Source organism: Desulfuromusa ferrireducens (assembly GCF_055389805.1).
The window spans coordinates 918575-976116 of sequence record NZ_AP042415.1 but is presented as its reverse complement, the minus strand read 5'-3'; the positions used below and the strand labels follow the sequence as shown (position 1 = coordinate 976116).

52 protein-coding genes (2 of these 52 running past the window's edge) are annotated in these 57542 nt (G+C 53.0%); 20 read left to right on the top strand and 32 right to left on the bottom strand.

The features are described from left to right. From ACZ5PT_RS04410 to ACZ5PT_RS04400, 3 genes are all read left to right on the top strand, one after another. Positions 1–567: the final stretch of an efflux RND transporter periplasmic adaptor subunit gene (locus ACZ5PT_RS04410; RefSeq protein ID WP_464265595.1), read on the top strand. 597 nt of this gene lie to the left of the window's left edge; 567 of the gene's 1164 nt are visible here — the last part of the coding sequence; its start codon lies beyond the left edge, outside the window; the stop codon is at positions 565–567. Between the two features lie 101 nt (positions 568–668). Beyond that, positions 669–3764: an efflux RND transporter permease subunit gene (locus ACZ5PT_RS04405; protein ID WP_464265594.1), complete on the top strand. Its 3096-nt coding sequence runs from the start codon at positions 669–671 to the stop codon at positions 3762–3764. Then, the gene (locus tag ACZ5PT_RS04400) at positions 3761–5197 is read left to right on the top strand and encodes an efflux transporter outer membrane subunit (protein WP_464265593.1); all 1437 of its coding nucleotides are present in this window, start codon (positions 3761–3763) and stop codon (positions 5195–5197) included. The genes ACZ5PT_RS04405 and ACZ5PT_RS04400 overlap by 4 nt, the downstream gene beginning before the upstream one ends. Before the next feature lie 85 nt (positions 5198–5282). On the opposite strand, the gene ACZ5PT_RS04395 is transcribed toward ACZ5PT_RS04400, so the two are convergent. After that, the gene (locus ACZ5PT_RS04395) at positions 5283–5495 is read right to left on the bottom strand and encodes a hypothetical protein (RefSeq protein ID WP_464265592.1); all 213 of its coding nucleotides are present in this window, start codon (positions 5493–5495) and stop codon (positions 5283–5285) included. 456 nt (positions 5496–5951) lie between these two features. Beyond that, positions 5952–6749 (bottom strand): class I SAM-dependent methyltransferase, encoded by a 798-nt coding sequence (locus ACZ5PT_RS04390; RefSeq protein WP_464265591.1) that lies wholly within the window; start codon positions 6747–6749, stop codon positions 5952–5954. A gap of 191 nt (positions 6750–6940) precedes the next feature. Here ACZ5PT_RS04390 and ACZ5PT_RS04385 point away from each other — a divergent pair, with 191 nt between their 5' ends. Then, positions 6941–7813, top strand: coding sequence for an RluA family pseudouridine synthase (locus tag ACZ5PT_RS04385; RefSeq protein WP_464265590.1), 873 nt, complete (start codon positions 6941–6943; stop codon positions 7811–7813). Between the two features lie 61 nt (positions 7814–7874). Here ACZ5PT_RS04385 and ACZ5PT_RS04380 read toward each other — a convergent pair whose 3' ends face one another. Continuing rightward, on the bottom strand, positions 7875–8555 hold the full coding sequence (locus tag ACZ5PT_RS04380) for an arylesterase (protein WP_464265589.1): 681 nt from the start codon (positions 8553–8555) through the stop codon (positions 7875–7877). Here ACZ5PT_RS04380 and ACZ5PT_RS04375 point away from each other — a divergent pair. The 3 genes from ACZ5PT_RS04375 to ACZ5PT_RS04365 all read left to right on the top strand — a co-directional run bounded on the left by ACZ5PT_RS04375 (position 8554) and on the right by ACZ5PT_RS04365 (position 13375). Next, complete coding sequence (locus tag ACZ5PT_RS04375) at positions 8554–9243, top strand: ABC transporter ATP-binding protein (protein ID WP_464265588.1); 690 nt, start codon at positions 8554–8556, stop codon at positions 9241–9243. The two genes, ACZ5PT_RS04380 and ACZ5PT_RS04375, sit on opposite strands and share 2 nt — an antisense overlap. After that, a complete protein-coding gene (locus ACZ5PT_RS04370; protein WP_464265587.1) occupies positions 9240–11768 on the top strand; it encodes an ABC transporter permease in 2529 nt (842 codons plus the stop codon). The genes ACZ5PT_RS04375 and ACZ5PT_RS04370 overlap by 4 nt, the downstream gene beginning before the upstream one ends. A 311-nt stretch (positions 11769–12079) precedes the next feature. Next, positions 12080–13375 (top strand): DUF945 family protein, encoded by a 1296-nt coding sequence (locus ACZ5PT_RS04365; RefSeq protein ID WP_464265586.1) that lies wholly within the window; start codon positions 12080–12082, stop codon positions 13373–13375. Positions 13376–13394: 19 nt separating this feature from the next. Here the strand turns inward: ACZ5PT_RS04365 and ACZ5PT_RS04360 are convergent, their stop codons facing one another. Next, positions 13395–14135, bottom strand: coding sequence for a hypothetical protein (locus ACZ5PT_RS04360; protein ID WP_464265585.1), 741 nt, complete (start codon positions 14133–14135; stop codon positions 13395–13397). Between the two features lie 182 nt (positions 14136–14317). On the opposite strand from ACZ5PT_RS04360, the gene ACZ5PT_RS04355 reads away from it, so the two are divergent. The 4 genes from ACZ5PT_RS04355 to ACZ5PT_RS04340 are packed head-to-tail and all read left to right on the top strand — an operon-like array spanning position 14318 to position 21477. After that, complete coding sequence (locus ACZ5PT_RS04355) at positions 14318–15361, top strand: sensor domain-containing diguanylate cyclase (RefSeq protein WP_464265584.1); 1044 nt, start codon at positions 14318–14320, stop codon at positions 15359–15361. 31 nt (positions 15362–15392) lie between these two features. Beyond that, on the top strand, positions 15393–16733 hold the full coding sequence (locus ACZ5PT_RS04350) for a surface lipoprotein assembly modifier (RefSeq protein ID WP_464265583.1): 1341 nt from the start codon (positions 15393–15395) through the stop codon (positions 16731–16733). Positions 16734–16759: 26 nt separating this feature from the next. Further along, a complete protein-coding gene (locus ACZ5PT_RS04345; protein WP_464265582.1) occupies positions 16760–19279 on the top strand; it encodes a FecR domain-containing protein in 2520 nt (839 codons plus the stop codon). Beyond that, complete coding sequence (locus ACZ5PT_RS04340; protein WP_464265581.1) at positions 19276–21477, top strand: CHASE2 domain-containing protein; 2202 nt, start codon at positions 19276–19278, stop codon at positions 21475–21477. The genes ACZ5PT_RS04345 and ACZ5PT_RS04340 overlap by 4 nt, the downstream gene beginning before the upstream one ends. A 15-nt stretch (positions 21478–21492) precedes the next feature. On the opposite strand, the gene ACZ5PT_RS04335 is transcribed toward ACZ5PT_RS04340, so the two are convergent. The 3 genes from ACZ5PT_RS04335 to ACZ5PT_RS04325 form a co-directional block, all read right to left on the bottom strand. Beyond that, entirely contained in the window at positions 21493–21981 is a 489-nt protein-coding gene (locus ACZ5PT_RS04335) for a GAF domain-containing protein (RefSeq protein ID WP_464265580.1), read from the bottom strand. A gap of 83 nt (positions 21982–22064) precedes the next feature. Further along, positions 22065–22808 (bottom strand): SDR family oxidoreductase, encoded by a 744-nt coding sequence (locus ACZ5PT_RS04330; RefSeq protein ID WP_464265579.1) that lies wholly within the window; start codon positions 22806–22808, stop codon positions 22065–22067. Between the two features lie 53 nt (positions 22809–22861). Then, complete coding sequence (locus tag ACZ5PT_RS04325; RefSeq protein WP_464265578.1) at positions 22862–23758, bottom strand: ROK family protein; 897 nt, start codon at positions 23756–23758, stop codon at positions 22862–22864. 190 nt (positions 23759–23948) lie between these two features. Here ACZ5PT_RS04325 and ACZ5PT_RS04320 point away from each other — a divergent pair, with 190 nt between their 5' ends. Further along, complete coding sequence (locus ACZ5PT_RS04320) at positions 23949–24449, top strand: C40 family peptidase (RefSeq protein ID WP_464265577.1); 501 nt, start codon at positions 23949–23951, stop codon at positions 24447–24449. Between the two features lie 8 nt (positions 24450–24457). Here the strand turns inward: ACZ5PT_RS04320 and ACZ5PT_RS04315 are convergent, their stop codons facing one another. The 10 genes from ACZ5PT_RS04315 to ACZ5PT_RS04270 all read right to left on the bottom strand — a co-directional run bounded on the left by ACZ5PT_RS04315 (position 24458) and on the right by ACZ5PT_RS04270 (position 34378). Next, positions 24458–25273 carry a ZIP family metal transporter gene (locus ACZ5PT_RS04315; protein WP_464265576.1) on the bottom strand — a complete coding sequence of 272 codons (816 nt, stop codon included), beginning with the start codon at positions 25271–25273 and terminating at the stop codon, positions 24458–24460. A 173-nt stretch (positions 25274–25446) separates the two neighbouring features. Further along, a complete protein-coding gene (locus ACZ5PT_RS04310; protein ID WP_464265575.1) occupies positions 25447–26328 on the bottom strand; it encodes an ATP-binding protein in 882 nt (293 codons plus the stop codon). 416 nt (positions 26329–26744) lie between these two features. Next, positions 26745–28193 carry a DegQ family serine endoprotease gene (locus ACZ5PT_RS04305; protein ID WP_464265574.1) on the bottom strand — a complete coding sequence of 483 codons (1449 nt, stop codon included), beginning with the start codon at positions 28191–28193 and terminating at the stop codon, positions 26745–26747. 18 nt (positions 28194–28211) lie between these two features. After that, positions 28212–28613, bottom strand: a complete 402-nt coding sequence (locus tag ACZ5PT_RS04300; RefSeq protein WP_464265573.1) for a response regulator — start codon at positions 28611–28613, stop codon at positions 28212–28214. A gap of 498 nt (positions 28614–29111) precedes the next feature. Then, positions 29112–30479 carry a sigma-54-dependent transcriptional regulator gene (locus ACZ5PT_RS04295; RefSeq protein WP_464265572.1) on the bottom strand — a complete coding sequence of 456 codons (1368 nt, stop codon included), beginning with the start codon at positions 30477–30479 and terminating at the stop codon, positions 29112–29114. After that, positions 30476–31954, bottom strand: a complete 1479-nt coding sequence (locus ACZ5PT_RS04290) for a sensor histidine kinase (protein WP_464265571.1) — start codon at positions 31952–31954, stop codon at positions 30476–30478. Before ACZ5PT_RS04290 ends, ACZ5PT_RS04295 begins: the two co-directional genes overlap by 4 nt. A gap of 77 nt (positions 31955–32031) precedes the next feature. Then, entirely contained in the window at positions 32032–32937 is a 906-nt protein-coding gene (locus ACZ5PT_RS04285; RefSeq protein ID WP_464265570.1) for a DMT family transporter, read from the bottom strand. 7 nt (positions 32938–32944) lie between these two features. Then, a complete protein-coding gene (locus ACZ5PT_RS04280; protein ID WP_464265569.1) occupies positions 32945–33658 on the bottom strand; it encodes a 16S rRNA (uracil(1498)-N(3))-methyltransferase in 714 nt (237 codons plus the stop codon). 195 nt (positions 33659–33853) lie between these two features. Next, a complete protein-coding gene (locus tag ACZ5PT_RS04275; RefSeq protein ID WP_464265568.1) occupies positions 33854–33997 on the bottom strand; it encodes a hypothetical protein in 144 nt (47 codons plus the stop codon). A 129-nt stretch (positions 33998–34126) separates the two neighbouring features. After that, positions 34127–34378: a hypothetical protein gene (locus tag ACZ5PT_RS04270; RefSeq protein ID WP_464265567.1), complete on the bottom strand. Its 252-nt coding sequence runs from the start codon at positions 34376–34378 to the stop codon at positions 34127–34129. A 166-nt stretch (positions 34379–34544) separates the two neighbouring features. On the opposite strand from ACZ5PT_RS04270, the gene ilvA reads away from it, so the two are divergent. Beyond that, positions 34545–35756, top strand: coding sequence for a threonine ammonia-lyase (ilvA, locus tag ACZ5PT_RS04265; RefSeq protein ID WP_464265566.1), 1212 nt, complete (start codon positions 34545–34547; stop codon positions 35754–35756). 39 nt (positions 35757–35795) lie between these two features. Here ilvA and ACZ5PT_RS04260 read toward each other — a convergent pair whose 3' ends face one another. After that, the gene (locus ACZ5PT_RS04260) at positions 35796–36365 is read right to left on the bottom strand and encodes a cob(I)yrinic acid a,c-diamide adenosyltransferase (protein WP_464265565.1); all 570 of its coding nucleotides are present in this window, start codon (positions 36363–36365) and stop codon (positions 35796–35798) included. 453 nt (positions 36366–36818) lie between these two features. Between ACZ5PT_RS04260 and ACZ5PT_RS04255 the strand changes: the two genes are divergently transcribed. The 3 genes from ACZ5PT_RS04255 to ACZ5PT_RS04245 all read left to right on the top strand — a co-directional run bounded on the left by ACZ5PT_RS04255 (position 36819) and on the right by ACZ5PT_RS04245 (position 40609). Then, positions 36819–38435, top strand: a complete 1617-nt coding sequence (locus ACZ5PT_RS04255) for an L-lactate MFS transporter (protein ID WP_464265564.1) — start codon at positions 36819–36821, stop codon at positions 38433–38435. A 158-nt stretch (positions 38436–38593) separates the two neighbouring features. Continuing rightward, a complete protein-coding gene (locus ACZ5PT_RS04250; protein WP_464265563.1) occupies positions 38594–39001 on the top strand; it encodes a rhodanese-like domain-containing protein in 408 nt (135 codons plus the stop codon). Positions 39002–39442: 441 nt separating this feature from the next. Beyond that, a complete protein-coding gene (locus tag ACZ5PT_RS04245; protein WP_464265562.1) occupies positions 39443–40609 on the top strand; it encodes a peptidoglycan-binding domain-containing protein in 1167 nt (388 codons plus the stop codon). Positions 40610–40752: 143 nt separating this feature from the next. Here the strand turns inward: ACZ5PT_RS04245 and ACZ5PT_RS04240 are convergent, their stop codons facing one another. The 8 genes from ACZ5PT_RS04240 to ACZ5PT_RS04205 all read right to left on the bottom strand — a co-directional run bounded on the left by ACZ5PT_RS04240 (position 40753) and on the right by ACZ5PT_RS04205 (position 49891). After that, positions 40753–41766, bottom strand: a complete 1014-nt coding sequence (locus ACZ5PT_RS04240; protein ID WP_464265561.1) for a hypothetical protein — start codon at positions 41764–41766, stop codon at positions 40753–40755. A gap of 447 nt (positions 41767–42213) precedes the next feature. Next, a complete protein-coding gene (locus ACZ5PT_RS04235; protein ID WP_464265560.1) occupies positions 42214–42612 on the bottom strand; it encodes a hypothetical protein in 399 nt (132 codons plus the stop codon). Positions 42613–42684: 72 nt separating this feature from the next. Further along, complete coding sequence (locus tag ACZ5PT_RS04230) at positions 42685–43299, bottom strand: acetate uptake transporter (protein WP_464265559.1); 615 nt, start codon at positions 43297–43299, stop codon at positions 42685–42687. Positions 43300–43628: 329 nt separating this feature from the next. After that, entirely contained in the window at positions 43629–44993 is a 1365-nt protein-coding gene (locus ACZ5PT_RS04225) for a sigma-54-dependent transcriptional regulator (protein ID WP_464265558.1), read from the bottom strand. 61 nt (positions 44994–45054) lie between these two features. After that, entirely contained in the window at positions 45055–47022 is a 1968-nt protein-coding gene (locus ACZ5PT_RS04220; protein WP_464265557.1) for a cache domain-containing protein, read from the bottom strand. A gap of 123 nt (positions 47023–47145) precedes the next feature. Then, complete coding sequence (locus tag ACZ5PT_RS04215; RefSeq protein ID WP_464265556.1) at positions 47146–48537, bottom strand: dihydrolipoyl dehydrogenase family protein; 1392 nt, start codon at positions 48535–48537, stop codon at positions 47146–47148. Positions 48538–48615: 78 nt separating this feature from the next. Beyond that, positions 48616–48966, bottom strand: coding sequence for a hypothetical protein (locus ACZ5PT_RS04210; protein WP_464265555.1), 351 nt, complete (start codon positions 48964–48966; stop codon positions 48616–48618). Between the two features lie 160 nt (positions 48967–49126). Beyond that, positions 49127–49891 (bottom strand): porin family protein, encoded by a 765-nt coding sequence (locus tag ACZ5PT_RS04205; protein WP_464265554.1) that lies wholly within the window; start codon positions 49889–49891, stop codon positions 49127–49129. A 182-nt stretch (positions 49892–50073) separates the two neighbouring features. On the opposite strand from ACZ5PT_RS04205, the gene ACZ5PT_RS04200 reads away from it, so the two are divergent. The 3 genes from ACZ5PT_RS04200 to msrB all read left to right on the top strand — a co-directional run bounded on the left by ACZ5PT_RS04200 (position 50074) and on the right by msrB (position 52581). Then, positions 50074–50775 carry a response regulator gene (locus ACZ5PT_RS04200; RefSeq protein WP_464265553.1) on the top strand — a complete coding sequence of 234 codons (702 nt, stop codon included), beginning with the start codon at positions 50074–50076 and terminating at the stop codon, positions 50773–50775. Next, on the top strand, positions 50776–51846 hold the full coding sequence (locus tag ACZ5PT_RS04195; protein WP_464265552.1) for a sensor histidine kinase: 1071 nt from the start codon (positions 50776–50778) through the stop codon (positions 51844–51846). 186 nt (positions 51847–52032) lie between these two features. After that, positions 52033–52581, top strand: a complete 549-nt coding sequence (msrB, locus tag ACZ5PT_RS04190) for a peptide-methionine (R)-S-oxide reductase MsrB (protein WP_464265551.1) — start codon at positions 52033–52035, stop codon at positions 52579–52581. 126 nt (positions 52582–52707) lie between these two features. On the opposite strand, the gene ACZ5PT_RS04185 is transcribed toward msrB, so the two are convergent. The 5 genes from ACZ5PT_RS04185 to ACZ5PT_RS04165 all read right to left on the bottom strand — a co-directional run bounded on the left by ACZ5PT_RS04185 (position 52708) and on the right by ACZ5PT_RS04165 (position 56398). Then, positions 52708–53085 carry an RNA recognition motif domain-containing protein gene (locus ACZ5PT_RS04185; protein WP_464265550.1) on the bottom strand — a complete coding sequence of 126 codons (378 nt, stop codon included), beginning with the start codon at positions 53083–53085 and terminating at the stop codon, positions 52708–52710. Beyond that, the gene (locus tag ACZ5PT_RS04180; protein WP_464265549.1) at positions 53075–53476 is read right to left on the bottom strand and encodes a YkgJ family cysteine cluster protein; all 402 of its coding nucleotides are present in this window, start codon (positions 53474–53476) and stop codon (positions 53075–53077) included. Before ACZ5PT_RS04180 ends, ACZ5PT_RS04185 begins: the two co-directional genes overlap by 11 nt. Beyond that, positions 53460–54344 (bottom strand): ribosome biogenesis GTPase YlqF, encoded by an 885-nt coding sequence (gene ylqF / locus ACZ5PT_RS04175; protein WP_464265548.1) that lies wholly within the window; start codon positions 54342–54344, stop codon positions 53460–53462. The genes ACZ5PT_RS04180 and ylqF overlap by 17 nt, the downstream gene beginning before the upstream one ends. 89 nt (positions 54345–54433) lie before the next feature. Further along, positions 54434–55915, bottom strand: coding sequence for a sensor domain-containing diguanylate cyclase (locus tag ACZ5PT_RS04170; RefSeq protein ID WP_464265547.1), 1482 nt, complete (start codon positions 55913–55915; stop codon positions 54434–54436). Positions 55916–56008: 93 nt separating this feature from the next. Further along, the gene (locus tag ACZ5PT_RS04165) at positions 56009–56398 is read right to left on the bottom strand and encodes a hypothetical protein (RefSeq protein ID WP_464265546.1); all 390 of its coding nucleotides are present in this window, start codon (positions 56396–56398) and stop codon (positions 56009–56011) included. A 268-nt stretch (positions 56399–56666) separates the two neighbouring features. Between ACZ5PT_RS04165 and ACZ5PT_RS04160 the strand changes: the two genes are divergently transcribed. Continuing rightward, positions 56667–57362 (top strand): hypothetical protein, encoded by a 696-nt coding sequence (locus tag ACZ5PT_RS04160; RefSeq protein WP_464265545.1) that lies wholly within the window; start codon positions 56667–56669, stop codon positions 57360–57362. Between the two features lie 76 nt (positions 57363–57438). Here the strand turns inward: ACZ5PT_RS04160 and uvrB are convergent, their stop codons facing one another. Beyond that, positions 57439–57542, bottom strand: the 3' end of a protein-coding gene (gene uvrB / locus ACZ5PT_RS04155; RefSeq protein WP_464265544.1) for an excinuclease ABC subunit UvrB. 1894 nt of this gene lie beyond the right edge of the window; only the last 104 of its 1998 coding nucleotides appear in the window; the start codon falls outside the window, past its right edge — the gene reads right to left on this strand; the stop codon is at positions 57439–57441.

Here is a 57542-nt window from a genome sequence, read left to right as displayed (position 1 = left end):
ACCCTTGGGCTGCGACAGATCAGCTTGGGGGATTACATCCAGCCGGGTCAACCGTTGGTCAATCTGGAAGCGGTCGAGCAGTTGAAGGTTGAGTTTTCCATTCCGGAAAAATATCTCGCCGAGGTCAAAACTGGCCAGAAGGTTGAACTGAAGTCAGATGCCTATCCGCAACGCATCTTTGCAGCCAAGGTCTACGCTATAAATCCGCAGGTCGATGAGCGAAGCCGCAGTCTGGTGGTGCGCGGTCTGCTCGATAACGCTGGTCACCAGCTTTTTCCCGGTCAGTTCGTCAAGGTGCAACTGAGTGTTGCGACCAGAGCCAATGCCTTGTTTATTCCTGAACAGGCGCTGATTCCGCAACCGAAAACCAAGCTGGTTTTCAAGGTTGTCGATGGCAAGGCGCAGATGGTTGCGGTCGAAACCGGCACCCGCTTAAAAGGCTGGGTAGAAATCACCAGCGGTCTCGTCGCAGGTGATGTGGTTGTCACTGGAGGTCACCAGAAAATCGGCCCCGGAAGCCCAGTGCATGCCCTGCCCGCAGATCCGGCCTTATTCGCAAAAATTTAAGTCTCGTGTCCCGGCCCTCTTCCGAAGTAAGAAGAGCCCCCCTTCTCTCGACTTGCCAGAGAAGAGGGGTGGGACACGGGTGAAACTATAGGATGTGAATCATGAAAATCTCAGAAACAAGCGTTAAACGTCCGGTGCTGGCGACGGTGATGAGCTTGCTGATCGTACTGATCGGCCTGGTCGCTTACGACCGACTAACGGTTCGCGAGTACCCGAATATCGATGAACCGACCGTCTCGGTGGTCACGGTCTATCAGGGCGCTAGTCCCGAAATTATTGAAACCGAGGTAACCACGATTATCGAGGATAGCCTTTCGGGAATCGAAGGAATCAAGACCATCACCTCGGAGAGTCGGCAGGAACAGAGTCAGATCAGCATCGTTTTCAAGATGGAGCGCAACGCTGATGATGCTGCGGCCGAGGTCCGTGACCGGGTCGGCCGAGTACGTGCCGATCTGCCCTATGATATCGAGGAGCCGGTTATTGCCAAGGTCGAGGCGGACGCTTCACCGATCCTCTATATGTCCTTCTCCAGTGATAAGCACAGTCCCGAGGAGATAACCGATTACGTTGACCGTTATGTGACTGACCAGTTGGAGATGATCGACGGCGTTGCCGAAGCTCAGATCCTCGGTGGCCGTAAATACTCGATGCGCATCTGGCTCGATCCAGCGCAGTTGACCGCGCGGGGTGTGACTCCGCAGGATGTCGAAGATGCGATCCGCGCGCAGAACATCGAGGTTCCTGGCGGTCGTTTGGAGAGTAGTGCCCGCGAGTTTACCGTGCTTTCCGACACCAGCCTCAACTCGCCGGAGCAGTTTGAGGACATTATTATCCGAAAGTCGGGTAATGCTCTGGTACGCCTGAAGGATGTCGGCCGGGCCGAGATCGGTCCCGAGTCGGTGCGTGAAAATCTGCGCTACAACGGTGGACAGGCGGTTGCCGTCGGTCTGGTCAAGCAGTCGGTGGCCAACCCGCTCGATATCTCTGCCGCGTTGCAAAAGATGCTGCCCGAACTACGGGAATCATTTCCGCAAGGGATGAAGGCCACAATTGTTTACGATTCCTCGATTTTTATCGAGCGTTCCATCGAGAATGTCTTCACCTCGATCTTCGAAGCGGTCGGGCTGGTGCTGCTGATTATCTTCATCTTCCTGCGCTCGGTCCGTTCAACTCTGATTCCGCTGGTCACCATCCCGGTGTCGCTGGTCGGTACTTTTACCTTGATGTGGGCGCTCGGTTTTTCCATCAACACCCTGACTTTGCTGGCGATGGTTCTGGCGGTCGGATTGGTGGTCGATGACGCGATCGTCGTGCTGGAGAACGTGCATCGTCATGTCGAAAGTGGACTTAAACCAGCCAAAGCCGCCATTAAGGGGATGCAGGAGATCGGTTTTGCCGTCATCCTGATGACCATGACCCTGGCCGCGGTTTATGTGCCGGTGGCGATGATGGAAGGACGGACCGGTAAGTTATTCACCGAGTTTGCCCTGACTCTGGCCGGAGCAGTTATCGTTTCCGGGTTTGTTGCCCTGACTCTGACGCCGATGATGTGCGCCAAGATGTTGCGCCATCAGGAAAGCCACAACAAGCTGTTCACCCTGATGGAGAATCTCTTCATCGCTCTCGAAAACGGTTACCGCCGCCTGCTTGGCTGGTCGTTGAAAACGGTGCTGATCGGTCTGTCCATCGCTGTGTTGGCCGGGGCTGGTACTTTGTACCTGTTCGGCCAGCTGCCGTCGGAAATGTCGCCGCTGGAAGACCGTGGCGTATTCATGACCTTTCTCATCGCGCCGGACGGTTCCAACATCCAATATCTCGATCACTACCTGAAGCAAGCTGAAGCGCTGCTGCAGCCGATTCCGGAGAGTGCCGGGGTGTTCTCGGTGGCCGGGATGGGTGGCAAGGTGACGGAAGGGCTAAGTTTCGTCGAGCTGAAGGACTGGGAGCAGCGGGAGCGTTCTTCGCTACAGATCGCTGGCGAACTGGGGCCGCAGTTGTTCGGCATCCCCGGGGTGCTCGGGTTCCCGATCACGCCACCTTCGCTCGGCCAACCGTTTATGGACCAGCCGGTGCAGTTCGTGGTTAAGACCACCGACAGTTATCCAGAGCTGAGCAAGCAGATTAATCAATTGATGGGCGAAGTGCGCAAAAATCCGCAAATTCTTGCCGCCCGCACCGACTTGAAACTGAATTCGCCGGAGCTGCGGCTGCAGGTCGATCGTGATAAGGCGGCGGATCTGGGGGTCGCGGTGGCGACCATCGGTCGGACTATCGAAACCATGATGGGCGGTCGTGACGTAACCCGTTTTAAAATGGATGGCGAGCAGTACGACGTCATCGTCAAGATTGAAGACGAGCTGCGCATTACCCCGGATGACCTCAATCAGATTAATGTGCGCAGTGCCGCTGGTGAAATGATACCGCTGTCCAACCTGGTGACGATCGAGGAAGGGGTGACTGCGCAGTCGCTCAATCACTTCAACCGCAGTCGCGCCGCGGTCATCAGCGCCAACCTGGCCCCCGGCTATTCGCAGGGCGAGGCACTTGAATTTCTCAACGCTGCAGCAAAACGGATTCTGCCGGAAACGGCGCGGATCGACTACAAAGGCCAGTCGCTTGAATTCATGGACAGCAGCGCTGGTCTGTTGGTGACCTTCGCCCTGGCATTAATCATGATCTACCTGATGATGGCCGCCCAGTTCGAATCGTTCGTCGATCCGCTGATTATCCTCTTTACCGTGCCCTTGTCGATGGTCGGTGCTTTGCTGGCACTTTATTACACCGGCAACACCCTGAGCATCTACAGTCAGGTTGGATTAATCACCCTGGTTGGGCTGATTACCAAGCACGGCATCTTGATCGTCGAGTTCGCCAATCAATTGCAGGAACAGGGAAAGAGTAAGCTCGAAGCTGTGCTCGATGCCGCTACCCTGCGCCTACGGCCAATCCTGATGACCACCGGCGCAATGGTGCTGGGAACTGTTCCTTTGGCCTTGGCCAGCGGCGCCGGAGCCGAAAGCCGTTCGCAGATCGGTTGGGTTATCGTTGGTGGCCTGAGCTTGGGAACCGTCCTGACCTTGTTTGTCATCCCTGCGGTTTACTTGCTGTTGGCAAAAAAACGTCAGCCAGTACTGCATGAAGTAGAGAGTGGAACTGAACAAATTGTCGAGAATGTCAAGGAGGTGGCGGCGTGAAAAGTAAAATAATTGTGCCGAGAATTGTCATGCACGGCCTGTTGGTTTTGCTTTTGTCCGCTTGTACCATGGGGCTCGATTATCAGCGACCGCAAGCATTGGTGCCGATCCAGTTTAAAAATGACGCTCCCTGGAAGGAAGCGACACCGAACGATGCTCAGCCGAAAGGCAACTGGTGGGAACTCTATCAGGATCCTGTTCTTAATAAACTCGAGGAGCAGGCCGCGGCGGCCAACCAGACTTTGCAGGCAGCCTACTCCCGTTTGAGTCAAGCGCAGGCGAGCCTCGGTATCAGTCAGGCTGACAGAATCCCGCGTCTCGACTTAAACGGCAGTGCCAGCCGGCAACGGACTGCAGCCGACCTTTCGGCAACCGGGCGCAGTCGAATAGACAATCAGTTTAGTCTGCCGATGGTCCTTAGTTACGAGATTGATCTCTGGGGGCGGGTTAAGCGCTCCATTGAAGCGGCCGAGGCAGATACTGAAAGCGCTGTTGCCGATTATCGGACGCTGCTGCTTTCGTTGCAGGCTGAGCTGGCACGCAGTTACTTTGCACTGCGGTCAGTCGATGCCGAGATCGGTTTGCTGGAACAGACCATCGAGTTGCGCCGTGCGACCCGTGATTTAGTCAAGAGTAAATTCAACAACGGACAGGTCGGTCAGCTCGATCTCTTCCGTGCAGAGACCGTACTGGCCAGCACCGAGGCTGAAGCGGTCGGCCTGCAGAAACAGCGCGGCGAGTTAGAAAACGGAATTGCCGTGTTGATCGGTTTGTCGCCGTCAAGCTTCGCATTAGTAACGGTACCGCTCGATCAGGGTCCGCCCAAAATCACATCGGGATTGCCATCACAGTTGTTGGAGCGGCGCCCTGATGTGGCCGCTGCCGAACGACAGATGGCTGCCGCCTCGGCAAGGATCGGGGTGGCAAAAACAGCCTTTTTCCCGGCCATAAGCTTAACCGGTAGTGGCGGATATGGCAGTAATCAGGCTGATTCAGTGTTTGATTGGAACAACCGAACCTGGGGTATCGGTCCAGCAATCTCCCTGCCGATTTTTGATGCCGGCCGGAATAGTGCCAATTTAGACAGATCCAGAGCGATTTATGAAGAGTCCATCGCCAACTATCGCCAACAGGTGTTGGTTGCTTTTCAGGAAGTTGAGGACGGGCTCAATGGTCTACAGATTTTGGATTTACAAGGGCAATCGTTGCAACGGGCGGTGACTGCGGCTGAACAGGCGTTAAAACTTTCGGAAAAGCGTTACCGGGCCGGACTGGTTAGCTATTTGGAAGTTGTCGATACACAGCGCAGTGCTCTGCAGGCCGAGCGTGCTCTGACCCAGTTACGCGGTGAACAGATGAGCACCAGTGTATTATTGATCAAGGCATTGGGGGGAGGCTGGAAATCGTCTTCAGCTAAGGCTGAGGGTGCATAGCCGCGCTCAATAGAGTTAAAAACAAAAAAACGCCTGTCAATATCAGTTTGACAGGCGTTTTTCATTTTATCGACTTGACCGAGTTTTAGCAGGCCCAGCAGTAGTCATCGCCTTCAACCGTTTCTGAAGTGGCGGAGAGGAAGGATTTTTCATTTGGATCTTTGATGACTTCCGACAGGCCATGATTGACGGCCCAACTGGTGCCACAGAAGCTGCACTCAATGATTCCTTCGTTAAATTGTTCGGATTGCAGGTTGATTTCCTGAGGTTCGTGATTGTTACAAACGGGACACTTCATGGCGGGGCTCCTATATTAGATGTGATTTAAAATCACAACCATTGGTTACTGTTAGCGAAAGTATACCCCTGTTATTATCTGTTGCAAGTGAAAAATAGAAGAAAGCTGCGGTAAAACAGTATGTTACGAATTTCTGCGTTTTGCTGTGTAGACCGCTGGTTTGAAATGCTACAACTTTTTAATCTTGCAGTCCTATGCTTTTATGCAACATCCTTAAAGTATTGGGTTTCTCGGTTTTATTCAGTAAATCGGTAGTTTGTAAACGGGAAGTGGTTTTTTGCGGTGAACCGCTGCCTGCGGAATCTTTTTTTTCGCAAAATATGGGATTGTTATTTTCAGAACATAAGATCAGCTAACGGGCTGGTTTATGAGCAAATATTCAACCCGTTAACCGACTTTTTATATTTTATCAGTGAAAATGTCGGCGCCAGCTGCTGGCACGGCAGGTGGGTTGCCTTATGTGCTGCTTTTTTGACAGGCGACAACCAATTTTTTTTTGGAGCGATGCAGCGCAGAATGGCCGACAATTGCAAAGCCACTAGTTTCCAGCAGTCGGGTTAATTGAACGGTGGTAAATATTTGTTTATGGCGATATGGCTTTGGCGAGAAATGCCTGCCGAGCAGTAGCGGTTTGGTCCCTAGGCTAAAATGATACGACCATTCACTGAAGCGGTAAAAAAAACAATCACGCGACGGCGTGTCGAGAAAAAGGTATCCCCCTGGTTTGATCAGCTTGTGGGCTGCCCTGAGGGTTTCGACCGGGAAGTTGACATGCTCGAGCGTGTCCCAGAGTGTTACCACATCAAAGTAATCAGCATAGTTGTTCTGCCAACTGGGATCATCGACCTGTTCACGCTTGATCGTGAGTTGAAATTTTTCCTCTGAGAACTGACGAAAAATCTGCTGCGGTTCAATCCCGTGTGCTATCGCTCCCGCTTCTTTGAGCAGCGCCGGAAAGACCCCTGCGCCGCAACCGATATCGAGGCAAGTCGCTTCTGGCAGGGGGACATAGGTTTGGACAAACTGCAGCTCCTTCTGCAACTGAACCCTGTTTTGCGGTAGCTTGCTCTCGATGAATTTGCGTGCTTTTTCCGTCAGTAAAGAGGTGTCTGGTTGCTCTGCGGGAAAGTCATCAAGCGCATTAATGTAGTGAAAATCACAGTTTGGGCAGGCGTACAGAGTCATCTGCTTTAATTTATATTTTGCCGTGGCAGAGTTTTCGCCGCAGAGTTTGCAATGACTGAAATCGTACATTGATATTCTCCCTCCTTTTTCTCGATAAGATCGCAGGCGTGCAGTGGCAACAGTCAACCCGTCAAACCTCTTCCTCAATGGGGGGAGTTCGGTTGACTGAAATGCGCTCATATCATAGTCGCAATAGCGGCATTTGCCAAATATGCTTTTATCGATTGCACTTCTGAGCGACTCCGAACTATGCTCTGCGCATGCCTGAATTTATAGTAGAAGAGAGTGAAGCCAGCCTCTGTACGGAAGATTTTTTACGTTGCCGGATCCCCGCTGCCCCCGCTGCCTATCTGAAGCAATTGCTGAAGAAGGGGAAGGTCCGTGGGCCCGGCGGAGTTTTAAGCGGAAAAGAGTGTTTGCAGATCGGTGACTCCATCCTGCTGCCCGATAGTGGCCGGGTGCGCGAACTGATGGCAACACCAGTTAGCTGTACTTTGCCGCTGACAATTCTTTATGAGTCGCGTGAAATCCTGATCATCGATAAACCTGCCGGTTTGGCCGTTCACAGCAGTCAGGGGCATGAAGCCGATAACTTGACCCAGCGGGTTACGGCCCTTTTGGCCGAGCGTGGACTGAGGGTACAGGTGGCGCCGGTCCATCGCCTTGATCTGGAAACCTCCGGGCCGATCCTGTTTGGTAAGGGTAAGCAGGCGTGCGGTCGGTTGGGGCAAGTCTTTATGCGTCAAGAGGTGGAAAAGTTTTATCAGGCGCTGGTAGTTGGTAAAACCCCGGGCAGCGGGCGCTTGGAATCGGAACTGAGTGCCAAGGGGAAAATAAAATCGGCGCGTACCGATTATCGTGCTTTAGCTCGTAACGATCAGGCCTCACTATTGGAACTGCAGCTGCACACCGGTCGTCAGCATCAGATCCGCCAGCAACTGACCGAGCGCGGTCATCCCCTCTTCGGTGACAGCCGTTATCGTGGACCCTGTCCGCCTGAGCTGCCGCGGCTGTTTTTGCACTGCTGTCGCCTTGCCTTTGTCGATCCCTTCAGCGATACGCCGATCGATATTCAATCACCGTTGCCGGATGATTTAGCGAAATTTCTGCCGCTGGTTGGGATTACTCTCTGATTTTGCCGACGTAATTTATTCCGTTATTAACAGGGCGAGGTCGCTCCTCGCTCTTGCATTTTCAATCAGCAACGTCTGTTGCTGCGTTGCGCCGATTTCTCCGGTTTTTCAATAAATCATCCAGTACCTCTTCCACCAGCGGTAATATCTCCCGCACAATCACCTCTACTCCCGCGGCGGTCGGGTGGATACCATCGGCCTGATTGAGCCCAATTACCCCCGCCACACGCTGAAGAAAAAAGGGGTAAAAGGGGACATTGTGCTGTCGCGCCAGCTCGGGATAAAGGCGGTCAAACTTGTTATAATATTCCTCACCCAGATTGCGTGGCGCTTTCATGCCGGTCAATAAGGCCTGGACATGCTGTTCCCGCAGACGATAAAGGATGCTATTCAGGTTCTGTTTGGTCTGCTGCGGATCGAGCCCGCGCAACGCATCGTTGGCGCCCAGCTCGATGATCATCAGGTCGGGACGGTCGGACAGCGCCCAATCCAAGCGGGCCAAACCACCCGTGCTGGTATCGCCGGAAACCCCGGAGTTGATGACACGAACCGGGTAACCCTTACGTTGCAGGGCCGCTTCCAGACGGGCCGGAAAGGCGGTTTGTTGTGACAGGCCGTATCCGGCGGACAAGCTGTCGCCGAGCACCACGATGCGCAATTGTTCTGTCGCTGGCGTCGCCCAGCCGGAGCTGCTAGCGAGCAATAGCAATGACATTAACAGAGAGGTAAAGGGGCTTTTCATGGCTGATCCGATCGTTGAAATAGAGGACTTGCATTTAAGTCTAGTGGGTGGCGCCGGTCGGGTCAATATTTTGCGCGGCGTCGATCTGCGCGTCGATGCAGGGGAGACTCTCAGCATTGTTGGTCCTTCGGGGGCCGGTAAAACTACGCTGCTGATGGCGCTGTCGGGTCTGGAACAGGCCGATTCCGGGTTGGTCCGGGTGGCCGGTGCCGAGCTGGGCCAGTTGGACGAGGATGGTCTGGCGCGTTTTCGCCGTTTGCAGGTCGGGATCGTTTTCCAATCATTCCACCTGGTGCCTAACATGACCGCGCTGGAAAATGTCGCCCTGCCGTTGGAGTTCGCTGGCGTCGATGATGCCCTTGAACAGGCCGCAATAGCCCTGGCAGCGACTGGTCTGGCTTCGCGACAAGCCCATTTCCCGGGGCAACTTTCCGGTGGCGAGCAGCAGCGGGTGGCTTTAGCGCGGGCTTTTGTCGCCAAGCCAAAACTGATCCTGGCTGACGAGCCGACCGGCAACCTCGATCAGGAAACCGGTGAAAAGGTGATGGCACTGCTGTTCGGCTTACAGCAGGAGTATGGGACCACGTTGATTCTGGTGACCCACGATTCGTTACTCGCCGCGCGCTGCCAACGTACGGTCCGGATGGCTGACGGACAGTTTCAGGTGTTGTCCGGAGCGGTGGCGTGACCCAGCCGCCGGTTTTGCGTCAGGCGTTGCGATTGGTGCGCCGCGAACTGCGCAGCGGCCTGCGCGGCTTCGGGGTTTTTCTTGCTTGTTTGTTCCTCGGTGTTTTTTCCATCAGTGCCATCGGCAGCTTCAGTGCCGCCGCCCGTTCCGGTTTGCTGGCCGACGCCAGCGGCTTGCTCGGTGGCGATCTTGAAGCCCGCCTGGCGCACCGGCCGGTCACAGCAGAACAGCGTGACTTTCTCAATCGTCAGGGGTTGCTCTCCGAAGTTCTGGAGTTGCGCACCATGGCCGCCAGCCAAACGACTGACCAGCGAGCACTGATCGAACTAAAAGCGGTCGATGCCGTTTATCCCCTTTATGGACAGCTGTCGATCGAGCCGCCACAGTCGCTGGATGTTGCGCTGGGCGGTGCCGGTTTCAATTTTGGTGCTCTGGTGGAACAGGCTTTTCTGCAACGATTCGCTATCGAGGTGGGAGACAAAGTTCGGGTCGGCAAGGTGCTGTTTACTGTGCGTGGCGTTCTGCAGGTCGAACCGGATCGCACCATCCGTGCATTTAACCTGGGGCCGCGGTTGTTGGTCAGCCGGGCTGGATTGGCGGCAACCGAACTGCTGCAGCCGGGCAGTCTGGTCACTTATCGCTACCGGCTGAAGTTGGCCGATCGTGAGCAGGCGGAAAATTTAAAAGAGCAGCTGCAGCAGCGTTTTCCCGATGCCGGTTGGCGGCTGCGGACCTGGCGGCAGGCGGCGCCGCGGGTGCGTTATTTTCTTGACCGAATGGGGACCAATCTCACCTTGCTCGGGCTCTGTTCGTTGCTGGTCGGTGGGTTGGGGGTCTCCGGTGCGGTGCGCGGCTATCTCAACGGCAAGATTCTGCACATTGCGGCTATGAAGTGTTTGGGAGCCTCAAGTCGGGTGATCTTCGTCGCCTATTTGTTGCAGGTTTTGCTGCTCGGTGCGGTGGGGGCCGGGGCGGGGTTGCTGCTCGGCGCTTTGACCCCGTGGCTGATTGTGCTTTTTAGCGGCGGTAATTTGCCGATTCCCCTGCGGCCAGGGATTTACCCCGGGGTACTGTTGATCGCCAGCCTGTTCGGTCTGCTGATCGCCCTGCTCTTCTCCCTTAAGGAGTTGGGTATTGCCCGGCGAGTGGCTCCGGCTGTCCTGTTTCGCGGTTATGTCGAAAGCAGCCGGCAGGGGCCGGGGAAGAAAATCTGGTTGGCGATTAGCGTCACCGCGCTGCTGTTGGCTTTGGTCGCGCTGTTGAGCAGTCGTGATCAGCGTTTGGCGTTCTGGTTCATTGCTGGCGCCGGGCTCTGTTTTTTCCTTTTTCGCCTGCTGGCGGCGGCGGTCATCCGTTTGGTTCGTCATCTGCCGCGACCGGCAAACCCCCGCTTGCGGCTTGGGCTGGCTAATATCAACCGTCCCGGTGGGCCCGCGGGCAGTGTGATTTTCTCTCTCGGCTTGGGTTTGACGGCGTTGGTGATGATTGCTCTGGTGCAGACCAATCTCAACGATATGGTCAGCGAGACCATTCCCAATCAGGCCCCGGCCTTCTTCTTTCTCGATATCCAACCGGACCAAGTCGCACCTTTTGTCGATCTGCTGGCGGAGTACCCGCAGTTGCAGGTTGATCGTTCGCCAACCCTGCGCGGTCGGATTGTGGCCATTGCCGGGGTGCCGGTGGAAGAGGCGCAAATTGCCTCGGCGGTCCGTTGGGCGGTGCGTGGCGATCGTTACCTCAGTTATAGCGGGACTATGCCGGTCGGCACCGAGTTGAGCGCCGGTCACTGGTGGCCGAGCGATTACAGCGGACCGCCGCAACTGTCGTTGACCGCTGACCTGGCCGAGGGTTTCGGTGTCGGTATCGGCGACAGCATTACGGTCAACATTCTCGGCCGTGAGATCAGCGCTGAAATTGTCAATCTGCGCTTGGTTGACTGGAGTTCGTTGCGCCTCAATTTCGCTCTGTTGTTTGCCCCCGGGGTGCTGGAAAATGCTCCTCAGACCCACCTCGCCGCGGTGCATCTGCCGCAACCGCTTGAGGAAACTGTTTATCGGGCGGTGACGGGTCGTTTCCCGAATGTTTCCGCCATCAGCACCCGCGAAGTGCTGGGCAACGTGGCCCGCACCCTCAGGCGGATCGGTGCCGCCTTTCAGGCCATGGCCGGGATTGCATTGCTGACCGGTTTTCTGGTCCTCGCCGGAGCGGTTTCCGCCGATCAACACCGCCGCATTCACGACGCGGTGATTTTCAAGGTTTGCGGCGCCACGCGGCGCGATATTCTCTTGACCTTCGCTGCTGAGTTTGTCCTGCTCGGCTTGGCCGCTGGAAGCATCAGTGCTTTAACCGGAGCGCTGGCGGCATTTGCTATCCTCAAAGGTCCTCTTGATGCTCCTTTCAATTTGCATCCCGAGGTCATTTTACTGACCCTGGCGGCTGGGGTTGGCGTGACCCTGCTGCTCGGGTTGCTCGGCACCTGGAAGGCGTTGGGGCAGAAGCCGGCGGGCTATCTGCGCAATGAATAATCTCACCCCATGGAGAGTTGACCAACCGATCCTTTGTTGACAGGATCATCCGGTGCCGCTAGCGTGTGCGTTTAAATAGATAAACTGGTTATCCACTTGGCTCAATCTTGAATGATTTAACGTCAAAGCATTGTGAAAAATATGTTCCACTGAAAACACAGAACTCACGGAAAAACCTTGATCTAATAAATTCAGTGTCTTCCGTGTTTTCAGTGGACAAAAACTGAAGAATTGACGCAACACCGATTTTTGGTGGAGCAAAGTAGATAACCAGAATAGATAATAATGATGTGTGTTGCCCGGAGTTGATGATGAGAAAGATATTTTCCAGTGTGCTGTTGCTGATTCTATTGGCCCTGTTTGGCTTTACTTATTATTGCAGTAGTAAGACAGAAGAGGCGTTCAAGGCCCAGGTCTCGCAGGTCAATCGAAGCTATCCGGGGCTGCTGCAGGTTGAATTGCGCGATTATCAGCGCGGCCTGCTGGTTTCTGAGGTGCAGACCAGTATATCCATGAAGGATCGGGACTCGCTGGCATTGCAACACCAGATCCGCCATTTTCCATGGGGGGTCAGAGTAATCACCCGGCTGGCGGAGCAGTCACCGCTGGCTGCGGAACTGGCCGAGTTGCTGTCGGTGGAACAATTGCAGCTGCAAACCGATGTCGGCTTGAATGGCGCATCGAAGACGCATTTTGCTCTGGATCAATTGCGTTTCAGCGATGGCACAGGAGAGGTGCTGATCAATGAGGTTATGCTGGATTGTAATTTGGATGGCCACCTCAGTAGCGGTAATCTGCAGTTCCGCTTGGATACTCTGGAACTGCAAGCGACCGGCCAGCAAAAGGTCATTCTCTCGGGGGTTGACCTGGATAGTGATTTTGCCGAACAACAGGGTCTGCTTCTCGGTGGTGGGGAATTCAAGCTCGACCGGTTGCTGATTGAACAGCAAGAGCAGGTTGCACTCGAACTCACCGGACTGGCCTATCGAGCCAGTACCTTGATGAACGCAGGACAACTCGCCAGCGAACTCGATTTGACCCTTGCCGAGCTGTCACTTGGCGGAGAAACCTTTACCGATGGTCAGCTGCAACTTAAGGTGGCGGGCATCGATGTCGCAGCAGTACGGGAATTACAGGAAAGCGCCAAGCAGTTGCAGGCGGAACTGATCAGTCAGAAGGTCGATCCGCTGATTCTGCAGTTGCAGCTGTTGGGTCTCTATTCTCAATTTTTTAAAGAGGGGCTGACACTGACTCTGGAGCGTTTGGCGCTGCGTGCCGACGAAGGAATTTTGCAGGGGCAAGGTCGTCTGGAATTGCAGGAGAGTGATATTGCCGTTTCCAGTCCGGTCGCATTCGACAAACTGAAAGGGCAATTTCAACTCGATATTGATCGTGCGGTTTTTAATGCCGGTTTTCGCCTGTTCGCCAATCTGCAGCGCAAAGGGCGTACGGCACTAAATCCAGCCGTTCTGGATGAACAGGCCGAACAGTTGGCGGGTGGTTTAATGCAAAAAGGGATGCTCGTCAGGCGTGACGGGGGCTACCGGCTCGAATTATCCGTCGATCAGGGGCAGGGCAGTTTGAATGGCAACCCCTTTAATCTTTAGTCGTCCTTGTCGCACATCACTAGATCGACAAGTTAATCGATTTGTCGGAGTAAAGGGCGTAGCTGCTATTTGGGCGCTGATAGAGAATTGCCCGGCGACCGGTCTCGTTGACTTCGATGGCCCCGACCTGAATACTGATATTCAGGCTTAAGGGGGCTCCGACGGCGGTGGGGATTGAGCTGACATGTCTGAAGGTCAGCCGGAGCCGATTATGCTCAACCACGAAACGGCCATTATTGTTGATCTCTTCTAAAATGCCACGCTGATGTTCGCCAATTTTGACCTGCAGATCATCAAAACGGAGGATGTATTCGGAAAGTCCTTCGACATAAACCGGGAAAAGTTTCGAGCTCGTGGTGATGATGCGGCCGCTGACGGGTGTCAGTCCCGAACTTTTCTGCTGTAGTTGTTGGACGAGTTCATCAATACTTCCCAGTGACACCTTCAGCTGTAACAGTTGGGAAATCAGCTCCTCTTCAGCGATCGCCAGACCTTTATCGCAGACTTCCTGGTGGGCGGTATTGAAATCGACCCGAACTATCGGTGCAAACTCTTTAAGTTTCTCAATCAACTCACGCATCGCCGTAAAGCGCCGCCGTGCCTGATCTGCCTTGTCCGGTTTTCTTTCCACTACTGGCCGCACATAACCTTCGGGCCGCTGTTGTTGCGGGTTAATTCGTGGATAGGGGCTGACCGGTTCGACCTCTCGGTAGAGATCGGTGGCTTTTAGGCTGCCTACTTTGATTTTGTCCTCTAACATGGTTCCCTCCGTGGATCTTTCTCTTCTCCCGTCTCTGGGATTTAAACCTTTCTCCTTATATATCGGCAGTTTTAACGATTATCTTTAATGAATCAAGCAATTTTCTTTGAGATGATTGACTTATCCTACTTGAGCGCTTAAATTAATAGGATTAAATGTGGCCACATTTCAATGGAAAAGTTATGGCGATTGAAAAAGTAGAGCTGGTCGAAACAGGGCGTTTATCGGATGAACTGGAAACCCTGGTCGATATAGGCAAGGCTTTGACCTCCCACCTGACGCTCGAGGATGTTTACAAGGTGGTGATGGAAAAGGTCGGCAATTTGTTGCGTCCGCAAGCTTGGTCGCTGTTGATCGTCGATGAGGAAAGCAGAGAGCTGTGCTTTGAAATCGTTGTGTCCCCATCGGCGGAGCTCTTGGCCGGCAGCCGTTTGCAACCAGGTGAGGGTGTCGCGGGTTGGGTTGCTGAATATGGCGTTTCTTTGCTGATTCCGGATGTAAGTAAAGAGCCCCGTTTCGCCAGCCGGATCGATAAAAAGATCGGCTTTGTCACCCATTCAATCGTCTGCGTGCCGATGATTTCCAATGACCGTATTATCGGTGTTATTCAGCTTCTCAATGGCGTCGGGCAGGGGCAGTTTATCGAACAGGATCAGCGCATTCTGTCGACCATTGCCGACTTTACCGCCATCGCCATCGAAAATTCCCGCCTCCATCAGCGGGTCAGGGATCTGACCATCACCGATGATCTGACCGGTCTCTACAACACCCGCCATTTTCAGACTTTGTGCGAATACGAGATGGAGCGCGCCAGCCGTTATGGTAATGAGCTGTCGATGGTCTTTCTTGACCTCGATCATTTCAAACAGGTCAATGATACCTATGGACATCTGACCGGGAGTCGTTTGCTTAAAGAGGTCGGCCACCTTTTCAAGCAGGAGGTTCGAGTCGTCGATTATGCGGCCCGCTACGGTGGCGATGAGTTTGTCTTTTTATTGCCATCAACCAGCAAAAAAGGTGCGATGGCGATGGCCGCTAATCTGCTGGATAAATTACGTGAAACGGAGTTTATCTCCGATTGCGAGCAGCCGATGCGGATTACCGCCAGTATCGGTGTTGCCACCTACCCGACCAATGCCTATTGCCTTCAGGAGCTGGTTAAGCTGTCCGACGAGGCGATGTACGAGGTGAAACGCAGCACCCGTGATGGTATTAAGAGTGCTTAAATGATGATTTGAAAGCATCTTTGGAGGATGCATGCTGCTGATGGTTAAATCAATCCGGTTATTTCTGCGGTGCAGCTTGCTTCTGTTTGCCCTCACTCTGGTTTTCAATTCCCCTGCCTCCGCAGAACAATTTCGTTTCCAAACCGGCAAAGCAGCCTTTGATAAAGGCGATTTTGCCGCTGCTTTTAAAATATTTCATACTTTAGTCCAGCAACAGCCGGGTGATCCGGAAACCGATTTTCTGCTTGGTCGTAGTGCTTATGAAATTGGTGATTTTGAGACCGCTATTTTTTCTTTTGAGCGGGTGTTGATTGCACAACCGGAAGCCGATCGGGCGCGGCTGGAACTGGCCCGCAGTAATTTTGAAATCGGCGATTTAGAAGCGGCGCGCAGCAATTTTAACCGGGTACTTGCCAAGCGACCACCGGACACGGTGCAGCAGAATGTTGAACGCTACCTGCAACGGATCAGCAAAGCTGCCCAGCAGCACAATTTTAGCGGCAGTCTGACAGTGGGGATTAGTTACGATGACAATGTCTATGCTTCGCCGGTTGACGAACAGATAGAGACTCAACTGCTTGGGACTATTACCCTCAATGGTGCCAGTGCAACGCCGCAAGAAGATCTGATCAGTCAAAATAGTTTCCAGCTGAATCACCTCTACCGAAGTCACCCGAAGAGAGTCGGCTGGCTGTCGTCACTGCTACTATACAATGCCCTTTACTCTTCTGAAGAGGATCTCAATTTAAACCTGATTGGTTTAAACACCGGACCGCTTTGGCAGCAGGGGAAGAAGCTGACGAAAGTGCAGGTTAAAGTCAATCATCTCACCTTGGACGAAGAACGTTATTTAACGATTATGAGCCTCTCCGCCGAGCATTCCTGGCAATTAAGTAAGATGATGAATGCAACTATCTCCGGACAGTTTTCCAGGCTCAATTACGCTGCCGATAGTCGTGATGCAGATCAGTACCGGTTGGAGTATAGACATGCCTGGCAGTTGCAGCATGGATCTTTGCTCGCAGCTATTGGTCTCGAAAATAATCAAGCTAAACTTGATGAATACAGGTATCAACGCAAATTGATTTCGCTGCGTTACCAGCGACCATTGCCTTGGCAATTGACCGGTTCTCTCGGTGCTCGACTGCAGGCTAGTGATTACGATGCTAATGTGCTGTTGTTTGGTAAATCCCGGCGGGATCGGCTGCGAGAACTGACCGTGGGATTGAGTCGTCCAGTTTGGAAAGGATCGAATGAAGGCGGTCAAGTCGTGGCACAACTGCTTGGTATCTTGAACAAGACCAGTTCCAATATTGATCTGTACGAATATGATAAACAGGTCATCAGTTTTTCCCTGAGTTATCTGTTTTAAGAGGTCTGATTATGCTGGCGAAAAAAATGTACAGACCCGATTTATTCTTGCTGTTCGTTATTCTTTTCTGCAACCTGTTTTCCGTTTCGGTAGCGGCCGAAGAGACTCAGCGTATCGGGAAAGTTATTGCTCTGCGCGGCCAAGCGGTTGTCACTACTGAGGTGAATGCTAGCCGCCAGGTGGCAATTGGGAGTGAAATTTCAATCGCTGATGTCATCAACACCGGCCGTCGTTGCCGGATGCAGATAATGTTTGCCGATAGCACCATTGTGAGTCTCGGTCCGGTCAGTGAATTCGTTGTTAAAGAATACGCGTGGAATGAGCAAACCCAAAAAGGGAAAATGACTTCCCGAGTCAATGAAGGGGTGTTTCGGGTCTTGGGCGGGTCGATCACTAAAAGCTCGCCGCAAAATTTCACCACCGAAACCCCCAGTGCCACCATCGGTATCCGCGGCTCAATGTACGCTGGACAGGTGCGAGATGGGAAGTTAGCGGTGGTGTTTCAGGGTGGGAAAGGGATTTATGTTCGCAATCCCCTTGGCAGTGTCGAGCTGTCGATCCCGGGTTATGGGACCAAGCTGGAATCACCGGGACAGGCTCCGCAGGAGCCATATCAGTTTACACCGGAAGAGGTGGAGCAACTTGATCCAACGGTTGCTGCAGCGCCACCATTGTCGGATGAAAGCCCAGCCGAGGATCTCCCCGCATCAGGGGAGATTGCCGATACGGCTGGGGAAAATGAACTAATTTCTTCAGAACCTGCGGCCGGCGGGAGCGAACCGGCACCAGTGGCGGCTGAACCGATTGTGACAGAGCTCCCGGTTGAGATTGAACCACCGGCTCAGACAGTTTTGACCGATACGGTCTTGGCAGATACGACCATCGCTGCCGGGAGCGGTGGAACTGCAACCCTCAGCGGACAATATTTAGCGGTGCTGCAAGAGGATCTGAACCCTTCCAGCGGCACGAATCAGAGCTGGGTCGGCAGTCTCAGTGGTCTGACTTCGGCTGATCAGTTAACCGGGACAGCAAGTAACTCACCTACGCCGAGCATCGGTCCTTATACGGTGACTGGTTATATTCCGAACCTCAGCTATACGGGGGTTGTCAAGCATCCGGTCAGCCGAGTTGTGACCCTGCTCGGTGCTCCAACCAGCTTCAGTGCCGAGATCATTAATGACAACACCGGGGAGTTCAGTGTTCTCAATCTGGCAGGGAGTTTCAACAGCCCGACCCAGAACTTTTATGAAATTGGCTTCCTGGGAACCCCGACCCTGGCTTTGCCGACCAGCGGTATCAATTGGTTCACCGGACCGCTGGCCGGAACACTCGATAATGTTTCTAACTCTGATTTTGAAGGTTTTGGCAATCTGACCGATATGGTGGTCAACTGGGCAAACGGCAAAATATTCGGCGTGGTTCAGGCGACCGGTCCGAATGCAGGGGTAGGATTTTATTTCGGCAATATTATCGGCACCGGTTTCAACGTGACGCACTTTTTCGGCAACGACATTGTAAATGATGTGGGGCCAGGGTCGATTCTGGCTATCGATGGAAGCAGCAGCTTTGGTCAGTTCTATGGTAATCAAGCTTCCGGTTTTGGGTTGGTTGCCGCTGGCAATACTTATCTGGTTGATGCAGCTCAGAATCTGCAAGAAAATTGGCAACTGGTTGCCGCCGGTTTCCGCGATGCAGGACTGGCTGCTGCCCCAGCCGGAACGGCTCTATTTGATGGCTATGCGGTTGGGGTTGGCGAGAATATGGCGATGATCGATGTGAATCGGCGCCTGTTTATGAACAATTCTCCCACAGAATTTTCTCTGAGTGTGAATCGTAATACGGGAACCATCAACGGCAGTTTGACCGCTTTCGATCTGGTCGATCCGTCCGTTTCGATCAGCAGTCTGACGGTTGGCGGAACCAACGGTTCCGTATATATTAGCGACGACATCTTTGCCGCCATCGTCGGGGGAGGGACGATCTGGAATGGTGCCAGCAGTGGAGGATTAAAGGCACAGGGGAACTTTCTGCTGACGGAAGATCCGTCCAAACCACCCATTGCCACCTATGCTTCCTGGGGATCCTGGGAGATCGCTTACGCCGATCCAAATACGGGCGACGATTATCATGTGCATGTCCCGAGTACCTATTGGGTTGCTGGTGAAATGACCAGTTCGACCGATCTGGTCACAGTCAGCGGAACGGCGACCTACAATTGCCGTGCAGAGGGGGTTTATGTGCCGATCTCCGGTCCCTTTGATGCTCTGCCGAGCGGCACCGTGACCCTGAATGTCGACTTTGACGCAGATATGCTGACCTCAGGAACCCTCAGTTTCCCGGCAGGAACGATCAATCCGGCGATCAACCTGAATATCCCGTCGGTAACGGTGGCGACCGGGCAGTTCACCGCTCCCTTAGTGACGCCCGGCGGAACGATCAACGGTGCCTTTTATGGCCCCGCGGCTGATTCTGTAGCGGGGAATTTCGAAGCCCAGCTTACCACTCCGTCGGCACGGATCATAGGCATCTTCGGGGGGGATCGTTGAGTAGATCGTTCAAACGTCTGCTGCAACCGACCCCGTTTAAAGCAGGTCTGCTTTGCGTTCTGCTGGCCAGCGTTTTTTATCTGTCTTTCGGAGCAGAAAAGCCTGCTCTGCTACAGGCCCTTGACAACCAGCTGACCAGCAGCATGTTTCAACTGCGGGGCCGTGAGACCCCTCACCATTCAATCATCATTGTCGATATCGACGAAAAGAGTCTGGCGCAGCTTGGACAATGGCCTTGGCCGCGGGATCTTGTGGCGCAGCTGGTTGAGCGGATCGATCAACAGGGCGCCAAGGTCATCGGTCTCGATATGATGTTTATCGAGGCTGACCGGACCTCGCCGAAGAACCTGTTCCAGCGTTATCCGCAGATCGGTACCGGACTGGCAAGAATTCTGCCCAGTTTCGATCATGATCAACAGTTGGGTGATGCCTTGGCGCAGAGCGATTCGGTGCTCGGTTATGCCATGTTGACCCAGAATGATGGCTTGAAAGATCCGGCCGCACTCCCCTTTCCTTCGGCCAATCTGCAGGTGGCGGCCGAAGGTATCGGCTTTGATCAGTTGAGCTTGCTATCAGCCTATCGCGCGACCGCCAACCACCCGGCTGTGGCCCAGGCATTGAGCGAGGGTTTTCTTAACTTCTTTCCCGAATCCTCCGGTGCTGTCCACAAGGTTCCACTGCTGATTAGTCTCGATGGAATCCCCTACCCCTCATTGGCCTTGGAGGTGGCACGCATTGCTCTTGGCGAGCAGAACTTGACGATTCACCCGGCACCGGCTAACGGGAAAAGGCATAATCTGTTGGGAGTTTCGATCGGTGAGCGTTTTGTTCCGACCGATGATTTGGGGCAAATGAGTGTCAATTTCCGTGGTCCCTGGAAGTCTTTTGCTTATCTTTCTGTCAGTGATTTACTTGAATCGAACCATCCGGAACTGCAGGGGGCGGTGGTGTTGATCGGTACGTCGGCTGCTGGACTTCTCGACCTGCAGACCACTCCCTTGTCGCGGATTATTCCCGGTGTCGAGATTCACGCTAACATCGTCGATAACCTGCTGGCTGGAGATCCGCTGAGGCACGATATCCTGACCGAAATTGGTATCACCATCTCGTTGATTATGGTTGGTGGTATTCTGCTCAGCCTGTTGTTGGCTCGAAGTGGTCCATTAAAAGGGGCATTGGGAGCGCTGGGCATTTTACTGGCGGCGATCAGCGGCAATTATCTGTTGTTGTTCAAAAACGGCAACATCGTCGGCTTAACCTATCCGCTGCTGACCATAGTACTGATCTGGTTGCTGGTGACGCTGGCCAACTATTTTCTCGTCGAACGGCAGAAGCTGTTCGTGCAGGGGGCCTTTCGTCATTACCTGGCACCGCAGGTGGTTGAACAATTGCTGCAGAATCCAACGCAGTTGTCGTTGACCGGTCAGGAAAAAGTGTTGACGGTGATGTTTAGCGACATTCGCAATTTTACCAGCATCTCAGAACAGATGGATTCGGTCGCCCTGGCCGACTTTATGAATCGCTACCTGACCGAGATGAGTCAGCTGATCACCGATGGTCGAGGGATGATTGATAAGTTTATCGGTGATGCCATTATGGCGATTTGGGGGGCTCCGCTGGATGATGATGAGCATGCGCTGCAGGCGGTCAAGTCAGCATTGTATATGCAGGAGAAAACCACAGAGCTTAAAGAAAAGTGGGTCTTTGAAGGGCTCCCGGAGATTAACATTGGTATTGGTCTCAACAGTGGGCCGATGCGGGTAGGCAACTTTGGCAGTGAACAGCTTTTCGACTATACGGTGATTGGCGACCAGGTCAATCTGGCCTCGCGGTTGGAAGGCTTGAATAAGGTTTATGGCACGGGAATTCTGATTTCGGCGCAAACCCGGGATCAATTGAAAGGTCAGATTCTCTGTCGGCCGATTGATCTGGTGCGGGTAAAAGGCAAGCAACAGCCTGTTGAGATTTTCGAACCGCTGCGGCTTGGGAATGATATTGATCCAGAACTTGAACAGTGGCAGCAGGCGTTAGCTTTTTATCGTCAGCAGCGCTTTGCTGAAGCAAAGAAAGAAATTGCGATTCTCAATCGGAAATCCCCCCAACCGCTCTACCAACTTTATCTGCAGCGGATTGAAAGCTTTCTCATCGAACCCCCGGTGACTGGTTGGGATGGATGTTTTACCCATCACAAAAAATGATTTGCAGGCCGCGACTCAAATGTGTCGGGCAATCACCTCGGCCATCTTTTGCAGCGCGTTCAGCTCTCCCTGGTTAAAATTCGCTCCGGAATCTTTGGCTTCTGTCCCTTTGCGCGAAATTTGGATAACACCCTTTTCTGCCCCCTTGTCCAGCAGGGGTACGCTGATAATTTTCTGAATCGGTTTGCCACCAGAAAAGGCCTCGAAAATGACCCCGTGAGCAGACTTGGAAAAATGATTATCCAAGTAACCTTTCTTTTCGCGCAGGGTTTTTGCCACCAGCGAATTATTTGCGTTGAGCGGAATTGATCCGGAGGTTTTCAGTTTTTCCGGCCAACTGAACTTCAGTTCCTCACGTTCTGCATCAAAGCTGAAGATGGCGATATCGTCGGGCGTAACCTTGTAAGCCTTACAGAGCATTTTGCTGGCCAATGACAGTCGTTCGGCCGGGGAGCTAAGCCCGAGTTGCAGATCGAGCTCAGAGCAGAAATCGACAATATTCATAACAGGTCCTTTAGTTAAAAATCTGGTGACCGAATAATTAGATCAGGCTGAATTTACACTGCCAGCGAAATTTATCCAAGAACTCAGTTGTCCCGCTGCACCGCCAAGGGGCCCCACGACTGATCAATGCACATCGCTTCCATGCTGTTGATATTGACATGCGCTGGCAGATTCGCGACCCACCAGACCATTTCCGCAATATCCTCCGGCCGCAACGGCTCGGTGCCACGATAAACCTTGGCTGCCGACACGTCATCTCCCTTGAAGCGGACATTGGAAAACTCGCTTTCGGCCATCCCCGGGGCAATGTTGGTGATGCGAATTTTTTTCCCTAGCAGATCGGCGCGGAGGTTACGGGAAAATTGTTCAACAAAGGCCTTGGTGCCGCCGTAGACGTTCCCGCCGGGATAGGGCCAACTGCCGGCTGTGGAGCCGATATTGATAATTTGGCCACTGTTGCGCGCGACCATTTTTGGCAGCAACGCGCGTGTGCAGTACATCAGTCCCTTGATGTTGGTGTCGACCATGGTTTCCCAGTCATCGATATTGACTTCCCAGGCTGGTTCCAGTCCCAGGGCCAGGCCGGCATTGTTGAACAGTAGATCGATATTATCCAGTGGTGACAGCTTGGAGAAAACCTGTTCCCTATCACGGATATCGAGGGGGATAATTTGTCGAACTGCAGTGCCCAGCTCTGCCTGCATCTGTTCCAGTCGGTTGACGCGGCGACCGGTAAGAATGACCCGCCAACCTTCGGCGGCAAAACGTCGTGCGCTGGCAGCACCAAAGCCGGAGGTTGCCCCGGTGATCAGAATTGTTTTGCTCATTTGGGCACTCCTTTTTTAACTGCGAAAACAATCAGCAGTAAGAATAACAGTCATCAGGACAATTGTTGATTTGTCGGCCAGAGCCAGGCCGCGCCGCGGACCCCACTCGAATCTCCATGTCGGTTTGGCACCAGCCGGGTGGATAACTGATCGGAAAAGACGTACGGCAGCCAGAGCTTAGGTACCTCTGTATAGAGTGACGCGATGTTCGACAGTCCACCACCTAGGACGATGAACTCGGGGTCGAGGAGATTGATAACGCCGGCCAGCGCTCTGGCCAGACGATCTGCATGGCGTTGCAGGGTGTGAATTCCGGCGCCGCAGAAAACAATCTTTTCGCCGCTCAACCGTTGACCGGTGAGCCGGTGGTGGTCGGCCGACAGCCCAGGGCCGGACAGGAAGGTTTCGATACAACCCTGTCGGCCGCAGTAACAGCGCGGCCCTGGCATTTCATCGGTTTGCGGCCAGGGTAAAGGGTTATGTCCCCATTCACCGGCGATAGCGTTGGCCCCACTGAGAACCTGGCCGTTGATGACGATCCCGCCGCCGACACCGGTACCGAGGATGACGCCGAAGACGACAGTTGCTCCGGCGGCCGCGCCATCAGTCGCTTCGGAGAGGGCGAAGCAGTTGGCATCATTGGCCAGCCGAATCGGTCGCTGCAACAGCTTTTGTAGGTCGGTTTCCAGCGGCCGACCGATCAGCCAGGTGGAGTTGGCGTTTTTGATCAGTCCGGTCGCGGGAGATGTCGTACCCGGGATGCCGACTCCGACGCTGCACTTGCAAGCGACTTCGTTTTCGGCGCTGCTGATCAGCTCATGCAGGTTGCGCAGGGTTGCAGCATAATCGTTACGAACTGTCGGCACTCGTCGTCGTAAGCGTTGCTCGCCCTGTTGGTCCAGAACAATGATTTCCGTTTTCGTTCCACCCAGATCGATACCGATGCGCATGTTACCCCACTGCCGATTTTTGTCAATTTGCCGTCGTTATGCGGCACGTTACCGCTTTAAATTATCCTAGCGGATTTGTTGTGCTTCGGTAAGGGGTTGAAATCATTTTGTCTGCTGTCGTTTTTTACGTTTCGGAATGGAATTTGCTTTTACTAACAAAGGGGGGGCTAGTTCGACTGGAGGTGACATTATGCCATCTGTTAGATGCTTGCTCATATTTTCCGTTGTTTTTTTGCTGACGGCTTGCGCCGGACAACGGCTGGCAAGTGAACCGCCGATGACGTCTGTCTCACCGGCATCTCTGTCAGCAAAAAAACCTGGCGAACTACTTCCGGTTTCGGTGCTGACGACTGCCAGAGAGATGTTGGGCGTTCCTTATCGCTATGGCGGTGCCAGTCCCACTGGTTTTGATTGCAGCGGTTTGGTCAGCTATGCCTATCGCAGCGTTGGGATCAGGGTACCGCGCACCTCTGGCGAGCAGTTCCGTCAAGCGCGAACGGTCTCGCTGCAAAACCTGCAAGCCGGCGACCTGCTGTTTTTCCGCCTCAGTCCGCCCAAGGTTTCCCACGTGGCGATTTATGACCGTTCCGGCCGTTTTATCCATGCCCCTTCGTCAGGCAAGCAGGTCCGCTATGCCTCGCTGGACAATCCTTACTGGCGCAAACATCTGGTCGGCGCCGGACGTTTTTGAGATAGCCATTACCCCAAAGCAACATCGAGAATCATCATCACCGAAAAGCCAGCCATGGTGGACATGGTGACTAGGTCGATATTCGCTGTCACCCGTTGCGATTCCGGGATCAGTTCTTCGACGACGACGAAAATCATTGCTCCGGCAGCGAAGCAGAGCGCGTAAGGCAGAATCGGTTGCATCATCAGAACGAAAAACGCCCCTATAACCCCGGCCACCGGTTCGACCATTCCCGATGCTTGTCCCATCATAAAACTTTTCCCGCGGCTCATCCCTTCCCTTCTCAGTGGCATTGACACGGCTGTGCCTTCGGGAAAGTTTTGAATACCGATGCCGATCGCCAAGGCGATGGCGCCACCGATGGTGGCCGAAGGCAGGCCCGCAGCAACGGCTCCGAAGGCAACGCCGACCGCCAGACCCTCGGGGATATTGTGCAGGGTGATGGCCAGTACCAACAGGGTGCTACGTTGCCAGGAGGTTTTGATTCCCTCTCTCTGGTCCATTTTCAGGCCGGGATGGAGGTGAGGCATGATCTTATCGGTCAGGCGCATAAAGATACCGCCGCCCATAAAACCGATCACTGCTGTTAGCCAAGGAGTCTGGCCCATCTGTTCGGCCATTTCGATGCCGGGATTGAGTAATGACCAGAAACTAGCGGCGATCATTACGCCGGCAGCAAAGCCGAGGGTGGCATCGAGATGTTTGGGGTTGATCTCATTCTTTACGAAAACCGCCGCCGCTCCCACCGCGGTAAGGGCCCATGTGAAAAGCGTTGCGATTAGTGCCTGAACGACAGGGTTGAGCTGTAAAAAGGATTCGAGCATCTGAGTTCTCCCTCACGACACTGGAGTATGAACGTGGTGATGTCGGTTGATTGTCTCTTCTCTATTTTTAGCACAAGAATCTTTTGTTCGCTCAAATTGATCAATTTACCGTTCAACGCACAAGAGGGCAGGGATTTCTCCCCGCCCTCTTGTGCTTCGCGTTATGTTGGCGACTATTTCAGCAGATATTTACCGACCCAGTTTTTAGAAAACTGATAAGCGGTACGGCCGCAGCGCTTGGTTTTGTCGTGGGTCCACTTGATCGCTGCCTGCTCCAGCTCCTTGGTCCATGGGATATCCTGGCCAAACTGCTTGCTCCAGCGGTCCATGCAGAGCTTGACCGCTTCAAGAAAGCGGTCTTGAGAGAAAACGTGGAATGGGACCCAGAGACCGAAGCGGTCGGAAAGGGAGCTTTTTTCCTCCTGGATTTCGCTCTGCTGTAATTCGCCTTTGACGTATTTACCGCCGAGGTGATCGCCATCGTATTCGGGCAGCAGGTAGCGGCGGTTAGAGGTGACGTAGATCAGCACATTTTCCGGTGCCGAATAGACCGAGCCGTCGAGGGCGCTCTTGAGCATCTTGTAGGCCAGTTCGCCGGTTTCAAAGGTCAGATCGTCGCAGAGCATGATAAAGCGGTAGGGCTGATCTTCGACGGCAGAGAATATTTCCGACAGATAAATAAGGTCTTCCTTTTCCACCTGGATGACGCGCAGCCCCTGCTCGCCGTACTCGTTGAGCAAGGCCTTGACGATCGACGATTTACCGGTGCCGCGCGAGCCCCACAGCAGAGCATTGTTGGCCGGTAACCCCTGTAAGAACTGGCGGGTATTGTTAATCATGGTGGTTTTCTGTTCGTCGACGCCGAGCAGTTCGTCAAGACGGGTGGTATCGGTCACCTTGACCGGCTCGAGGCAGCCGGAAAAAGAGTGTCGCCGCCAGTTGGCGGCGTGACAGGTGCTCCAGTCGACCGGGTTGGTCGCTTTCGGCAGCAGCATTTCGACCGAGCCGAGGACCCGTTCTAACTGGGCGACAACTTCAGGTTTAAGGTTCATCATTTTCTGGTTCTCTCTTTCGTAACAATTAAATATGGCAACCGGCGAAAAGCCGGGAAGCTGATTTGGACAAATTCTGCAAAAGGGAGTCTCTACGCAAACTGGCGGGACTTGCCTTGAACTGTCATGCTCGTTTCAGCGAACGGATTGTATACGTCAGAACGGCGGTTGCTGTCAAATATGGCGCCTGTCAGCTCGCTTTAGGTTGGTCGGAGGCAAGTACTGATTGGCTTGGTTGATCTGGGAATAGAATCAGGTTTTTCTGAACTGTTTTGTGAGAGAATCTACTGTCGGGCAGAAAAAAGATAAAAAAATGGGGAACCCTGCTGATTCCCCAAGAGTGAACGTAAGGAGGCTACGTTCATAATATGCGGTAACGACCGGCCGCTGTTGAGCAGCGCAGCGACCGGTCGAGTGGATCAATCATCTAGCTTCAGTGACAGGTAGCGACTCGCGTCCCCCTGTCGCACCAGCAACAGGATTCTTTTTTTGTCACTTTCTTTGATCAGTTTTTTCACCTGAGTCGGTTCGCTGACCTCGGTGCGGTTGACTTCTTCGATCAGGTCGCCGCGTTTGATTCCGGCTCGCTCAGCGATAGAATCGGCCTCAACGCCGGTGACCAGAACCCCTTTGGCCTCTTGGTAGCCGAACTGCTCGGCGAGTTCCTCGCTCAGCTTCTGCAGGCTCATGCCGAGTTTCGGCAGTTTGTCAACGCTGATCGGTTTGCCTTGGTCGTCAGTTTCCAGAGAGCCGATGGTTGCTTTAACTTCTTTTTTCTTGCCGTTGCGGAGCACCGTCAGTTCAATTTCACTGCCGGGGCGGGTCAAGGCAACGGTATTGCGGAATTTTGCGACCTTGTCGACCCTTTTGCCATTGAGCTTGAGAATGACATCACCCTGCTTGAGACCGGCTTTTTCCGCAGGAGAATCTTCGATCACCTGGGCGACGAGAATTCCCTTGGTCTGTTTGATGTCGAAGGATTCCGCTAGGTCTTGCGTCAACTCCTGAATGTAGACACCGAGCCGGCCGCGGGTCACACGGCCATGTTCGACCAACTGCTCACGGATGTTTTTTACCATATTGATCGGAATGGCGAAGCCGATTCCCATGTAGCCGCCGCTGCGGCTGAAGATGGCAGTGTTCATGCCGATCACTTCGCTATCCAGATTCACCAGCGGACCGCCGGAGTTGCCCGGGTTGATCGCCGCGTCGGTCTGAATGAAATTTTCATAGTCGGTCAGGCCGATGCCGCTACGTCCTTTGGCGCTGACGATGCCAGCGGTCAGGCTATGGGAAAGACCGAAGGGGTTACCGAAGGCCAGCACCCAATCGCCGACTTCCATCTTGTCCGAGTTGCCCAGCTTGAGAAACGGCAGTTGCCCATCGGCATCAATCTTGATCAGCGCGACATCGGTCGGTGGATCGGTGCCGATGGTCGTGGCGACAAATTCGCGGCCGTCGAGTAGCCGGACGGTCACCTTGTCGGCATCACCGACGACATGATTATTGGTCATAATGTAGCCATCGGCCGAGATGATAAAGCCGGAACCCTGGCCCATCGATTGGCGTTTCTGCTTTCTCTGCGGTGCTTGTTTACTATTCGGTTGACCGAAGAAGCGCTTGAAAAATTCGTCACTAAACGGATGTTCGCCGAAAGGGTTGCTGCCCATGCTTGGCTGTTCGACGGCCTTTTCCACCTGAATAAAGACCACTGCCGGTGAAACTTGCTTGGCGACACTGCGAAAGGCCTTGCCTGATTCGCGCAGACTTTCCAGTCCGGCATCCTGGGCCATGGCCGGACTGAATTGGGCCATTGCTGCCAGTCCGGCAACCAATAATGTAGCAACTAAAAGTAGACGCTTTGCCATGGGATCGACTCCTTGAGGTCAGTTTTTGATGGGATTGCGGAGGCTGGTCGCATGGACCAGTTTGATCATCTCATCCAGGTCAAACGGTTTGTCGATGGTGACGCTGGCGCCGAAGCGCTGAGCAATCTCGTGGGTTTGCCGATCACCAAAAGCCGTCATGCAGATAAAAGGCGGGCGCTGCGGGTTGTCAAGCTGACTTTCAAGGACTTCCAGCCCGGTTAAGGCTGGCATCCGTACATCGCTGATAATCAGATCAAAAGCATCGCCTTCGTCCAGTCTTTCCAGCAGATCGAGACCGTTTGTGCAGCAACTGACCAAGTATCCCGCGCGGGTTAACGCAAAGTCTAATAACTCAAGCAGGTCTTTGTCATCTTCTGCGAGTAAAATATGTGGATGAGTGTCAAGACAGACAGCTTGCATAAACGCCTCCATACAAATTAATGGTTTAGACAATCTTGTAACGCAACCAGTGTGCCAAGCGAAGGTGTAGAGAAAACGGTATGTTAGGCAAATTCTCTGCGGGGCATTGTTCCCCGCCGGGGCAATATGCCCCGCACGTTGGCCGGGAGTATCTCTGCAGTGAGAGTTTGGTATTCCGTTGTGGTGTAAGTAAGGAAGTGGGTGTTTTTTGAGATGCAGAGCCTGCTGGCACCCAGCGGAACGTGGTTATTAGGGCTTATGCGGGTGTTGAATGGAGGGCAAAAAAAAACCGGGGAACCCTGCTGATTCCCCGGTTTCGGACGTAGGAGGCAACGCCCACTCTATAGAATCTGCGATTACCGTGAGCAGTACGGTTGCTGCAGATTGAGCTTTCCCTTTTATTTAGCAAGCTGTATGCCAAGGTTGAAGTGCGATAAACAGGGCGCTTGTTGGTTGGAAAGGCGGGGCATTGTTCCCCTGTGGGGTAAAATGCCCCGTTTAGTCTTCTTTGAGTTTGCGATAGAGAGTCTTGCGGTCGACACCGAGCAGCTTGGCAGCAAGAGTGCGGTTGCCATTGAGCTGTTTGAGCGCTTGGTGAATATAGCGTCGTTCCATTTCCTCTAACGGCAGGATACTGCCGGGATCGACCAGACTTGCCGGTAGCGGCGCCTCGCCAGCAGGATGACGGACCTGCTCGGGGAAATCTTCCACGGTCAGTAAATCATGACAGCTCAGAGCCAGGGCGCGTTCGATGACGTTGTGCAGTTCCCGTACGTTGCCCGGCCAGTGGTAGGCCAGCAGGCAAGCTGCGGCGGGTTGGGCCAGGCCGGTAACCGATTTGCCGAAGCGCTGACTGAGTTGGCGGGTAAATTCCAGCGCCAGCAGCAGGATATCGTTGCCCCGATCCCGCAGCGGTGGCAAGTCGAGTTGAATGACATTGAGGCGGTAGAACAGGTCACTACGAAATGTTTTGTTACTAACGGCCTCGTTCAGATCACGATGGCTGGCGGCGAGAATACGAACATCACAGTCGATCTCCTGGCTGCCACCCAAGGGACGGACCTTGTGATCCTCCAGAACCCGCAGCAGTTTCGGTTGCAGGGAGAGCGGCATCTCGGCGATTTCATCCAAGAATAGCGTACCGCCGCTGGCTTCGAGAAACAGGCCTTTGCGATTTTCTCGGGCGTCGGTGAAGGCGCCACGGACGTGACCGAACAGCTCACTTTCCAGTAGGTTTTCTGGCAGCGCGGCGCAGTTGATGGCGACAAAAGGGCCTTCGCTTCGTTTACTCTGGCGGTGCAGGGCGCGGGCGACCAACTCTTTGCCGGTGCCGCTTTCGCCGCTGATCATCACCGAACTGTCGAGATCGGCGATGCGGCTGATCTGCTGCTTGATTTTGAGCAGCCCGGCACTTTCGCCAAGCAGTTCATCGTCCGGTTGTTGCCGACGGACCTGGTCCTTGAGCAGGCGGACTTTTTCCTGCAGATGCCGATGCTGCAAGGCACGACCCAGGGTGATACTGAGCAGATCGAGATCGACCGGTTTGGTGACAAAATCATAGGCCCCGGCGCGTAATGCGGAGATCGCCGTTTCCAGGCTGCCGAAGGCGGTCATGATCACCACCGGCAGATCGGGGCGATTGTCGTGCAGCTCGGCACAGAAGTCGATGCCACTGGTGCCGGGCATGTTCAGGTCGCTGAGCACCACGTCGATCTCTTGCTGATGCAGCAGTTCACGCGCCTGATCGACCCGCAATGCACTCCAGGTGGTGTGGCCACGGCGGGTGAGATCTTCTTCCAGTAATTCACAGAGGGCGCGGTCATCGTCGATAATCAGAATCCGGCCCGGTAGTTTGGTTTCGGTCATGTCGCTGTTCCTGTGCCGTCAAGCGGCAGATAAACACTAAAACAACTCCCTTGTCCGGGGGTGCTGTCAACATCGATCCAGCCGCCATGTTCCTCAATTATCCCGTAAGCAATCGACAGGCCGAGCCCGGTTCCCTGGCCGACCTCTTTGGTGGTGAAAAAGGGGTCGAAGATGTGGCTTAAGTGTTCCGCTTCAATGCCGCTGCCCTGATCGCAGCTTTGCAAGCAGCACCAGCCGTTGGCCGAGCTGGTTACATTTTCCGGGACTTTGACGCCGCTCGCAGCAAAACAGTTCAATTGGATGGTGCCGCCTTGATCCATCGCCTGGATGCCATTAAGCGCGAGGTTGAGCAGCACCTGCTGTAATTGGGCGGGGTCGGCATTGACCGGCAGTGGTTGCAGTGCTTCGCTTGGCTGCAGGCTGATCTGTTGCTCGCGGGCGCTCGGCTCGAGCAGCGGTAAAACGCTTTGCAGCACTGTGTTCAAATCAACCTCTTGTTTGCGTGCTTCGCCGCGCCGGGCAAAGCTGAGTAATTGACGCATGATGCCGGTCATGCGTTCGGCCTGTTCACCGATTATTTTCGCCGAGCGGGAGGTGTCTTCTGCGGAAAGATCGGCGCTGCAGATCAGTTTTGCCCGCCCGGAGATGACATTCAGGGGGGTGCCAAGTTCGTGCGCCATTCCGGCTGACAGTTTACCCAAGGTGGCCAGTCGTTCGGTGTGGCGCAGCTTGTCGAGTGCCGCGAACTTTTCCTGGTTGGCGGCCTGTTCCGCTTCGCGAGCTTCGGCTAACTGGCCGCGCATCCGTTCGATGGTTCCGGCCAGATCGGCCAGTTCATCACTGCCGGAGAGGTTGAGGCTGGTGCTGAAATCGCCGGTGCCGATCCGTTCGGCTTGAGCGCGCAGGCGGCGCATCGGCTGGTTGATCCAGAAGCTGCCGAGCACGCCGACGAACAGCAGGCTGGAAATGATCATCGTTCCAACGACAATCGCCGAGCGGCGCAGACTCTCTTCAACATAGTCATGCATCTCGCTCATCGATTCACTCAGTTCGATGGCGCCAATCCGTTCGCCGTCGATGAGCAGTGGCAGGTAGGTCAGGAGGAAATCGTGACCATCTTCAGATCCGGCCAGCAGCGCGACCGTCTCTTCTTCAAACAGCTCATCAAGCTGATCGATCGGGACCCGTGGTTGATGCTTTTCCGCCGCGTCATTTTCAATCCAGACCCAGCGGACCAGAACCTCACTGTGAACTTCGTTGGCCCGGGTGAGAAAACTAATCGCTTCGAGCTCTCCTCGCTGCTGCCAGATTTCGGTGACCATAACCCGCAGGCTCTCGCCCAGGTGACGAGATTCCCGGCTGAGGCTTTTCTTCAGCTGTTCCCGCTCGCGTTGAATGGAAAAATAGCTGTAGATCGAGAAGATCAAGGCCATCCCAAGCAGGACGGCTAAGGTAATTTTTAGGGTCAGGCGCATGAATGATGATCCGGTAAATCCGCTAAGGGGAACTGTTGATCTGACATCGCATATCCTGCTTTGCTACGGCCTGCTTGTCAAGCTGCAGGAGTTGTGCGCCGCGGCCAGTTGAACAGAATCAGGCCGGCAAAGATAAACAGCATGCCGTGGAGATGGTAGTCCTGAAATGTTTCGTCGAGAAACAGCACGGCCATGAACGAGGCGAACAGTGGAATCAGATTGATATAGAGCCCCGCCCGGTTGGCACCGATCTGTTCGATGCCGCGGTTCCAGCAGAGGTAGGCAAAAATCGATGGACAGATACCGACATAGAGCAGGCTGAGGATGACCGTTTGGCTTAACTGCAGTGGCGGGCTATGGGCAATTTCCCAGAAATAGAGCGGTAACAAAGAGATAGCACCGACGGCAAAGGTGGCGGTGAGAAAACTTAACGGGTGAATTTCCGGCCGTTTGCGCAACAGCACCGAATAGAGTGCGTAGAGACAGATGGCCAGCAGCATGATTAAATCGCCGCTGACAAAGCTGAGCTCTCGCAGACGTTGCCAGTCGCCGTGCAAAACAATAAAGCCGGCCCCGAGCATACAGAGCAGCACGGCAAATAACTGGAGTCGACTGACCCGCTCAGCAAATAAGGCAAAGCTCAGCAGGACGATTACCGCCGGCATCACGGACTGCATCAGGGCGATATTGAGAGCCGTTGTGGTATGGGCAGCGGTGTAGAGCAGGGTATTGAAAGAGGAGATGCCGAGCAGGCTGATCAGCAGGATAATTTTCCAGCTACGGCAGATGTTTGACCAGTCTTTGCGTATCTGTCGCCAAGTCAAGGGCAGCAGGATAGTCAGGGCAATGGCCCAGCGGTAGAATGACATGGCGACCGGTGGGATCAGGTCGGCCACTCCGCGCGCCAGGACCGTATTTCCTGCCCAGAACAGCGGTGGTAAAATCAGCAGCAGGTACGCCCAACGTTTTGTCTCTGTCGTCATGCTCTTCTCAACGGGGCATCAACCGCGCGAGCAGCACTGGCACGGCGGTTTCCACCCGTAAAATTCTTTCACCAAGGGAGAATGCGCTAAAGCCGGCTTCTTCCAGTTTTTCAATTTCATACGGAATAAAACCACCCTCTGGGCCGATCGCCAAGGTGACTGCTTGGTTGGGGAAAAAAGGGTCACTCTGCGCGGCGACCGGATGGGCAACCAATGCCGTTGTTCCCCGGCACAGTTCCGGCAGTTCATCCTCGACAAACGGTTTGAACCGCTGTCGCAGGTGAATCTGAGGAAGGATCGTATCCCGTGCCTGTTCCAGTCCGAGCAGCAGCTGTTCGCGTAGCTTTTCAGTTTCCAGCAGCGGGCTGCCCCAAAAACTTTTCTCCACCCGATAGCTGTTGATCAGATAGATCTGTTTGACGCCGAGGGAGCTGACCGTTTGCAGAACTCGTTTTAGCATTTTCGGTCGCGGCAGCGCCAGCAGCAGGGTGACCGGAAGTGGTGGAGGTGGTGGCTGCGACAATTCCACTTGTAGTTCCACCGCCTCGGCATCGATCTGGCAAATCCGGCCGCTGCCCATTTTGCCACCCAGCAGTCCGACCCGCAATTGCTCACCGATTTCTGCCCGATGGACTGTGAGAATATGTTGCAGCCGTCTGCCCGTCAGGCGGACGCGGTCAGCAGAGAAAAAATCAGATTTTTCCAGCAGGATCAAATTCATGCTGCGCAGTCTAGCCAGTTTGCTCCGGCAGCGGAAGCGGAAACTGTTACGAGGACGGTCTTGTCGAAACAACGTAGTCTGGTGTGGTTGTCTGTCGGGAACCTTTACCGGTGCGGTCTGCTATGGCCTATTCGCTGTTTGTTGGCTGCAACCTGCCGCATGATAAAACGTCGCTCCGACGTGTCTCTGGCTCGCTCAAAGTGGCACCCGATGAACGAGCGCCGAAATGGTCGCCCCCATCAGGCCGAACAGCAGCGCCCAGAGGCCGTTACGGTTCAGAGCGTACTTGCGCGTCAGGCAATGTTTGCAGTAGGTAGTAAATTTCGTGCAGGTAGGCATCGTAAAGTTTTTCCCGATTGACAAGAGGTCACTGAAGGAGCGGAAATAGAACTGTTTGGTGTGGTCGCTGATATGCTCGATATTTATTTAAAACGGTATAAAGGGGCAAGGGCTGTGTGTTGCGTTTATTTACTTGCTTTTGCTCAGGTGCGGGTCGATTTCATCTAGCGGGCAATCTGGATCGGTATTGACAAAGTAAGCCATGCATTCTTCGTAGCGCCCTTGTTGGTCCACTTCGCCAGTCGTGTCACGAGCATGCTCACGGCAATGAGTTTCATATTTGTTGTAGATCGCCTCCATCTCGAGGCTTGCCGGGTTTTTGGCGCATGCGGTTAGTGTTAGTAAGAGAATCGATGTTAAGCCCCAGACAATGCCTTTCATATAAATACCCCTCCCTTCTTTTGCCACTGCCCCTTATCGACGACTTTATCATGGAAATGCCTGACATCAAGGGGGCGGTCTTGCTCTGCGGGGCGATTAAACAAGCGGGAAAAAAAACCTATGCTAAGCTATTAGTTTCTATAAACAGGCACTTGGAGGTGAAAATATGCTGACACGTCAGCAGATTGAGTCCGCGGCCGAGAATCTCAAAGGGCAGATCCGGCACACCGAACTGATCCATTCCCCCTGTTATTCCAGCATTATCGGCGTCCCCCTTTATTTTAAGTGTGAAAACCTGCAGCATACCGGTTCTTTTAAGATCCGTGGGGCCTATCATTTTCTTTCGCACCAATCGCCTCAACAACTGGCTGCTGGAGTGATCACCGCATCGGCCGGTAACCATGCGCAGGGATTGGCTTGTGCGGCGCAACTGCTCGATTGTCCTTGTCGGGTGGTGATGCCGGAAGGGACCCCTTTGGCTAAAGAGCTGGCAACGCTGGAATATGGGGCTGAAGTTGAGTTGTACGGCAGCAGTTTTGATGATGCCGCGAGTAGAGCCAGGGTGCTGGCGGCAGAGCAGGACCTGTTATACGTCCCGGCTTTTGATCATGAGCTGATCATGGCTGGACAGGGGACGATCGGTCTGGAAATTTTACAAGACCTGCCGGGCTTGGAAACCTTGGTTGTTCCGATCGGCGGCGGTGGGCTGATCGCCGGGATCGCGACGGCGATTTGCGAAGTAAAACCGGATGTTCGAGTGATCGGTGTTGAGGCTGCCAGCGTTGCCAGTGCCCAGTTGGCTCGGCGCAAGGGGCAGCCGGAAAAGGTGGTGACCCGTTGCCACTCGCTGGCTGATGGGATTGCGGTCAAGCAGGTCGGTGAGTTGACCTTTCCAGTGATGGAACGCTACGTCGAGGAGATTGTGACCGTTGAGGAAGAGGCGATAGCGATGGCCATTGTCAGCCTGATGGAGCGGGGCAAACTGGTGGTTGAAGGTGCCGGCGCTGTCGGGTTAGCGGCGCTGCTCTATGGGCTTAAGTCGATCCATAAAGGACCGACGGTTTGTCTGCTCTCCGGTGGAAATCTGGATGTGCAGACCATGTCACGGGTGGTTGAGCGGGGGATGCTTGCTGAAGGTCGCTATCTTAAACTGCGCTTGGAGATGATCGATATGCCGGGTGCCCTGGCCCAGTTAACCGGGGTGCTCAGTCGGATCGGGGCCAATATTTTTCAGGTCAGCCATGATCGGCGTAACTCCTCCTTGCCGCTTGGTGAGGCGGAGGTGATTCTCGAACTGGAAACTCGCGGCCCGGCGCATATTCAGGAAGTTTTGCTGATTCTCGAAGAAGAAGGCTATCGACCGGAAGTGCTGCGCTGATCAGTTATGAATAGAACGTTTTCTCTGCGGTATTTCGGTTTAGCGATGTGGTCCCGGTTGCCAGCGGATATCGGCTTTGCCGTAATCGTTGCAGAGTCGCGCCCAGACAAAGCAGAGGTCGGAGAGCCGATTGATAAATTTGAGGCAACAGGGATTGATTGTTGCGCCGGATTCGATCAAGGCCACCAACTCTCGTTCGCAGCGGCGGGTGACGGTGCGCGCCAAATGCAGCGTGGCCGCAGCGCGACTGCCGCCGGGCAAGACGAAATTTTGTGCCGGTTCCAGTTGCTGGTTGGTTTCGTTTAGCCAGCTCTCCAACAGGTCGATCTGAAACTGTCGGACGTTAGGGATCTGCCCGGCCAGTTCGCTGTCGACCGGGGTGGCCAGCTCACAACCGAGGTCAAAGAGTTCATTCTGCAGTTGCAACAGCTTTTCGTTCAGCCCCTCCGGTAGTTTTTCACAACGGACCATCCCGAGTACCGAGTTCAACTCGTCAACTGTCCCGTAGGCTATCACCCGTTGTGAGCATTTTGCCACGCGACTCCCGTCAACCAAGCTGGTCTCTCCTCTGTCGCCACCGCGGGTCATGATTTTGTCAAGCTTTGGCATGGGCCGCCTCTCCTTCTCTTTTGAAATGTATGCAAGAAATTTGAGCTTAACGGAACTGCGGCTGCTTTGCCAAGAATGAAACAACAGTTGGCTGGCTCGAAGCCTTCATTTTTTGCATCACTGCAAAAAGGGCCGACTGCCCCTTCGCGCGAATGCAAAACCCTGTTTTGCGTATACCGAATTCGCTTTCATCTCGAGCTTTGAACCCTCTCTTTACGGGCTTTTACTGCTGAAACAGTTTCCCATGCCGGTTGATCTTCCATTTGGCTTTTAGCTCTTCATGCTTTTGCAGTCGTGCAAAAAAAGGCGCTTTTTAGCTGATTCGCAGATTTGTGAAAATATCTACAAGTATCCGAAAGCATAGAGTTAATTATTTTATTAATTTTGGTATGCAGGTTGCGTTAAGGAATCAGTGACGAATGGGTCGTCGATCAATTTTCGCTGCGGAGGACAATGATGTCTGTTTGTCCCTATTTCGGTCAAGGTGAAGAATTCTGTGATGTCGGCGCGGATTATATCTCCCCGCACGATGTTGAAGCGATTTCTCATTTTTGTTCCTGCCGTTACAGTGAATGCAGCAAGTTTCAAGAATTAGTGGAACGCTACCCGGAAGGGTTGCAGCGCAAACCGGTAGCCGCCCGCGTAAGAAATACCGCAACCACCATTGAACGGCCGAGAAAAACCGCCCAGGTTCACATCGCTTTTCGTAACAAATGGCCGTTGCCTTATCGTCTTCGTTATTTAAGTGCCAATAATCATTCAATCGAACCGCACAGAGAGGAGAAAGTTGTTATGAGTAAAACTATCAAAAATCGGGGTTGGCAAGTCGTTATAGCTGGTACCGGTATCAATCTGGCCCTAGGTGTTCTGTATGCCTACAGTATGCTTAAAGGTGAAATCGGTCAATTGTTTGAAGGTGCTGGCGATCCCTATGCGACTGCATGCCTCGTTTTCGCCTTGTCGATGATCCTCGGCGGCAAGATGCAAGATAAAGTAGGTCCGCGGTTGACCGCAATGCTTGGTGGCCTGCTGGTCGGTGCTGGTTTTCTTGTTTGCTCCCAGACCTCCAGTTACTGGGGTTGGATCCTCGGTTTCGGTGTCTTGGCTGGTGCCGGCTTCGGTTTCGGTTATTCGGCCGCGACCCCACCTGCACTCAAGTGGTTCTCGTCGGCTAAAACCGGCTTGATCGCTGGTATCGTTGTCGCTGGTTTCGGTATCGCTCCGGTTTACCTGGCTCCGATCGCTAAAGGCCTGCTCGCTTCCTACGGCCTACACCAAACCATGATGTTCCTCGGTCTTGCTTTTGTTGTAGTCGTTTGCGGTATGGCTATGTTTGTCACCAATCCGCCTGAAGGTTATGTTCCGGCCGAAGCCGCTCCCGCCAAAGGTGCTACCGCCGCTAAGAAAGTTGCTGTTGAAGACAAGACTCCGTCTCAAATGCTCAAGGATGGCCGTTTCTACACTTGCTGGTTGACTTACTTCATCGGTGCCGGTGCTGGTCTGATGGTTATTGGTAGCATCGCTGGTATCGCCAAGCAGAGCATGGGCGAGATGGCTTTCATCGCTGTCTGTGTCATGTCGGTCGGTAACGCTGCTGGTCGGGTTGTCGCTGGTGTCCTTTCTGACAAAATCGGTCGTGCCGCGACTCTGACGATCATGCTGGTCTTCCAAGCGTGCCTGATGTTCGCAGCTATCCCGGTCGTTACTGGTGGTAACTCTAACGCCATCCTGGTCACCCTGCTCGCTTCCTTCATCGGTTTCAACTACGGGACCAATCTGGCCCTGTTTCCATCCTTCGCCAAGGACTACTGGGGTGCTAAGAACTACGGCATGAACTACGGTATCCTGTTCTCCGCTTGGGGTGTTGGCGCCTTCGTTCTGGTCAAGCTCTCCGCCTTCCTGACCGCTAAGTTTGGTGGTATGAGTACTTCCTTCACCGTCGCTGGCGTGATGCTGCTGGTCGGCGCAGTGATGGCCCTGACCCTGCGTCCGAAAAAAGTTGCTGTCGAGGTTCCAGAAACTGCAACCGTGGAAGAAGAAGATTTGGTTCTGCAGAAAGTTCGTGATTAAGACTGAGCAGTAACATCGTTCGATTAAAAAGGGCTCCGCCAATGGCGGGGCCCTTTTTGGTTTTTTGAGTATAGAATCCGAACCATATGTTCGATCTTGAATTAATGCTCCCAGGTACTGTAGTGTAGAGATAAATAATTATTTCAAAAGGACTAAAGATGAAATTCAGATTTTTGTTGTTTATGCTCGTAGCTCTTTTTCCTGCGGTCATTCAGGCCGAGATTGTTAACATCGACAATAAGCAATTACAAGAATTGCTGGCGAAGCAGGTTCCTCTGATTGATATTCGGACCGCTCCGGAATGGACCGAAACAGGGATTGTCGAAGGGAGTCATATGCTGACCTTTTTTGATGCCCAGGGCAATTACGATGCCCGCTCCTGGCTGGCGCAACTGGCACCGATTGCTGGTAAAGAAGACCCAGTCATTCTTATTTGTCGCACCGGTCGTCGTACCGGGATCATCAGTAAGTTTATGGACGAGCAGGTTGGTTATGGGACGATCTATAATGTGACCAGCGGCATTCGCAGTTGGATAGACAAGGGAAATCCCACTGTCTCACCATAGTGACCGTTAACGTTTCCGGACCTTAACGGTTTATTTTGAGTTCAGTTCGTTCATTTCTATTTTAACAACTGCGTAAATCAGCTTTTAAAAGACCTCTTTCTGAGATAGAAGAGGTCTTTTTTTACGCCTGATTAGTCCTGGTGAATTATTTCTGCGCTGAGAATTATTTATTTCCCGATCTGGTGTTAACTTCTAAGTTGTTTAAATTAATGAGGATCTTCCAGTTCCTGTTGCAATGTCTGGCGGTGTTGTTTAAGTGCCTGAAATATAGCAGAAATACTTCTTGGTAGCCGCTTGACAATCGGCCGGAAAGGGCTTTAATGATGGGTATAGCGAAGAGGGAACTTCTATGGTCCAAGGGATCTTTAGAGTCCTGCAAAATTGCTAGATGCGCATCAAACAGTCCCTACTTTAACGGCGCTAAACGCAGAGGAGGTAAAAATGAAATGTATTTTAAAATTTTCTAGGTTGGCTATTGTTCTGGCTACCTTGGCGCTTGTTGCGTGCAGTCCGACCAGTATGCAGACAGCTCAAATGGAGGAACCTGATAGTCGCCTCGCTCAAATTGAAGAGCGTGAGGCCGCTCTTGCCATGCAAGCATCACAGCTTGACAGTCGCGCAGCTCAACTGGATCAGCAGCAACACCAGGTCGATCAGCGTTTGCAGACGGCCAGAACTGCGGAAGCCACTGCTCGGGCAGCCTACTCTGCGCCAGCGGTTGCGCCGATGGAGCAATCCTTGCTGCCGCCAAAGGCGAGCCCAGGTGAGTGTTTCGCCAGAGTCTTTGTGCCTCCGACCTACGAGACTGTCACTCAGAAGATGTTGAAGCATGAGGCCAGTGAGCGGATCGAAATTATCCCGGCTACGTACGAGACGGTGACACAACGGATCATCAGCGAAGAAGCCTCAGAGCGGTTGGAAACCATCCCGGCGCAATACGCTATGGTTGATGAAAAGGTACTGGTTAAGCCGGCTACTTCCAGTTTGACCAATGTACCCGCTCGCTACGCTAAAACATCAGAAAAGGTGTTGGTAAAACCTGCCCACCAAGTGTGGAAAAAGGGGATTGGACCGATCCAGCGGGTTGATGAAGCAACTGGCGAGATTATGTGCCTGGTCGATATCCCCGCCGAATACCGGACGGTGTCAAAAATGGTGCTGCAAGCACCGGCATCAACTAAGGTCATGCGCGAGCCAGCTATCTACAAAACGGTACAAAAACGTGTCATGACGCAGGCGCCAAGCACCAAGGTCGTTGCGATTCCTGCCAAATACAAGACCGTCTCGGTGACCAAACTGGTGACTCCGGCTCATGAAAAGAAGATTATGATTCCCGCTACCTATCAGACGGTCAGCAAGCAGGTCAGGACGTCTGAGGGGCAGATGGAGTGGCGGGAAATTCTCTGTCAGACGAATATGACCCAGGACCGGATCAGCGATATTCAGAGTGCCTTACAGGACAAAGGATTCAGCCCTGGGCCGATTGATGGTGTCGTCGGTTGGCGGACCATGGCAGCGGTGAATAGTTTTCAGGAAAAGAATAACCTGCCGACCGATAAGTATCTGAATGTGGCTACGATCAAGGCTCTTGGAGTTACCCCGCGCTGATAGCGGCGACTCAAAACTTTCGTGTGTTAACTAATTAAGCCCCTTTTCAGGGGCTTTTTTTTGGCTTTGAACAGTCAGAGCCCCATCAATGTGAATTGCGGGGCTCTGTTTAAGGATAAATTGTCAATGGGTAAGCTAAGTTATTAGCCTTTTAGCTTAATCGCCGCAATCCGTTTGGCCAGGTAGCTTGGTTGAGCGAACATTTCACCTATCCGGTGAGCACGATTTATGATCTCCAGACGGCTCAGGCCGGTGGTGGCCTCCATCAGTTGTTCCAGGTCGAGACCGCATTGTGGGCTAGAACATTGATTGAGCCTTGCCAACAGATTATTCAACTCGATAGTTTCGGTCCAGGCCATCATCAGCAGCATGGAGGCTCCATAGAGGTTCGACTCCAGCGCCATGCCGTTGTTGTTCTGCTGAGACCAATTGAACAAGCTGTTGCGGACTAAATCGTCGTTGAGAACTGCGTCGACATTGCGCATTGCCAGAAAGCGGTTAACTGCTTCGGGGGCTTCCCGCTGGGCAAATTCTTTGGCAATAAATTCACAGACGCCCTCTATAAACCAACGGGTGTGGTGGGAGGGTGCGCCATCAATGTCATGGAGCAGTGGTGAGATATCGGCCAAGACATCATGGCCAAGTTCATGCGGCAGGGTATCGTAGAGCAGCTCAGAGAGTTCTGTTGAGCCAGTGGGTCCCAGCAATGATTCGCCACGGTTGAGAAGGACCACTCTCACTTCTTGCCATGGAGCATCGGCACTGTAAGTTGCCTCGAACCGGTAAGCAATCGGCAGAACGTCAAACTCGAACAGATAGAGAAGGACCCCCTTGTTTAGAATCCCTCCCGTTGTTTTTTCGACAAAATCGTAGCTGCGTTTGACCGTTTCGGCGATTTGCAGAAATTCATTTTTTTGTGCGTCTGGCAGGTTGGTCACTATCCGAAAGTTCCGTCCATCTTCTAAGTTGAAATCATAGCTGCTTATTCCCGGTATTAATTCTGGATCGATGATTGTCGGTTCGTAAGGAGTCCCGGAAGAATCTATGGCGACAATTTCCTGGGAAAATATGATCTCAATGGCATCGTCGCCCATGCTTGACAGCACTGGGGTTGATAGCAAGGCAAGGAGCATTAGGCTGGTAAAAATTCTTATCAAAGCGATTAGTCCCTCAGTTGCTTTTACGGGGTTGGTCTTCCGAGCAGAAGTCTGTCATTGCCGTTGATTTGTTGGTAAAACGCTTTTCTCAAAAGTCTGATGGCAGAGGAAGGGAGGGACTATCGAGAAAACCTTGGACCGAACATCGTCTATGACTGTAGTGCTTTCGCCTGAATGACATTAGCGTTTACTTAGTGTTCGTAAGTATACGGAAAACAGGAAGAAAGTGTCAAGCTTAAAGATGTCTAAGGTTGGTTTTTTGGTATAACCGAGTGATTTCAAAATTTTACGCTGCACTGACATCCGCTGTGGAGAACAGGGTCATAACGATGTTGAGAATTTTTCGCCGTTTGGAAAATCGAATCACTTTATCGGAGGAAAGTCTGTGCTTAAATTGAAGTCGGTGAACTCAAAGATATCTAAAGGTTGGATTTTTAGACGCTGAGGCTAAGGAATAAAATCTGAAAAGTACGGTTGGGATTCGGGGGTATGTTGCTTGATTGCATCGACCATCGATACGCCGATCGGCTTCATGACCCAGAGGGCCAGGACGCCAATGATTATCAGCGCCATTGCCCAATTGAGAAATTGACTCAGCCAGGCCCAATCAAGCTCTTTGCGGGGACGTTTTTCTTTTTTCTTTTCTTTTTCCTCGTCAACTTCTTTGGCTGGTAGATTGCGGGCTGCCATGCGCATTAAGCGGCCGGAGGAAAGGAAAATCACTGCTGAGATCATGAACTGCGGCATGACATCGAAGCCGACAACACCAGTTCCAAGCATCACGGCATAAAAGGCCACGGCCGCCAACCCCAGCAGGGTCATTTGCTGACTTAGATTCGAGTTCACACTAAAACCTTACAAAAAATAGCTGCCAAACTTGTATCAATTCTTACAAGTTACCTTGAATGGGTTCTTTTTTCAAGGAGAGAGCTGTTTTTCGATGTCGGTTTCCAGGTGTCCCTGCCAGATGCCGATGGGAAAAATCGAGCGTCCCATCCACTGGTTGAACAGTTGTGCTAAGCCGGTGTAGCCAGCTGCCAAGCCGGAGATAATGCCGGAGATCCCACCAACAACCAGAAATACCGGGTTATCACGCAACTTGCCCATGGCCAAAAAAATCAGACAGAACATCAGCGCGGCAAAGACCAATTGCAGCGCGCGGCTCTGTTGAAAACTTCCAAGAAAAAGGATCGCGGCAAATAGGCCCCACATACTGAGGTAGGCAACCATCGTGACAGCACTGGGCGTTTGGCCGAAGCCGAGTTGAGGGAAGACTTCAAAGCCGATCAGGGATAGCCAGAACATGCCAAGTGGTAGCATGGTTGCTGTGGCGGCCTGACTTCCGCACTGTCTGGATCGCACCGCTGCAATGATTTGCATGCCGCCGCCTAAAAGTAAAACCGTACCCAGGGTCGTTGCCGGGGTATTGGTTAAGCCGGTCTGGCTGAATGCATAGGTGCTGATACTTAGGGCCAGTGCTAGTAGGCCGAGGCTGGGAATCTTATTTTCTAGGGTAGGGATATTTGTCGACATGATTGACCTCCGAAAAAAAAATGGGGGGTGGTCGGGCTTTCCCTTCCGCCCCCCGAAAAGAGGTTTTTCTATGCTTTAAGGTTATAGCAAGTGCTATACCAACTTTTTAAAAAACTTGTAAAAGGCCTGAAACACGGCTGTTGGCAATTTGTTGGACTGTTGGGATTGGTTGGTTGAAGCCGTTTTTTTGCAGATGTGCAAAAAGTAGGGGCTGGATTGTTGATGGCTCTGCTGTTAGTGGGTGAATAAAGTTCCTTAGTTCGGCGATTTATGAGCAATTTACCGTTGATTCGCGGTTTTGCGAAGAAATTTCGTATTCTTTCAGAAGTTTAGTCGAGGACATCCTCTTTGCGCAGGCCGTATTTTTTCAGTTTACGATATATGGTTGCCATGTTCATCCCCGCCTGGCGGGCAGCTTCCTCGATATTACCATCGGCAGCACGCAATAAATGATGGAGATAGTCGATTTCAAAACGGCCAAGTGCCTGATTATAATCGGCATCTTCTGTCGGTGTGTCGTCGGTTTCTATGAACTGGGCGAGCGTTGTTAACTCAACCTGCTCTTCAGACTCAATCGTCATGCACGCTTCGATAACATTTTTAAGTTGGCGGATATTTCCGGGCCAGCTGAATTCACAGGCGGCTCGCTGAGCTTCAGCCGAGAGCCCCTTTATGTCGATGTTGAATTTCTCATTCTGGATGCCGATAAAATGGGCCGCGAGCAGAGGAATGTCGGCACGGCGCTCACGCAGAGGGGGTAAGTGTAAATTAATGACGTTAAGGCGATAGAAGAGATCTTCGCGAAATATGCCCTGTTCGACTTCACTGCTAAGGTCAGAGTTGGTGGCCGAAATCAGCCGCACATCAACCTTGGTTGACTCGGTGTCACCGATCCGGCGAAATTCCTGCTCTTGTAGAAAGCGCAGCATGGTTTTTTGCACGTTAAGCGGCAGGTTGCCGATTTCATCGAGGAACAGGGTCCCACCATCGGCGGCCTTGATCAGCCCCTCTTTGTCGTTATCCGCGCCGGTGAACGAGCCCTTTTTATGGCCAAACAGCTCGCTTTCCAATACGGAATCGGGAATCGCTCCGCAGTTAATGGCGATAAATGATTGATCTTTGCGTAGCGAGTTGTAGTGGATAGCCTGGGCTATCAATTCTTTGCCGGTCCCAGACTCGCCGGTGATCAGAACAGAGGTGTCACGTACCGCAACCTTTTCCACTTTGTCGAGCAGTTTTTGCAGAGCACTGGAAGCACCGATAATCTTGTCGAAATTGAATTTTCCAGCCAGCTCTTCGCGCAGATGTAGGTTTTCGCTGAGCAACTGATTGTGATTTAAGGCATTGCGTACCCGAAACAGCAACTCATCCGGCTCGAATGGCTTGGTCAGCATGTCGTAAGCGCCTTTGCGCAGGGCCTGTATCGACATTTCAACCGTGGCAAAGGCTGTGATCATGATCACCGGGATCTCCGGTTCCACTTTTTTGATCCGTTGCAATACTTCGAGACCATCAATGCCTGGCATTTTAATGTCGCTGATGACCAGGTCCCAGATGCCGGGGCGGAAGACTTCGACCGCCTCTAAGGGGTTGTTGAAGGAGCGGACCGCGTGACCGTCATCCATCAGCACTGCTTCCATCATCCGGCAGAGGCCTTCTTCGTTATCAACGATCATTATTTTTTTTGCTGACATGGGCTTGGTCCTGTCTATGGTTTTAACTTTAGAAGCAACAATTCGTGGATAGTCGTGGTGTTTAGTACTCTTCTCGCACCAAGGGCAGACGGATCACCACCGTGGTTCCTCGACCTAATTCCGAGTCTATAAAAATTTCACCTTGATGCATATCGATAATCTGTTTGGTGATTGCCAGGCCAAGACCTGTTCCGCGAGCCTTGGTGGTGAAAAACGGCTCGAAAATTTTTTCCAGATTTTCCTCGGAGATCCCTTCACCATTGTCGGCAAACTCGAGACGGATGTAATGATCCTCGTCGAGAACGGTGCTGACGGAGATTTCTCCTTCCTCCGGCATTGCCGAGCCCGCATTGAGCAGCAGGTTGATTGCCACCTGGCGGAGTTGATCCGCATCCGCCGGTAGCATTGGTAGATGCTCAGCGAGGTCCTGCAAGATCGTCGTATGATAAAGATCGGTGTGGTTACCGGCAAAATCAATAATTTGCCGCAGCAGGCGGTTTAAGTCGGTCGACTCCAGCACCGGTTTCGGCGTGCGGGCATAGCTGAGCAGATCCTGGACAATTTTTTTACAACGTTTACTTTCCCGTTTGATTTCACGAATGAAATTATAGTTGGGATCGGTCTCAGGAATCTTTTTCTCCAGGTAGCCGGCATAGCCGAGAATAACCCCGAGTGGGTTATTGATTTCGTGAGCGACACCGGAGGAAAGCACGCCAAGGGAAGCCATTTTGCCCTGTTGGGCGAGTGCCGCTTCCATCTCCTTGTTTTTTCTAATCATCCGCGTCATGCGATTAAAGGCAATCGCCAGTTCCCCCAGTTCATCATGACTTTCGACCGGAACCTGCTCGTCGAGACGTCCCTGCTTGACCCGGCGAATAACGGTAATCATCTGGTGAATCGGATCAGTGAGCACTTTCGATGCGAGAAAAACCAGAATGGCGGCTATCAAGCCGATGACCAGCGGTAACAGCAGCACGTGGGCGGCAATCCGCCATTTGAGTTTATTGGCCGTACTGTAAAATTCATCCTCATAGCTGCCGACAGCAATGATCCAGTCCCATGGTTTGAAATAACGATAACGGACGATCTTCATCCGTTCTCTGTCCTCGCCTTTATTCCGCCAGGGATAACGGACCCAGCCATTTTTGTTTTGCAGCATTTCGGCGATGAAGGGGCGATAATCGGAATCGCGAGCAGAACTGATATTGCGGCCCTCGGCATCGGGATGGACTTTGAGGGTGCCGCTACCGTCCATGCAAAATATGTAGCCGGTTTGGCCGACCTTTTTACTCTTGATCTGATCTCCCAGGGTTTTTAGTGCGTTGCGCTCAAACTCCGGATCTTTGTAGGTTTCGTCCAGGTAGCCGCCGGCAGCGATAATCCAGTCCCACTGGGGGCAGTAGCGGAAGGCGACAATTTTTTCGCGCGGCTGCGTATCTCCCAGAGCTTCGTTGCGCCAGGGATAAATCGCGTAACTGACTTCATCCGGGTCGGAATCAAGGGCTTGTTCTATCAGCTCACGAATAAAAAAGCGGCCCTTTTCATCCTGTGCGTCAAAGACAATTTCCCCTTCGCGGGCCGGATGAACCGCCAGCAGGCCATCTGTGTTGATGGCAAACAGATATCCACTACTGCCGATGCTGACTTTTTTAAAGCTGTTGCGCGCCGCTTGCTGAGCGGTTTGGAGATCAATTTTTCCGGACTTTAGCTGACGCTGTTGTTCATTGATGACGGTGTGCGCCAGGTTGACCAACGATTTCATTTCTTCCTGAACGATCTTTTTCTTGTCTTTGCGGTAGACCTCGAACTGGCGATAGTGGCCATCGAGTAGGTCAAGGGTAAAGCTGGCCATATGATCCAGGTCGGCTTTACTGGTCGCAGTCAGTCCGTCATAAGCCTGTTCTGTTGCAATGTAGCCGATGGTGGCGCCGAGAACAAAAATCGGTCCGACAACCAGCGGTAGAATCACCACCAGCATTTTCCAGCGGATTTTCATTTTTTTGAAAAGTGCGAACAGGTAACGACTCATAATGACCGGCCATAAAAGGGGAAATTTAAATTTTGTGGTATGTAGTATACACAACACGATGGGTCGATAAAATTAATAAAGGCGCGGCGGATCAAACAGAGGTTTAAATTAATTATTTATGCCCTACAGAAGTCCCTGAGTAAAGGCATTTTCTCGGGCGGCTTGACGCAATCCATCGCTGATGCTGGGATAAACGTGGACGGTTGTCGTTAAATCGACGACAGTCAGGCCGAAACGCACTGCCAGAGTAGCTTCGTGGATGATATCGGCCGCGCGTGGGCAGAGGATCTGTACGCCGAGAATCTTGCCGGTTCCTTGTTCGGCATTGAGCAATACACCGCCAAGCATTTCTCCCATGACATGGGCTTTCGGTACGCGGTCAAGCCCCAGATAGGTAGTGACGACCTGATAGCCTTGCTGTTGTGCCTGTTCACGATTCAGTCCGACGGTGGCGAACTCAGGATCGACAAACACCGCCATTGGCGAAAAGCGGTGATCGATGGTGTGAGCGGCACTCGGGTCAAGTATGTTTTTAGCGGCGATCTGAGCTTCGCGAGCTCCGGCCGGCGCGATCATCGGGTTGCCGGTCACATCCCCGGCCGCCCAGATTCCGGGGACGCTGGTGCGTAGTTGGTTGTCGACTTTGATAAAGCCGGCCGCATCCATTTCCACACCGACCTCTTCCAAGCCTAATCCCTGGGTGGTCGGTTGGGTGCCGACGGCGAACATGAAGCGCTCTGCAGTGAGGCCGACCTCTGCTCCAGCAACGCGTGCGTAAAGACAGACATCGTCGGTATGCTGTTCGATACGATCCGTTTCGGCGTTAAAGAAAATCTTTACCCCATCCTTTTCCAACATGGCGCGAAATTGTTCGGTCAGGCGTGGGTCGAATTCTGCCAGTAATTTCGGACCCCGTTCAAGAATGGTCACTTGGGTGCCGAAGCGGGCAAACATCTGCCCCATCTCCAGAGAGATGACGCCGCCGCCAAGGATAATCAACGATTTTGGGTAACAGGGGAGATGCAGAGCGCTGTGGTAGGTCAGGTACTTGACCGTCTCAAGTCCTGGAATTTGGACGACGCGGGCTTCTCCACCACTGGCAACGAGGATGTCCGGTGCGCTAAAGCTTTGTTTGTCGGTGGCAATAACCTTCGCCGAGACGAAATGCCCACGGCCGTAATGCACATCGAGATTGTCGGTATGCTCGACTTCGAACAGGTAGTGGCTGTCGCGCAGCGTTTCGACGGCGGTCCGTTTTAAGTCCATCAGGGTTGCGCAGTCGGGTCGACCGGCGCTCAGATTCAGCCCCCAGCTCTCTCCCTTACGTGCAGCGTGATACATCTCGGCTTTATGGATTAAGGTTTTGCTCGGGACGCAGCCCCAGTTGATACAGGTTCCGCCGACCTGCGATTGCTCGATCATCAATACTTTTTTACCCTGTGCCGCAGCGATTCTTCCGGCCGCAAATGCCGTGGTCCCGGCGCCTAAAATAATGATGTCGTACTGCTGGGGCATGAATGACTCCGCTGGGATTGGGAAGAAATTATCGCGCTGGGATTAAAGCATAGCAGATTCCATGAAATGCTGAAGAATTCAGGGGTCTTTCTGTTGTTGATGGCGCAGTTCACAAATCGTCATCCGCGATAGGCACAGATCGAGAAACAGATCGTTGGCTCGTTTCGCGGTGCGATTATTCTGCTCTTTAAAGATCTTCTGCAAGTTCTGTTCGATGAACTGGAACTGTTCCTCGGTCAGGTCCACTGGCAGAATCAGCGAAGCGGTCGCTTCTTCAGTCGAGTAATATTTATTCAGCAGTATTTTCATCTCCTTTTTGAGACATTCCAGAATCGCCGGATGTTTGTGCCCCATACGTAAATCGATAATCTCATCAACCAGTTGTGCAGGCTGGTTACGATGTTGCGGAAAAGGGATAACTTTGGCCATCTGCAGCCTTTCTTGCGAGAGAGCAGTAAAAGTGAATCACACGACCAATGATAACTTAAATGGTTGTCAATTGCCAAGATAGGGATGTTATTCTGCTTCATGTTGGCGGACTGCCAAGCGCAGCAGCCCGCCAATTTATGCCTAGTTTTCGGGGTACGAGCTAGAAGCGGATCAAGGCGCCGGCAAAGGGACCGGAGAAATCGGTTTCGACGAACAGGTCGTCGTCGTCGATCTTTAGATCAAAATAGCGGTACCCGGCGTAAATTCCGACCGTCGGCAGGGGCGAGAATTCGAGCTGCACCTCGCCATCAACGAGGCGATTGCCGTCATATTCCAGATAACCGATGCGGCCGGTTGCGCCGAGGAAATCGGCCAAGGCGATCCGGGCGCGCGCACCGATGGTCGGAATCGGCGCTGTCACCGACTCACTCTCGGTGAAGTTTCGTGTCAGGTCATTGAAGGTGACCTCAGCATCGGCCACCTTTACCGCCAGTTCCAGCCCGAGTTGAAAGCGGCTTGGCAGATCATCCAAGTTGATAAAATAGTAGGTGTAGCCGAAATCGTAGAGATCGATGGCGATCTTGCTGTTTACCGTATCGTTGATACTGAAGTCTTGTCCGTTGAAGGAGCCGGTAATTGTCAGTGTCCCTGTGCCGGAAAATTCAATCGGCAGGTAGTTGAAGCTAAGCCGGGAATTGCCCCACTGCAGGGCGATTTCGGCAGTGGCATTTTCGCTGTCATCCAGGTTGAGGTCGCGTTCAACATCGACTTTCTGGCCGATGCCATTGATTGTTCCGGCGATGCTGCCGCTCGGGCTGAGCAGTTGATAGCCGCCTTTGAACAGGACCAGTTCATCGGCCAAGCTCAGGTTGGCGGAAAGCAGAAGGACGAGACTGCTGACGATAACTTTCCATTTTAAGTTCATAATCTTCTCCTTTTAATGGGGGCTGGATTCTTTGAGGGTAGCAGCTTTTCGCCGCGTTGCCAGCGCTGTTGCCTGCCTTTTCAGTCCCTACGCAGTGCTCGAAAATTTCATAGCCCTCGGCAGGATTATCTATCACCTGCTAAGATTTCAAAAAGATTCACTTTTATTGTTGTGGAGTAACCATGAGCGAAGTTCAACGGACCGTTTTGATTGTCGAAGATGATCCCAACACGGCCAATCTGGTGGCCACCTACCTGCAGCGGGAAGGCTTTGCCACACTGATCGAGAACGATGGGCAGCTGGGTTTGCAGGCAGCCAAAGCATTGCAGCCGGATCTGTTGATTCTCGATCTGATGCTGCCGAATATCGATGGTCTGGAAATCTGCCGTCGCTTGCGGGCTGAATCGCAAGTACCGATCCTGATGCTGACTGCGCGTGAAGAGGAGATCGATCGGGTGCTCGGTTTTTCCCTTGGGGCCGATGATTACGTGGTCAAGCCGTTTAGTCCGCGCGAGCTGGTCGAGCGGGTCAAAGCGATTTTACGTCGGGTCCAGTCAGAGCCGGTTTCTTCCGCTACGATTTTGCGGCATGGCGGCCTGCAGCTCGATCCGGAAAAGCATAAGGTGACGCGCGCCGGACAAGCGGTCAACCTGACCTCATCCGAATACAAACTGCTCTACACGCTACTGGCCTCGCCCGGCAGGGTATTCAGCCGTGGGGAACTGCTGCGGCATTTCTACGATCATGAAGAGGCGGTGGTCGATCGCGTGATCGATGTGCATATCAACAAGTTGCGGCAGAAAATTGAGGACGATCCGAGTCGGCCGCTATATATCGAAACCGTACGTGGTTTTGGTTACCGCTTTGCAGAGACGGACGCTTAGATGAAAAAACGTCTGCTCTGGAAACTGCTGTTGAATATCGTGCCGGTCATCGGCATCACCATTTTGGTGGTCTGGCTGGCGATCGATAATCTGGCGGCGACCTATTTCATGCGCCTGATGGAAAACTATTCCATCGCCCCGCACGATAGTCATCAGATGTTTATCGAGGCGGTCCACCGTTACCTGCTTTGGGCGGCGCTGGCGGCTTTTGGTTTGGCTCTGCTGCTCAGTTTTCTGATGACCAAGCGGGTGCTGCGACCGCTCTCGCAGATGACGCAAATCTCGCAGGAATTTGCCGCTGGAAATTTTAAAGATCGGGTCGAAGTTGTTACTGCCGATGAGGTCGGCCAGCTGGGCCACTCCTTTAACCGGATGGCCGACAGCCTTGAGCGGCTTGAGCAGTTACGCAAGAGCATGGTCACCGACGTCGCCCATGAATTGCGCACGCCGCTGACCAATCTGCGTGGCTACCTGGAAGGTTTGAGTGACGAGGTGGTGCCGCCGTCACGCGAGACCTTCCGCATGCTCGAGAATGAAATACTGCGGCTGGTGCACTTGGTGGATGATCTGCAACAGCTGACCAAAGCTGAAGCGGCACAGGCATTTCTACAGCGCCGCGAGCTGTCGGTTGCCACCCTGATTGAGCAACTGCATGTTTTGTTTGATCGACGTTTCCAGAGTAAACGGATCAGTCTGGAAATGAACATTGAGCCGGTTGATTTGACGGTCACCGCCGATCTCGACAAGTTATTGCAAGCGCTGCGCAACCTGTTAGAAAACGCCTGGCGCTACAGCCCCGAGGGGGGCTCAGTGACGATCAGCGGTCGCCGTTTGGCAGGAACTGTTGAAATTGCTATCAGCAATAGCGGGGAAGGGATTTCTGCGACGGATTTGCCGTTTATTTTCGAACGCTTTTTCCGCGCCGACCGGTCCCGTTCACGTGAGTACGGCGGTGCTGGCATCGGTTTGGCAATCGTCAAGCAGTTGATCGAAGCACATGGCGGTACCGTCGGTGCCGAAAGTGGCGCCGGGCAGACCCGTATCTGGCTACATTTGCCGGGCGACGCTTGATTTTTAAGCCCTCGCACCGATCTTTACCCAATCTTTAAATAGGCTTTATCTCCCCTTTACCTGACTTTGCTAGACTGTCTATCAACAGCACCGATGATGCGCTTTCGGCAGCTCTATGGTGGTGGGTCTTCAACAACAAATGTTACAACGTTGGCAATAGATAACTTGGTAAAAAGGAGTCGAGCAATGAGAGTATTTCAACTTCTGACTCTGATGTTGGCAGCTTTCGGATTTTTCTGGATGGCATCAACCGGGTTGGCGACAGATGACGAAAAGATGATGGTCGATGTAGACAAGGTGAGCGTTTATTCGGTCGAAAAAAGGTCCTTTATTTTCAGCGATAAAGTGGTGAAAAGCGAGGCCGAATGGAAGCAGCTGCTGACTGCCGAGCAGTACCATGTTTTACGGAAAGAAGGGACCGAGCGCGCCTTTAGTGGGCAGTTGCTGAAGAACCACGAGCATGGTGTCTATCGCTGTGCCGGTTGTGGGCTCGACCTGTATCTCTCGGAGACGAAGTACGAATCGGGGACCGGCTGGCCGAGCTTTTATCGGCCGGTTGCGGCTGAAAATGTGACCAGCCGCGACGACCGGAAGTTTTTTATGGTGCGCAACGAACTGGTCTGTGCCCGCTGTGGCTCGCATCTCGGGCATGTGTTTGATGATGGTCCGGCCCCGACCGGCAAGCGGCATTGTCTTAATTCGGCGGCGTTGACCTTTGTCAAACTGGATCAATAGTTCGGGAGGGTTCGGCGTTCGGCAAAAAAGGCAGAGCAAAGGTTGGTGATAGAGCCAAAAACATAAAAGAGCAGAACCTTTTCAACCGGTTCTGCTCTTTCCTAGAGAATTAAGGGCAGGATCGTGCTATTTGCGTCGCCCCTTCGGTTGTCCTTTGCTTGTTCCTTTTGCCAATCCCTTCGGTTGTCTGCGCCGCCGGGTTTTCTCTTCCTTGGCTTCTTCTACTGGCGGTTCCCCCTCGCCCTTTTCGCGGGTTGCACAAACGCTGATGCAGCGATTAATCAAGCGGGTGCCGTCGAGCATGTTGATTGCTTCTTTGGTTTCGGCATCGTTTGACATGCAGACAAAGGCCCGGCCATTGAAATTTCCTGTCCGTGTGTCGGTGAGCAAGTGGACGGAGCGGACCGTGCCGCAGACTGAGAACAATTTTATCAGGTCCTCTTCGCTGGCATCGAAGGAGATATCGGTCACGTAGATATCTTTGCCCTTGGTTTTATTTTTCATTCTGTTTGCCTTCCTCTAAACTTTCAGGTGTCGGTACTGTGTATTCTTTATAGCCTTGACAGCCGGTTGTTGCGGCATGTTGCTGGTGCTCCGGGTAAGCCCGGCAGTGGTCCGGTTTGATAGCGTCGATGCCGCACAGATAGCCACTGTGGTCGATTTTGCTGAGCAGCCAGGGGCAGCGCTCGACATCGTCACCCGTTTCCGGGTCGATCCAGGCGGTGTGTAGCTGATTACCCGGGCCAAGGTCGAGAGTTTCCACTCCGGCGAGCAGATCATCCCGTCCCAGTTCTCGCCAGCGCTGCAGGTCGGCATCGCTGACGCAGCCGTTATAGGCATCGACCAGTTTGAGGCAGCAATGGCCGCAGCAGTGGCAGTTAAACTTCGGGTTCATCTGCGTGCGCTTCGCTGCTGGCGCTGTTTGATGAACGTTCCCCAGGTCGTTCCAGGCTGATGCGCCCCAATTTCCCGCCACGCAGCTCGCGCAACAGGAGCTCTGCCGCACGGTGCAGGTCAACATCGCCGCCACTGACCAAGCAGCCGCGGCGGCGGCCGATCTCTTCCAGAACCAAGGTCGGCGTTTCCGGCATCTCCGCGAGCTTGTAGCGTTTCAGCAACAGCGCTGGGTACTTGCCGCTGAGGTATGCGGTGGTAGCCAGAGAAACCTCAGTGGTATCGAAGGCGTTGTCTCCGATGGCGCCACTGGCGGCCAGGCGGCAGGCACCGTTGGCGTCATCCATCACCGGCCAGAGCAGGCCCGGGGTGTCGGAGAGCAGGATGCCGTTGCGCAGATCAATCTGTTGCGGACAGGTGGTGATGGCTGGTTTGTCACCGACTCGGGCCATTTTTTTCCCGGCGAGGGTGTTGATCAGGGTCGATTTGCCGACGTTGGGAATGCCGACCACCATGACCCGCAGCGGTTTTTGTCCCTTGCCGCCTTTGTTCGGCATCAGCTTGCGACAAAGTTTCGGCAGCAAACCGGCATCGCGGCGGTCCTTTGCTTCCAGTGGGATCGCTTTGACCCCCTGCTGCTTTTCCAGAAAGCTGACCCAGGCCTTGGTCACGGTCGGATCGGCCAGGTCATTTTTATTCAGCACCTTGATACAGGGCTTGTCGCCGCGCAGTTTCTCCAGCAAAGGATTGGCGCTGCTGGCGGGCAGGCGGGCATCGAGGACTTCGATAATCAGGTCGATAGTCGGCAGGACCTCAATAATTTGCGCCCTGGCCTTTTTCATGTGACCGGGATACCAGTCGATGTTCATGGGTTCAACTCCAGTAAAAAAGAAAACCACCGGGAGATTCCCTGTGGTTCTTGCGAGGATAACTCAGAAGGTTGCGCTAAGGCCAGCTCTTATCCCTGCTCGGTGCGGGGCGAGGAATTGGTCGAGAGGTCAGTTTCCAGAATTACCCGGTTGCGACCCTGTCTTTTTGCTTCATAGAGAGCCTGGTCAACTCGTGCCACCAGCAGTGATTCGCTGTCGTTCGATCGGTACTCGGCAACTCCCAAACTTGCAGTAAAGCTGGATTCTCCCTTCGGGTTGCTGAAGTGACTCTCGGCGATTGTCGCGCGGATCTTTTCCGCTACCTGCGCAGCGGCAACCAGGTTTGCGCCTTTAAGCAGAACAATAAATTCCTCTCCGCCCCAACGACAGAGGGCATCTTCGCCGCGCAATCGTTCCTGGATTTTTTGCACCGTCATCTTGATAACCTGATCTCCGACCATATGCCCGAACCGGTCGTTGACCGACTTAAAGTGATCAATATCGATCAACAGGACACCAAGAGGCTCCTGGTGACGTTTTGCCTGAGCTGACATTTGCTCAAAGCTGAAACTGAAGGCACGGCGGTTGCCGATTTCGGTCAACCCATCCTGCATGGCCAGGTCGGCCAATTTGTCATGAAAATAGTGAACCGTGCGGCGATGCAGCAGCACTACCATCAGGGTGACAATGGCACAGATGACCAGATTGATCTGCAGGGTCGAGCGGAATTCGGCCAGTACGTCGCGTGCGGATTGCTCGACAACCAGTATCCAATTGAGTTCGGGAATAAAGCGTGAACTGAAAAGGATGGTCTCTCCCTTGCTGGTAAATTCGACGACCTGTTTTGCTTGTAACAGGTCGGGAAGCAGTTCACTCAGACCCGGACGTTTCTGCAGGTTCATCGGACCCGCATACTGCGGGCCGTGCAGAACAATGTCACCAGCAGCATCAACAAAGTAGACGGTGCGGCTAAAGCGTTCCTGATACTGATCGATCAGCGTTTTAACTGCGCTGACGGTCAATCCGACACCGGTCGCGCCGATGTAGTTGCCCTGGTAATCGAACGCCTTGTAATTAATAAAGATGGTCATGGTATCGGCGTTGGCCATGTCGGGATCGACATTGATTTCGTAATCAGTTTTCATCTGCCGGACGCGAAAATACCAGGCATCCTTCGGCTCGTCCGAGGAAACCTGTTTGAGTATCCCGTCGGCGTGGTAGTAGTTTCTGCTGCTTTCCGAGACAAAAAAGCTGGTCACGGCGTGGTATTCTTCGCGGATTGCGTTCAAGTATTTGCGAATTTGCGCTTCATCCTGTTCGCCGTTTAGCACCCAATCGCGCAAGAAGGTATCCGTCGCCATCAGTGATGAGACGAAGATTGGACGGAGCATGTCACGCTGAATCTCGGAGTAAATATTGTCGCTGGTCAACGGCAGTTCGTTGGTCAGGATGGCCCGTTTGGCTGAAGAGGTCGAGACCACATAGCTGGTGATGCTGGTGATCAAAAAGCCGATAATAATAATCAGACCGGCGACGGTGACCAGCCCCATGCGGCTGCGATGGATGTTCATTTTGCTACCGTTGTTGTCGGAAGTAAAGGTCGTGTTCCGGGGGATGCAAAAGTGGGCGCATCCCCCTTGAGACAAGCGAAGCAATTTAACCGGTTAAAGGCCGAAATGCCACCATTTTTTACGGGTTTCGCGCGATTTCTGTCCTTCTTCTGAGCCTTTTCCCAATTCTTTTTGTTCCTGGACCGATTTCTGCTCACGCAGTTTTTCCATCTGTTCGGTATTTTTCTTTTCGCGAAGCTGCTTGGTTTCTTTCTTCTGTTGTTTTTTTAGTGCTTTGTTCTGCTTTTTTTTCTCGTCATCAAGGTCCCAATCAGGATTTTCACGTTGCTGATTGTCGTCGCCTTTGGCATTCATGGTGGCTTTATGTTCTTGTCTCTGCTCCATGCTCGGTTTGCCCTTGCCCGCCCAGGCGGGTTTTTCCGCAAAGGCAAGGTTGCCAAATAACAGTCCACAAACAGCCAGAATAAAAATGATGATTTTCATTTTTTAGCTCCTCCTTTTTGAGTTGTTCTTGAATGATACACTGAAATGCAACGTTCGCAGGCTGCCACGAAGGTTTTGGATTTTTACTTAATGGCTGGAGACTTTCCTTTTCCTGCTCCTTGAGCATTCCGCGCTTTTGGCCTGACAATGAAAATCTATCTGCTAAACTACTCAATGTACTTAAATTTCCTGATGTGGTTGGAATGGCTTTTGCTGAACCTTTTTTTCGTTTGCTATTGCTGCATACCCAATTTTCAGGAGTTTTTAAATGAAAATAACTCCCCGTAAAGTTCTTCTGCTCGACAAAGAAATGCTGATCCAATTGGCGGTAGCCCAATCTTATCGGGATTCGGGGCCTTACTTCATTACCGCTTCGAGTGCTGGTGAAGCGCTCAATAAAATGGAGATCTTCGCTATTGATCTTTTTCTGTTGGCTCTCGATCTGCAAGATCCAAATAGCTTGCAGTTACTGACAATTATTGAAGAACGGTTTCCGGGGGGGCCGGTTGTCTTGCTGGCCAAAAATTCCGGCGAATATTGTAAACTGAATAAGCGGATTAAGTTGCTGAAAAAACACCCTCGTTGGCAACTGCTGAAGAAACCGTCCAACCTTGATGTCCTCACCATCCTGATTGATAAGAGCCTCTGCGAGCTTGAGCGGGAGACGGTCTTTCACCATAAGGGCGCGGACGGTGCAAATAAAAGAGACCACACCCGTAGCTCGATTGAGCAGAATATTCAATTTTTACTCGATGTTTTTGATAGCGTTAAGCGGGAAAGCAAGATGGTTAACGCGACCCTGACGGATCTCTCTGCCGGCGGGTTGGGGTTGGAGACCAAGCACCCGCTAAAAATGTCGCAGTCAGTCAAGTTTATCGATTCCAGCGTAGGTAGATCTGGTGTCGTTGCCTGGAGTGACTGGCGTGCTGACCGGCTCTGCCGGGCCGGTATCCGCTTCTGTTGAACGAGCGTTGTCGTTCCTTCCCGACAAGTGGGACGATTGAAATATGTAGCAGACGCAAACCTGCTGCCCATAGCCTTTATCCACGCAACAGCAATTCCCGTTTCTCCAGCGCCAGCATCTGATCGCGTAAATTTGCCGCTTTTTCAAAGTCCAGATCCGCCGCTGCTTCAAGCATCTGTG

Coding starts and splice junctions, on each gene's coding strand:
- ACZ5PT_RS04305 (WP_464265574.1), bottom strand. CDS start 28,193: ATGGCAAAGCGTCTACTTTTAGTTGCTACATTATTGGTTGCCGGACTG.
- ACZ5PT_RS04215 (WP_464265556.1), bottom strand. CDS start 48,537: ATGCCCCAGCAGTACGACATCATTATTTTAGGCGCCGGGACCACGGCA.
- ACZ5PT_RS04295 (WP_464265572.1), bottom strand. CDS start 30,479: ATGACCGAAACCAAACTACCGGGCCGGATTCTGATTATCGACGATGAC.
- ACZ5PT_RS04170 (WP_464265547.1), bottom strand. CDS start 55,915: ATGAACATCCATCGCAGCCGCATGGGGCTGGTCACCGTCGCCGGTCTG.
- ACZ5PT_RS04335 (WP_464265580.1), bottom strand. CDS start 21,981: ATGAATATTGTCGATTTCTGCTCTGAGCTCGATCTGCAACTCGGGCTT.
- ACZ5PT_RS04270 (WP_464265567.1), bottom strand. CDS start 34,378: ATGAAAGGCATTGTCTGGGGCTTAACATCGATTCTCTTACTAACACTA.
- ACZ5PT_RS04205 (WP_464265554.1), bottom strand. CDS start 49,891: ATGAACTTAAAATGGAAAGTTATCGTCAGCAGTCTCGTCCTTCTGCTT.
- msrB (WP_464265551.1), top strand. CDS start 52,033: ATGAGAGTATTTCAACTTCTGACTCTGATGTTGGCAGCTTTCGGATTT.
- ACZ5PT_RS04380 (WP_464265589.1), bottom strand. CDS start 8,555: ATGAAAAGCCCCTTTACCTCTCTGTTAATGTCATTGCTATTGCTCGCT.
- ACZ5PT_RS04200 (WP_464265553.1), top strand. CDS start 50,074: ATGAGCGAAGTTCAACGGACCGTTTTGATTGTCGAAGATGATCCCAAC.
- ACZ5PT_RS04330 (WP_464265579.1), bottom strand. CDS start 22,808: ATGAGCAAAACAATTCTGATCACCGGGGCAACCTCCGGCTTTGGTGCT.
- ACZ5PT_RS04355 (WP_464265584.1), top strand. CDS start 14,318: ATGGCGATTGAAAAAGTAGAGCTGGTCGAAACAGGGCGTTTATCGGAT.
- ACZ5PT_RS04360 (WP_464265585.1), bottom strand. CDS start 14,135: ATGTTAGAGGACAAAATCAAAGTAGGCAGCCTAAAAGCCACCGATCTC.
- ACZ5PT_RS04405 (WP_464265594.1), top strand. CDS start 669: ATGAAAATCTCAGAAACAAGCGTTAAACGTCCGGTGCTGGCGACGGTG.
- ylqF (WP_464265548.1), bottom strand. CDS start 54,344: ATGAACATCGACTGGTATCCCGGTCACATGAAAAAGGCCAGGGCGCAA.
- ACZ5PT_RS04275 (WP_464265568.1), bottom strand. CDS start 33,997: ATGCCTACCTGCACGAAATTTACTACCTACTGCAAACATTGCCTGACG.
- ACZ5PT_RS04230 (WP_464265559.1), bottom strand. CDS start 43,299: ATGTCGACAAATATCCCTACCCTAGAAAATAAGATTCCCAGCCTCGGC.
- ACZ5PT_RS04165 (WP_464265546.1), bottom strand. CDS start 56,398: ATGAAAATCATCATTTTTATTCTGGCTGTTTGTGGACTGTTATTTGGC.
- ACZ5PT_RS04180 (WP_464265549.1), bottom strand. CDS start 53,476: ATGAACCCGAAGTTTAACTGCCACTGCTGCGGCCATTGCTGCCTCAAA.
- ACZ5PT_RS04185 (WP_464265550.1), bottom strand. CDS start 53,085: ATGAAAAATAAAACCAAGGGCAAAGATATCTACGTGACCGATATCTCC.
- ACZ5PT_RS04255 (WP_464265564.1), top strand. CDS start 36,819: ATGATGTCTGTTTGTCCCTATTTCGGTCAAGGTGAAGAATTCTGTGAT.
- ACZ5PT_RS04220 (WP_464265557.1), bottom strand. CDS start 47,022: ATGAGTCGTTACCTGTTCGCACTTTTCAAAAAAATGAAAATCCGCTGG.
- ACZ5PT_RS04395 (WP_464265592.1), bottom strand. CDS start 5,495: ATGAAGTGTCCCGTTTGTAACAATCACGAACCTCAGGAAATCAACCTG.
- ACZ5PT_RS04285 (WP_464265570.1), bottom strand. CDS start 32,937: ATGACGACAGAGACAAAACGTTGGGCGTACCTGCTGCTGATTTTACCA.
- ACZ5PT_RS04315 (WP_464265576.1), bottom strand. CDS start 25,273: ATGCTCGAATCCTTTTTACAGCTCAACCCTGTCGTTCAGGCACTAATC.
- ACZ5PT_RS04350 (WP_464265583.1), top strand. CDS start 15,393: ATGCTGCTGATGGTTAAATCAATCCGGTTATTTCTGCGGTGCAGCTTG.
- ACZ5PT_RS04390 (WP_464265591.1), bottom strand. CDS start 6,749: ATGTACGATTTCAGTCATTGCAAACTCTGCGGCGAAAACTCTGCCACG.
- ACZ5PT_RS04310 (WP_464265575.1), bottom strand. CDS start 26,328: ATGATGAACCTTAAACCTGAAGTTGTCGCCCAGTTAGAACGGGTCCTC.
- ACZ5PT_RS04345 (WP_464265582.1), top strand. CDS start 16,760: ATGTACAGACCCGATTTATTCTTGCTGTTCGTTATTCTTTTCTGCAAC.
- ACZ5PT_RS04225 (WP_464265558.1), bottom strand. CDS start 44,993: ATGTCAGCAAAAAAAATAATGATCGTTGATAACGAAGAAGGCCTCTGC.
- ACZ5PT_RS04280 (WP_464265569.1), bottom strand. CDS start 33,658: ATGAATTTGATCCTGCTGGAAAAATCTGATTTTTTCTCTGCTGACCGC.
- ACZ5PT_RS04290 (WP_464265571.1), bottom strand. CDS start 31,954: ATGCGCCTGACCCTAAAAATTACCTTAGCCGTCCTGCTTGGGATGGCC.
- ACZ5PT_RS04375 (WP_464265588.1), top strand. CDS start 8,554: ATGGCTGATCCGATCGTTGAAATAGAGGACTTGCATTTAAGTCTAGTG.
- ACZ5PT_RS04245 (WP_464265562.1), top strand. CDS start 39,443: ATGAAATGTATTTTAAAATTTTCTAGGTTGGCTATTGTTCTGGCTACC.
- ilvA (WP_464265566.1), top strand. CDS start 34,545: ATGCTGACACGTCAGCAGATTGAGTCCGCGGCCGAGAATCTCAAAGGG.
- ACZ5PT_RS04325 (WP_464265578.1), bottom strand. CDS start 23,758: ATGCGCATCGGTATCGATCTGGGTGGAACGAAAACGGAAATCATTGTT.
- ACZ5PT_RS04260 (WP_464265565.1), bottom strand. CDS start 36,365: ATGCCAAAGCTTGACAAAATCATGACCCGCGGTGGCGACAGAGGAGAG.
- ACZ5PT_RS04320 (WP_464265577.1), top strand. CDS start 23,949: ATGCCATCTGTTAGATGCTTGCTCATATTTTCCGTTGTTTTTTTGCTG.
- ACZ5PT_RS04300 (WP_464265573.1), bottom strand. CDS start 28,613: ATGCAAGCTGTCTGTCTTGACACTCATCCACATATTTTACTCGCAGAA.
- ACZ5PT_RS04250 (WP_464265563.1), top strand. CDS start 38,594: ATGAAATTCAGATTTTTGTTGTTTATGCTCGTAGCTCTTTTTCCTGCG.
- ACZ5PT_RS04160 (WP_464265545.1), top strand. CDS start 56,667: ATGAAAATAACTCCCCGTAAAGTTCTTCTGCTCGACAAAGAAATGCTG.
- ACZ5PT_RS04195 (WP_464265552.1), top strand. CDS start 50,776: ATGAAAAAACGTCTGCTCTGGAAACTGCTGTTGAATATCGTGCCGGTC.
- ACZ5PT_RS04210 (WP_464265555.1), bottom strand. CDS start 48,966: ATGGCCAAAGTTATCCCTTTTCCGCAACATCGTAACCAGCCTGCACAA.
- ACZ5PT_RS04385 (WP_464265590.1), top strand. CDS start 6,941: ATGCCTGAATTTATAGTAGAAGAGAGTGAAGCCAGCCTCTGTACGGAA.
- ACZ5PT_RS04365 (WP_464265586.1), top strand. CDS start 12,080: ATGAGAAAGATATTTTCCAGTGTGCTGTTGCTGATTCTATTGGCCCTG.